The sequence below is a fragment of the Arthrobacter liuii genome (genome assembly GCF_014639275.1).
Lineage (GTDB): Bacteria > Actinomycetota > Actinomycetes > Actinomycetales > Micrococcaceae > Arthrobacter > Arthrobacter liuii.
In genome coordinates, this window is sequence record NZ_BMFW01000004.1 from 168,556 (window position 1) to 226,226 (window position 57,671).

Here is a 57,671-nt window from a genome sequence, read left to right on the forward strand (position 1 = left end):
GCCTGCGGCACCGCCGCGTACGCCGGGACCGTGGCCAAGTACGCGATCGAGAACTGGTGCCGGATTCCCACCGAGGTGGAGCTCGCGCACGAGTTCCGCTACCGGGACCCGATCCTGGACGAGAACACCCTGGTGGTCTCCATCAGCCAGTCCGGCGAGACCATGGACACCCTGATGGCCGTCCGGTACGCCCGGGAACAGGGCGCCAAGACCATCTCGATCTGCAACACCAACGGCTCCACCATCCCGCGGGAATCCGACGCCGTGCTGTACACGCACGCCGGCCCCGAGATCGCGGTGGCCTCCACCAAGGCGTTCCTGGCCCAGATCACCGCCGCGTACCTGCTGGGCCTGTACCTGGCTCAGCTGCGCGGGAACATCTTCTCAGGCCAGATCAAGGACGTCCTGGCGGACCTGAACAAGATCCCCGCCAAGATCCAGACCATCCTGGACAGCGCCGGCCCGCTGCGCGAACTGGCCCGGTCCATGGCCAACGAGAAATCGGTGCTGTTCCTGGGCCGCCACGTGGGCTACCCCGTGGCCCTGGAAGGCGCGCTGAAGCTCAAGGAAATCGCGTACATCCACGCCGAAGGCTTCGCCGCCGGTGAGCTCAAGCACGGCCCCATCGCCCTTATCGACGACGGCCAGCCGGTGTTCGTGGTGGTCCCGTCCCCGCGCGGCCGCGACTCGCTGCACGCCAAGGTGGTCTCCAACATCCAGGAAGTCCGCGCCCGCGGTGCCCGGACCCTGGTCATCGCCGAGGAAGGCGACGAAGCCGTCAAGGCCTACGCCGAGTACGTCTTCTACGTCCCGGAAACCCCCACCCTGCTCATGCCCCTGCTGACCACCGTCCCGCTGCAGATCTTCGCCGCCGAACTCGCAGCAGCCAAGGGCTACGACGTGGACCAGCCCCGCAACCTCGCCAAGAGCGTCACCGTCGAATAGCAGGCTCTTCGCAGGACATGGAAGCCCCAGGCCCAAGCGGCCTGGGGCTTCCGTTCTGACACCGCCAGCCGAACGGGTTTGCGTAACATTTGGCACGCCTCAGCCACGGAAGCCCCGGGATTTCAGGGTGCGCTTCGCGCGATCAGCCTAAAAGTCACGCTTTTCCGCTGATGGCGGACAGCACGGGTGACCGGTGTGCATGCCGGCTTCCAGTCGGGGGCACCCCCGTAGAATGAACCGCATGATCGTTGGCATTGGGGTAGACGTAGTAGACATCGAGCGCTTCGGCCGCCAGCTGGAACGGACGCCGGGCCTGAGGGACCGCCTGTTCGTGCCCGCGGAACGGGAACTGAACACCCGGTCCCTGGCCGCCAGGTTCGCCGCAAAGGAAGCTGTGGCCAAAGTCCTAGGTGCGCCTGCCGGCATGAACTGGCAGGACTGCTGGATCGGCCTCGACCAGAACGGGCCCACCGTCCAGGTCAAAGGCACCGTCCTGGCGGTTGCCGAGGCCAAGGGCGTCAAACGCTGGCACCTGTCCATCAGCCACGACGGCGGCATCGCCACCGCCACGGTCCTGGCCGAGGGCTGACCCGGCCGCCGCCGCATGATCAGCGCCTACACCGGAACACAGGTCCGGGCAGCCGAGGAACCCCTCATGGCCGCCGGGCTGGGCGACGTGCTCATGCACCGCGCCGCGCACGGCCTGGCCAAAGCCGTCGTCCACGAACTCAAGTCCCACCGGGACCGCCTGAACGGCGCCAGTGTGGTGGTGCTGGTGGGCACGGGCAACAACGGCGGTGACGGGCTCTACGCCGCCTCCTTCCTGGCCGCCCGCGGAATGCGTACGACGGCGGTACTCACCGGGAATGCCGCGCATCCGGCGGGCCTGGCAGCGTTTGAGCGCGCCGGCGGCCGGGTGCACCGGCTCACCGAAGCGGCACTCCCGGGACTCGCAGCGGAAGCCGCAGGGGCCGACGTCGTAATTGACGCCGTGCTGGGCACGGGCGCCAAAGGCGGCCTGCGGGAGAATGCGGCGGACCTGGTCCGCGCTATCACTGACAAGGACAGGCAGGGCGTGGTGGTGGCCTGCGACCTCCCCAGCGGCGTGGACGCCGATACCGGGGCGGCGGTGGCTCCGGTCCTGCCGGCCGACCTGACCGTGACTTTCGGGGGAGCCAAAGCCGGCCTCCTGGCCGATCCCGGGGCAGACCATGCCGGCCGCGTCCTGATTGTGCCGATCGGAATCGACGAGCACCTGCCGCAGCCGTCCCTGCGCCGGCTTGAGGATGCCGACATTGCCCGCCTCCTGCCGCATCCCGCCAGGCGGGCGCAGAAGTACTCCCGTGGCGTGCTGGGGGTGGTGGCCGGATCCGAGGATTACCCTGGCGCCGCCGTGCTCGCGTGCCGTGGCGCGCTGGCCGCAGGCGTGGGCATGGTCAGGTACCTCGGCCCGCCGTCGGTGGCCCACCTGGTCCGGCTGTCCTGCCCGGAGGTTGTCTGCAGCACGGGAACCGTGGCTGAAAACCGCGTGCAGGCCTGGCTGGTGGGCTCGGGCATGGGGCCACGGGACCACGAACAACTGACCCGCGCACGGGAAGCGATTGCGTCGGACCTTCCCGTCGTGGCCGACGCCGGTGCGCTGCCCGCGCTGCCCGCCATGCTCGCCCCGCACGTGGTGCTGACCCCGCACGCCGGCGAGCTCGCGTCGCTGTTCCAGCGACTGGGCCACGGGGAGGACCGGGAGGCGGTGGAAGCCGGAACGCTGGGTGCTGTCCGCCATGCGGCCGAGCGCACCGGGGCCACCGTCCTGCTCAAGGGCGCCACCACCCTCGTGTCCGCACCCTGGGGCACCACCTTCAGCCAGGCGGACGGCACGGCCTGGCTCGCCACGGCCGGCAGCGGGGATGTGCTGGCAGGCGTCATCGGTGCGTTGCTTGCCCAGACGGGGTCCGACGTCGGCCGCTTCAGTAAGGCGGGCATCGCTGCGGACGGGCGGTGGGCTGCCATCGCCGCGCTGGGGACTGCTTTGCATGGCCGGGCCGGGAGGGCGGCGTCGGAGGCCGTGTCCGGCGGGCCGATCACCGCGGGCCGCATTGCGGATGCCCTACCCGAAATCTGGGGTAAAGTCAGCATGCTTAGTAACTCTGGAGCCTGGAAACGTAATAGTCACAGCCAACCACTACGGTAGGCATTAGTTCGCACCAGCAGTAGGGGCGTTCGGATGTCCTCTGCTGCTGACCAATAAATGAGGAGCACGATGGAAGTCTGGCCTGGAACCGCCTACCCGCTGGGAGCTACCTTTGACGGCACCGGCACCAATTTCGCCCTGTTCAGCGAACGGGCCGAGCGGGTCGAACTCTGCCTCCTGGCCGATGACATGACCGAAACCCGGATCGAACTGACCGAGGTGGACGGCTACGTGTGGCACTGCTACCTGCCGCACATCCAGCCCGGCCAGAAGTACGGTTACCGGGTCCACGGACCGTACGATCCCGCGAGCGGTAACCGATTCAACCCGAACAAGCTGCTCATGGACCCCTACGCCAAGGCCATCCAGGGCCAGATCGACTGGGACCCTTCGCTCTTCTCCTACGAATTCGGCGATCCCGACTCCCGCAACGACGCCGACTCCGCGCCGCACACCATGCACGGCGTGGTCATCAACCCGTTCTTCGAATGGGACGGCGACCGCCAGCTCAAGATCCCGTACCACGAGTCAGTCATCTACGAAGCCCACGTCAAGGGCCTCACTGAGCTGCACCCGGAAATCCCCGAAGAGCAGCGCGGCACCTACGCCGGTGTGGCGCACCCCGCGGTCATCGAGCACATGAAGAAGCTCGGCGTCACCGCCATTGAGCTCATGCCCGTCCACCAGTTCGTCAACGACGGCACCCTGGTGGAGAAGGGGCTCAACAACTACTGGGGCTACAACACCATCGGTTTCTTCGCCCCGCAGAACACCTACAGCGCAACCGGCGACGTGGGGCACCAGGTCCAGGAATTCAAGGCCATGGTCCGCGACCTGCACCGCGCCGGCATCGAAGTGATCCTCGACGTCGTCTACAACCACACCGCCGAAGGCAACCACCTGGGCCCCACGCTGTCCTTCAAGGGCATCGACAACCAGGCCTACTACCGCCTGGTGGACAACGACCTCAAGCACTACATGGACTACACCGGCACCGGAAACTCGCTGAACGTGCGCCACCCCCACTCCCTGCAGCTGCTGATGGATTCCCTCCGGTACTGGGTCACCGAGATGCACGTGGACGGGTTCCGCTTCGACCTCGCCTCCACCCTGGCCCGCGAGTTCTACGACGTGGACAAGCTCTCCACCTTCTTCGAACTCATCCAGCAGGACCCGGTAGTTTCCCAGGTCAAGCTGATCGCCGAGCCGTGGGACGTGGGCCCCGGTGGCTACCAGGTGGGCAACTTCCCGCCGCAGTGGACGGAATGGAACGGCAAGTACCGCGACACCGTCCGCGACTTCTGGCGCGGCGAGCCTTCCACCCTGGGCGAATTCGCGTCCCGCCTGACCGGCTCCGCCGACCTCTACGAGAGCTCCGCCCGGCGCCCGGTGGCCTCGATCAACTTCGTCACCGCCCACGACGGCTTCACCATGCGTGACCTGGTCTCGTACAACGAGAAGCACAACGACGCCAACGGCGAAGGCAACAACGACGGCGAATCGCACAACCGCTCGTGGAACTGCGGCGTTGAAGGCGACACCGATGACGACAAGGTCCTGACGCTGCGGGCCCGCCAGCAGCGCAACTTCATTGCCACGCTGCTGCTCTCCCAGGGCGTCCCTATGCTGCTGCACGGCGACGAACTGGGCCGTACCCAGCAGGGCAACAACAACACGTACTGCCAGGACTCCGAGCTCAGCTGGATTCACTGGGAAGCCATGGACCAGCCGCTGGTGGAGTTCACCGCCTTCGTCAACAAGCTCCGGCACGACCACCCCACATTCCGCCGCAGCCGGTTCTTCGACGGCCGGCCCGTACGCCGTGGTGAAGGCGAGAAGCTGCCGGACATCGTCTGGCTGAAGACCGACGGCACCGAAATGCTGCCCGAGGACTGGGGGAGCGGTTTCGGCCGGACCATCGGTGTGTTCTACAACGGAGACGGCATCCAGGAGCAGGATTCCCGCGGCCGCCGGATCACCGACGACAGCTTCATCATGGCCTTCAACGCGCACGACGACGTTGTGGACTTCTGCCTGCCCGCTGACGAGTACTCGCAGTACTGGGAGGTCCAGTTCGACACCGCAGCCCAGGCTGACGACTACGAACCGCTCAAGGCCGGCGCCACGCTGAAGCTTGAGGCAAAGTCGATGGTGGTGCTGCGCGCCTACTCCGGCCCCGAGGCAGAGGTTGACTACTCCGCTGCGGCTTCCCTGGCCTCCATGGCCGAGCACGAGGAAGCCCAGGAGGAGATGGTGGAGGCCCAGACCAAAGCGGCGGAAGCGAGCGAGGCAAAGGCAACCAAGGCATGAGGACCCCGGTCTCCACATACCGTTTGCAGATCCGCAGCAGCTTCACCCTGTTCGACGCCGCCGAAAAGGTTCCGTACCTGAAGGACCTCGGTGTGGACTGGGTGTACTTGTCACCCATCCTCACCGCGGAGAAGGGCTCGGACCACGGCTACGACGTGACCGATCCCTCCGCCGTGGACCCGGACCGCGGCGGCCCGGAAGGCCTGCTGGCCCTGTCCAGGGCGGCCCGCGAGCACGGCATGGGCGTCCTGGTGGACATTGTGCCCAACCACGTGGGCGTGGCTTCCCCGCCGCAGAACCCGTGGTGGTGGTCCCTGCTTCGTGACGGGCGGGGCTCGCCCTACGCCGAAGCCTTCGACGTCGACTGGGACCTGGGCGGCGGAAAGGTCCGGCTGCCCATGCTGGGCTCGGACGCCGACCTGGACAAGCTCGAGGTCAAGGACGGCGAACTGCGCTACTACGACCACCGCTTCCCTCTGGCCGAGGGCACCTACACCGAGGGTGACTCCCCGCAGGACGTCCACAGCCGCCAGCACTACCAGCTGATGGACTGGCGCCGTGCCGACGCCGAGCTGAACTACCGGCGCTTCTTTGCCGTCACCACGCTCGCCGGCATCCGGGTGGAGGAGCCCTCGGTCTTCCAGGAGGCTCATGCCGAAGTGGGCCGCTGGTTCACCGAGGACCTGGTGGACGGGCTCCGCGTGGACCACCCGGACGGGCTGGCCGATCCCGCCGGCTACCTCCGCTGGCTCAAGGACCTCAGCGGCGGCGCGTACGTCCTGGTGGAAAAGATCCTTGAACCAGGCGAGGTCCTGCCCCAGGAGTTCGCCTGCGAAGGCACCACCGGATATGACGCGCTGGCGGACGTGGACCGGGTCTTCGTGGACCCGGCAGGGCAGCAGGCCCTGGACGCACTGGACGCCTCGTTGCGGGGGACTGCCGAACCCGCGGACTACGCAGGCATGATTCGGGGCACCAAGCGCATGATTGCCGACGGCATCCTGCGCTCGGAGGTGCTGCGGCTGGCCCGGCTGGTTCCCGAGTCCCACGGACTCAGCGTGGACCAGGCAGCGGACGGCGTCGCGGAAATCATCGCATCCTTCCCGGTGTACCGGTCGTACCTGCCGGTCGGCGCCGACGTCCTCAAGGAGGCCTGCGAGTCCGCCGCGGCGCACCGGCCGGACCTGGAAGTGGCGGTGGGAACCCTCCTTCCGCTGCTGCTGGACCCTGCCAATCCCATCGCCATCCGGTTCCAGCAGACCTCCGGCATGGTCATGGCCAAGGGTGTGGAGGACACCGCGTTCTACCGCTACACACGCCTGGGCACCCTGACCGAGGTGGGCGCCGAACCCACCGAGTTCGCCGTGGCGCCGGAGGCATTCCACCAGCGGATGCAGCGGCGCCAGCAGGAGCTGCCGTTGTCCATGACCACGCTGTCCACCCATGACACCAAGCGCAGCGAGGACGCCCGGGCCCGGATCTCGGTTATCGCCGAACTGCCGCAGGAGTGGGCGGAAACACTGGAGACGCTCCGTGGCCTGGCGCCCATTCCGGACGGTCCGTACGAAAACCTGCTGTGGCAGGCGATCGTCGGGGCCTGGCCGGCAAGCCGGGAACGGCTGCAGGGCTATGCGGAAAAGGCTGCCCGGGAAGCAGGCAACTCCACGACGTGGACCGAACCCAACGAAGACTTTGAGTCCAAGGTGAAGGCTGCCGTTGATGCAGTCTTCGACGACGCCAAGGTTTCCAAGGTGGTTGACGATTTCGTGGCCCGCATCGACGCCCTCTCCGCCACCAACTCGGTGTCCGCCAAACTGGTCCAGCTGACCATGCCCGGCGTCCCTGACGTGTACCAAGGCAGCGAGTTCTGGGAACGGTCCCTGACCGACCCGGACAACCGCCGCCCCGTGGACTTCGGCGCACGTCAGGCTGAGCTGGCAAAGCTCGACGCCGGAACGTTGCCGGCCGCGGGCACCGAGGCCAGCAAGCTTCTGGTCACCTCCCGGGCACTGCGCCTGCGCCGGGACCGGCCCGAGCTGTTCCAGGGGTACGCGCCCGTGGCAGCCACCGGCGCGGCCGCCGCGCACCTGCTTGCGTTCGCCCGCGGAACCGATGCCTCCTCCGGCGCCCTCACGCTTGCAACCCGGCTCCCCGCCGGACTGGAAGCCGGCGGCGGATGGCGGGACACCGCCGTCGACCTTTCCACTGCCATGCGCGACGAACTCACCGGAGCCACTCACGGCCCCGGCCAGGTTTCGGTGGCAGAGGTCCTGGGTACCTACCCGGTGGCCCTGCTGGCACCCGTGGACGGAGAGAAAGCATGACCCTGGTCAACGTTGGCCCCGAACGCTTCGACGTGTGGGCGCCGGACGCTTCATCGGTGGTGCTGCTGGCCGACGGCAGGCAGTACACCATGCAGAAGAAGGAAACAGCGCCGGGAACCGAAGGATGGTGGACGGCGCCCGACGCCCCGGCGGACGGCGACGTTGACTACGGCTACCTGCTGGACGGGGACACCACCCCCATCCCGGACCCGCGGTCCCGCAGGCTCCCCGCCGGGGTGCACGAGCAGTCCCGGACCTACGATCCCGCCGCCTACGCGTGGCAGGATTCCGGCTGGGGCGGCAAGGACCTGCAGGGTGCTGTGATCTACGAGCTCCACGTAGGAACCTTCACGCCCGAGGGAACCCTGGACGCCGCCGTGGAGAAGCTGGGCTACCTGGCGGACCTGGGCATCGACTTCGTGGAACTGCTGCCGGTCAACGGATTCAACGGGACCCACAACTGGGGCTACGACGGCGTCCAGTGGTACACCGTGCACGAAGGCTACGGGGGCCCGGCTGCGTACCAGCGGTTCGTTGATGCCGCGCACGCAGCGGGGCTCGGCGTCATCCAGGACGTGGTCTATAACCACCTGGGACCCAGCGGCAACTACCTCCCCAAGTTCGGCCCGTACCTCAAGCAGGGCGACGCCAACACCTGGGGCGATTCCGTGAACCTGGACGGGCCCGGCTCGGATGTGGTGCGCGAGTACATCCTGGACAATCTGGCCCTCTGGCTCAGGGACTACCACGTGGACGGGCTCCGCCTCGACGCGGTGCACGCACTCCGGGACGAGCGGGCCGTGCACATCCTGGAGGACATGGGGGCTTTGGGCGACGCCGTTGCGGCTGAGACAGGTCTGCCCAAGACCCTGATCGCGGAGTCGGATCTGAACAATCCGCGGCTCATCTACCCGCGGGACGCCAACGGGTACGGCCTGGCAGGGCAGTGGAGCGACGACTTCCACCACGCAGTCCATGTCAGCGTCAGCGGCGAAACCACCGGCTACTACTCGGACTTCGAATCCCTTGCGGTGCTGGCCAAGGTGCTGAAGGACGGGTTCCTGCACGACGGCAGCTACTCAAGCTTCCGCGGGCGGCACCACGGCCGGCCCATCAACGCCTCGCTGGTCCACCCGGCAGCATTGGTGGTCTGCAACCAGAACCACGACCAGATCGGCAACCGGGCCACCGGCGACAGGCTTTCGCAGTCCCTGTCCTACGGGCAGCTGGCAGTGGCCGCGGTCCTCACGTTGACCTCGCCGTTCACTCCCATGCTGTTCATGGGCGAGGAATACGGCGCCTCCACACCGTGGCAGTTCTTCACGTCCCACCCCGAACCGGAGCTCGGAAAGGCCACCGCGGAAGGGCGCATCAGGGAGTTTGAGCGCATGGGGTGGGATCCCGCCGTCGTGCCCGACCCCCAGGACCCGGAAACCTTCCGCCGGTCCAAGCTGGACTGGGCCGAGGCATCTACGGGTGACCACGCGCGGCTCCTGGAGTTGTACCGGTCGCTGACGGCGCTGCGCCGCGAGCATCCCGACCTGGCGGGGCTCGGCTTCGGCGAGACAGAGGTTTCGTCCGACGACGACGCGGGCTGGTTGCGGTTCCGGCGCGGATCCGTTGAGGTGCTGGTGAACTTCTCGGACTCGAAGGCCCGGCTGGAGGAGGCTGCCGGCAGCGTCCTCCTGGCCACTGATGAGGGGACCGCGCTGGACGGCGCGGCCCTCGCACTGGCGCCCTGGAGCGCCGCCATCCTCAAGTCCTGAAACGACGGAAGAGAGAACTTTATGACGTACGTTGCAGCGGACAACCGCTACGAATCCATGCCCTACCGCCGGGTGGGCCGCAGTGGGCTCAAGCTTCCGGCCATCTCCCTTGGCCTGTGGCACAACTTCGGCGACGACAAGCGCTTCGAGGAACAGCGGGACATCCTCCGCCGCGCCTTCGACCTTGGCGTGAACCACTTCGACCTCGCCAACAACTACGGGCCGCCGGACGGGTCTGCGGAAACCAATTTTGGCCGGCACCTGCGGGACGACTTCAGGCCCTACCGCGATGAACTGGTGATTTCCACCAAGGCGGGCTACTACATGTGGCCTGGGCCGTATGGTGAGTGGGGTTCGCGCAAGTACCTGATTTCCAGCCTGGACCAGTCGCTGGAGCGGATGGGCCTGGAGTACGTGGACATCTTCTACAGCCACCGGCCGGATCCGGAAACGCCCCTGGAAGAGACCATGGGAGCCCTGGACTACGCTGTCCGGTCCGGAAAAGCACTGTACGCCGGCATCTCCTCCTACACCCCGGAGCAGACCCTCGAGGCCGCGCGCATCCTCAAGGAACTGGGCACGCCGCTGCTGATCCACCAGCCCAGCTACTCCATGCTCAACCGCTGGACCGAGGACGGTTCGCCGAACCTGTACGAGGTACTGGACCAGGTGGGCGCCGGTTCGATCGCTTTCTCGCCCCTCGCGCAGGGCATGCTCACCGACCGCTACCTCCACGGCATCCCCGCCGACTCGCGTGCGGCCAAGGCACGGTTCCTGTCCGAGGATTCAATTACCGACGAGAAGCTGGACCGGGTCCGCGGCCTGCGGAAGATCGCCGAGGGCCGCGGACAGTCCCTCGCCCAGATGGCCATCGCCTGGATCCTGCGCGACCAGCCCAAGGGTTCACCCGTCACGTCGGCTTTGGTGGGTGCCTCCAGCGTCCGGCAGTTGGAGGACACGCTGTCCGCCATCAACAACCTCAGCTTCTCTGATGAGGAACTGACAGCGATTGACGAATTCGCGGTGGAATCAGACATCAACCTCTGGAAGCAGGACGCCTGATTTTCGTCCCTCCCATTCAAAAGGCGGGACGGGGAACAAGCCCCCATCCCGCCGTGTTGGGTAATATGTAAAGGCGCCGCGCGGCGCCGTGCCAGCCGGCCGCCGTCGTACTTTCTGCGTAGCAAACCCGGCCGGCTGACATTTGTCCTAAGGAGTTCTGTGTCTTCACATCCGATCCGTGTTGCAATCGTTGGCGTGGGTAACTGCGCTGCCTCGCTGGTGCAGGGCGTCCAGTATTACAAGGATGCCAATCCGGCCGATACTGTTCCGGGCTTGATGCATGTTGAGTTTGGCCAGTACCACGTGGGTGACGTTGAGTTCGTCGCCGCGTTTGATGTGGACGGCAAGAAGGTGGGCCATGACCTGTCTGCGGCGATCCTGGCGAGCGAGAACAACACGATCAAGATTGCGGATGTCCCGCCAACCGGTGTCACGGTCCAGCGTGGCCACACCCTGGACGGGCTGGGCAAGTACTACCTTGAGACCATCGAGCAGTCCACCGAAGAGCCCGTGGACGTTGTCCAGGCTTTGAAGGACGCCAAGGTTGATGTCATGGTCTGCTACCTGCCGGTCGGTTCGCAGGAGGCTGCCGAGTTTTACGCCCAGTGCGCGATTGACGCAGGGGTGGCGTTCGTGAATGCACTGCCGGTGTTTATTGCCGGGACGAAGGAGTGGGCTGACAAGTTCACGGCTGCTGGGGTGCCGATCGTGGGTGACGACATCAAGAGCCAGATCGGTGCGACCATTACGCACCGGGTGATGGCGAAGCTGTTCGAGGACCGGGGTGTGACCCTGGACCGGACGTACCAGCTGAACGTTGGTGGAAACATGGATTTCAAGAACATGCTGGAGCGTGACCGGCTGGAGTCCAAGAAGATTTCCAAGACCCAGGCGGTGACGTCCAACGTTGAGGCTGAGCTGGCTGCCAAGGATGTCCACATTGGCCCGTCAGATTATGTGCAGTGGCTTGATGATCGGAAGTGGGCGTTTGTCCGCCTTGAAGGCCGGAACTTTGGTGACGCGCCGGTGTCCCTGGAGTACAAGCTGGAGGTTTGGGATTCGCCGAACTCTGCCGGTGTGATCATCGACGCGATCCGTGCGGCGAAGATCGGCCTGGACCGTGGGATCGGCGGGCCGCTGCTGTCGGCGTCGAGCTACTTCATGAAGTCCCCGCCGGAGCAGTTCAACGACGACCTCGCCCGCGAAAAGGTCGAGGCCTTCATCCGCGGCGACCTGGAGCGCTAAACCTGACGCTCCCTCACCCTCCGGGGTGGGGGAGCGTTTCCCCTTAACACGCCCGCTCACCTTCGAAGGGTATTTCCGAAACGCGCGCTCACTTTTGACGGGTTTTTCAGGAACGCCCGCTCACCTGAAGTGGCATCCTTCCCAGCGTCCCTCAGAATGATCGGGGCGGGGATGGATCTGGCTTGTCCAGGTCGAGGTCTGCCCATGGGGGCCAAACGCGAGAGCTTGGCGGCGGGACCAGAAGCCCAAAGATCCCACGCATGGACCGCTGCAACTAGCAGCTGCTGACGAAACCCGCCGTGACCGTGGATTCCGACAAAGAACTTCTCAGGGCCCGCCTGATCTTCTTGATGGCGGCCGCGAAGTTGTCTTCCTGATCGGCTTTGTCGATGATGACGACAGTCCATCCCGCTGCTTCAAAAGACCTGTCCCTTCTCCGGTCGCTTATACGCTGCGGTTCCAGAAGGTGGTGCCCGCCGTCGTACTGGATGGCAATTCTTTGCCTGCCGTAGCCTAGATCGGCCGACGGTGACCGAGGGTCTCCAGGCCGAAGTTTCAGCTGCAACTCAGGCGCAGGAAGGTTTGAGTCCATCATGGCCAATCGAAGGAAGGTCTCAGGAGCAGAGTCGGACCCCACCCGCACCAGTTCCAGTGCCTGTCTGGCACGCACAACGCCTTGGAGATTCGGATGGCGGGTAATGAGCGCCCGCAGTTCCCCAATCGTTGAGTGAGGGCTGTCCCTGTCCTCGAAGTCGAGCCGAGGCTGACGGACTAATTCGTCTCCCATGGCCACCAAGTCGCCCAGGGGTAACTGCCTTGCCATGATGTTCAGCGCGTTGCCCTGGTAGATGTGGTTGTCCACCAGTGCCATCAGGGCGTTGTTGGCCGAAGTGATCGCATGGAAGTCCCCGGTGAAGTGCAGGTTGATCTCATTCATGGGGAGCACCTGCGAATAACCCCCGCCGGTGGCGCCGCCCTTCATGCCCAGGACCGGGCCCAGCGACGGCTCCCGCAGCGCGATCATCACCTTGTGGCCGGCCCGGGCCAGCGAGTCGGCCAACCCCACAGTGGTGGTGGACTTGCCCTCGCCGGCCGGGGTGGGGGACATGGCCGAGACCAGCACCACCTTGCCGTGCGGAGCCGGCGCCGTAAGCCTGGCCGGATCGATTTTCGCCTTGTACCGCCCGTACTGTTCCAGCGCGTCAGAATTGACCCCCGCCGCGGCCGCGATCTCCCCAATGGGCCGGATCCGGGCAGCCCTGGCTATCTCAAGATCAGAAGGAAGCGCAGACATCCTTGTCCTTTCCCGCACCGGCAGGCGCCGGACACCTGCCCCTAAGCTAACAGCACGCCGGGCGGAGAACGAAGGGCCGCGCACGAATGAACAAAGCTGGAAGGAAATTCAGGAGGCAGGAACCACCGGCGCCAGGCGGCGGCCCACAAAGGTGTCGACGGCGGCGTGGTAGCTTTCCAGCGTGATCGCGGCAGTGCGCTGCCAGCCGGAGTTTTGGGCGCGGATGGCGGCGGCGCGGCCCAGGTCCTCGCGGGTGGCGGGGTCGTCGTACAGGGCTTCCAGCGCATCCGCCCAGTCTGCCGCGTGATGGCCGTCCACCAGAAGGCCGGTGCGGCCATGGAAGATGGCCCGGGAAAGCCCGCCGACGCGGGTGGCCACCACGGGCGTGCCGCAGGCCTGCGCCTCAAGGGCCACCAGCCCGAAGGATTCGCTGAAGGAAGGCATCACCACAACGTCCGCCGCCCGGAACCAGGACGCAAGCTCAGGCGCCTTCACCGGCGGAAGCTGCGTGACGACGTCGTCCATTCCTGCCTCCGCCACCAGGCAGCGGAGGTTGAATTCCTTGTTGCCGCTCAATGCGCCCAGGACGGTGACGCGCAGGTCGATGTCCGGGCGGCGTTTCCGCAGCAGCGCGGCAGCCTTGACCAGGACCTGCGGGCCCTTCAGCCGCTGGATGCGGCCCGCGAACACCAGATGGAAGGTGTCGGGGCTGACGCCGTGCTCCGCTCTGGAGCGTGCCCGGAATGCGGGGGTGAACGTGGCGAGGTCCACGCCGGGCGGCGCGATGTCGATCCGGTCGTAGGCGGCGCCGTAGTGGGACACCAATTCGGCGGCCTCCGAGCTGGTGTTGGCGATGAGCCGGGCCGCGCCGTCCACGATGCGGTGTTCGCCCACCTCGCGCCGCCGGGGCTCGGGCTGTTCGCCGGACTCCAGCAGCAGGTTCTTGACCTTGGCCATGGTGTGCATGGTGTGCACCAGGGGCACGCCCCACAGCTGGGACAACTCCAGCCCGGCGATCCCGGACACCCAGTAATGCGAATGGATGACGTCGTACCGGCCGTGGGGCTGGCGGCGGCGGATCTGCTCGATCTCAGCAACCATGGCGTGCAGCAGGCCGGGAAGTTCCTCTTTGGGGATCTTTTGGGGCGGGCCGGCGAGGACGTTGTGCACGCACACGCCGGGATCCGGGTGCTCGACGGCGGGCTGGTCGGCCGAGGTGGCACGCGTAAAGATCTCCACCTCCACGCCCGCCTCGGCCAGTGCTGAAGCCAGCTCGCGGATATAGACGTTCATTCCGCCGGCATCGCCGGAGCCCGGCTGTTCCATGGGCGAGGTGTGGAGGGAGAGCAAAGCGACCCTGCGGATCAGTGCCATGGGACCTCCTTCCGGCCGCCGGCGCGTGTCAGGGTAGCCGGCTCAGTGCGCATCCGATAAAACACTACTCCTTCCCCTAACGCCCTCAGCCCTCCCACATCTTCCCCAAAGCCGGAAATGCCCGCTCATAACCGGCCAGAAGCTGCGCGGCGAGATCCACAGAATCCACGAGCGGATGCCGTGCGAAGGCTTCCAGGGCGGCTGCACGGTTGCCGGTGGTGGCGGCCTGGACGGTGAGCCGCTCCACCTCCTTGACCCGCTGGAGCAGCCCAAGTTGCTGGCCGGCCGGCAGCTGCTGGGGCAGCGGGACGGCGCCGTTGGCCGTGACCGTGCAAGGGACTTCGACGACGGCGTCCGCGGGCAGGCCGGGAAGGGCGGGTTGGGCAGGGCCTGGGGTAGCCGTGGGCGGCGCGGGTGCGGCAGGCCCCACTGTGGCCGGCAGCGCGTTCCGCGTGTTGAGGATCAGTTGGGTGTCCCCGCCGCCGGCAAGGGCCCGCATGGCCGCCAGCGCCACCCGCTCATAGCCGCCCCCGGCCAGGTCCTCCTCATCCCGGCGCTCGCCCCCGCGCCGCGCCTCGGCCAGGTACCCCTCTTCGCGGGAGCGCCGCGCCTCCTCCCACAGCCGGTATGCCTCCGGCCCCGCAGCTGCCAGCCGCGGATACAGCTCCTGCTGCTGGCTGTGGATGGTCTCGCCGCGGGTCCGTGCCATTGCCTGCATCGCCTGCCGGGCGGCATCCCGTTGGTAGTAGTAATACAGGTACTCGTTGGGGAGCAGGCCCAGGCTGGCCAGGAACGGCTGCGGGAAGAGCCTGCCCTCCTCGAACGATTGCAGGGCCCCAGCGTCAGCAAGCAGGCCAGGCAGCACGTCCCGGCCGCCGGACTCCAGCCGGTATAGCCAGCCCAGATGGTTCAGGCCGTAGTAGCCCACGCCGTCGAGCCGTCCCTCCGCCAACGGAAAGCCGGCAGCGCCCGCGGCCCGGTGCACCAGCCCGCCCGCGGAGTCGCAGATCCCGATGGCGCGGTGCCCCAGGACGGGGAGCAGCGCCTCAGTAACCATTCCGGCCGGGTTGGTGAAATTGATCAGCCACGCGTCCGGGCAGCGATCGCGCATCAGCCGGGCAAGGTCCAGCATGTAAGGAATGGTCCGCAAAGCATAGGAGATCCCGCCAGCCCCGGTGGTTTCCTGCCCCAGCAGCCCAAGGTCCTGCGCCACCCTTTCATCCGCAACGCGTCCTGCCGTGCCGCCGGGCCGGATCGCGGCGAACACCATGGTGGTGCCGGCCAGGGCGCCGGCAAGGTCGGTGGTGGCGTGGACCGGAAGGTGCGCTCCCTGGCCTCCGGGCATACTGCGGAGCACGTGGGTGACGGCTCCGAGGCGGCCGGGATCGACGTCGTACAGCACCAGTTCGGTGACCAGCCCGGAAAAACGCCCGGACACCAATGCCCGGTATATCAGCGGCACCCGGAAACCCCCGCCGCCGGCAATCAGAAGCCGCATACCATGCAGTCTAGGACCGGCCTCTGACAGCCTGTCCACACCCCTTTCAATACCCCTACCGGAGTGCTGCGGCACAGCGTATTGTGCCGATCATGGACGCGATTCCGGCACGCCCCTTCGACCCCCTGGCTGGCGTCCGCTCGCCCGTCGAACCGGGGTTCGACCTCCTGCTGGCAGGAACCGTGTTCCAGGACATCATCTTTACCGGCCTGCCCCACGGGCCCGAACCCGGCACGGAAGTCTGGAGCGACGGCATGGGCAGCTGTCCCGGCGGGGTGGCGAACCAGGCCATCGCCGCTGCAAGGCTGGGGCTGCGTACCGGGCTGGCAGCAGCTTTCGGCGACGACGGGTATGGGGACTTCAACTGGAAGATCCTCTCCGGGCAGGAACATGTGGACCTCAGCCTTTCCCGCCGCGTTCCGGGCTGGCACTCACCGGTGACCGTGTCCCTCTGCGTCGACCAGGACCGCTCCCTGGTGACCCACGGGCACTCGGCGCCGGTGTCAAACTCCGAGCTGATCGGCAAGCCGCCCAAGGCGCTCGCCGGCATCGCGGAGGTGGGGATGGAGATGGAACCGTGGGCCGGGGCGGCCCATGCTGCCGGGGTGAAGCTGTTTGGGGATGTGGGGTGGGATCCCAGCGGGGAGTGGGCGCCGGTGCGGCTCGAAAACCTGCAGTACTTTTACGCTTTCCTGCCCAACCAGCGCGAGGCCATGGCGTTCACGGGCAAGGACAATCCGTGGAGTGCCCTCTATGCGCTGGCGGACCGGGTGCCGGTGGCCGTCGTAACCCTTGGAGCGCAGGGCGCCATGGCGGTGGACTCGGAAACCGGGGAGGAGGAGTGGGTCCCGTCCCTTCCCGTCAAGGCCCATGACCCCACCGGAGCCGGAGACTGCTTCGACGCGGCCTTCATCGTGGGCACCCTGGCCGGCTGGCCGCTGGGGGACAGGCTGCGGTTCGCCAACCTGTGCGCGTCCCTGGCCGTGCAGGAGGTGGGCGGATCGCTGGCAGCCCCGGGATGGGGGGATATCGCCGACTGGTGGAAACGCGCCAACGCCCGCCCGGAGCGGCAGATGAGCCAATGGCTGCGGCGGTTCGGGTTCCTTGCGGACATCATCGAGGATGTGCCGCTGGCAGCCCAGCGCAGGGCTGCGGCCACCATCGCGCACCTATCGGACGCCTGAGGGGGAAGAGTGCCCTGATTATTCGGTGCGAAGCGCCCGCACTAGAATCAATTGGTGACCTACCCCGCAACAACCGGTGAATTCAGTGCTGCTTCCCGGCAGGACCCCCGCCATGAGCGGTCCGCCGTGATCGACCTGGACGCCATCCGGCACAACGTCCGCCGGCTTGCCGACGCTGCTTCCCCCGCGAAAGTCATGGCCGTCGTCAAGGCCGACGCCTACGGGCACGGCGCCGTTCCCGTGGCCCGCGCAGCCCTGCAGGCAGGCGCATCCTGGCTTGGCGTTGCCCATATTTCCGAGGCCCTCTCGCTGCGCGCCGCCGGCATCGACGCGCCGCTTCTCGCGTGGCTGCACACCACGGACAGCAATTTCGGCGCTGCGGTGGCTGCCGGCGTCGACATCGGCTGCTCAGGGTGGGAGCTGGAACGCATCGTTGCCGCCGCCCGTGAGCAGGAGCGGCCGGCGCGGGTGCACCTCAAGGTGGACACCGGGCTGGGCCGCAACGGAGCCACCCCCGAGACGTGGGACCGGCTGGTGGGGGAAGCCGTGGAATACCAGGACCAGGGTTTGCTGCGCGTGGTGGGCATCTTCTCCCACCTGGCTGTCGCCGACGAACCGGACCGCCCCGAAACGGACCACCAGGTGGCGGCATTCCGGGAGGCGCTGGCCATCGCGGAGGACGCGGGAGTGGATCCCGAGGTGCGGCACCTGGCCAACACCCCCGCCACCCTCTCCCGGCCGGACACCCACTTCGACCTGGTCAGGGTTGGCCTGGGCATCTACGGGCTTTCGCCGTTTGACGGCCAGACGTCCGCGGAGCTCGGCCTCCGCCCCGCCATGACGCTGCGCACGCTGGTGTCCCAGTGCAAGGAAGTGCCGGAGGGGCAGGGCGTCTCCTACGGGTTGCACTACCGCACCCGGAATGCCAGCACCTTGGCGCTGATACCGATGGGCTATGCCGACGGCGTCCCGCGGATCGCCACGGGCGGCCCTGTCCGCGTGGCCGGAAAGACCTACCCCGTGGTGGGCCGCATCGCCATGGACCAGATGGTCATCGACCTTGGAGCGGAACACGCCGGAGCCGGCCTGCAAGGCGCGGAAGCGGTGCTGTTTGGGGACGGTGCCGACGGCGGGCCCACAGCCGAAGACTGGGCACGCGCCGCCGGAACCATCAACTATGAAATCGTGACCAGGATCAGCCCCCGTGTTCCCCGCCGCTTCATCAACGAGGACCAACCGGCGGCCAATGGCCAGGGTTCGCTGGGCGTGCCAGGCAAGGCAGGGGCCGCATGAGCGCGCCGGAGCAGTTGGCCTCCAACTGGGAAAAGACCTGCACGGCGACGACGGCGGAACAGACGCACGCGTTCGGTGCCCGTTTGGCGGAGCTACTGCAGGCAGGTGACCTGGTGGTGCTGTCCGGCGAGCTGGGTGCCGGGAAAACCACGTTCACCCAGGGCCTCGGCGAGGGCCTGGGCGTCCGCGCCGGCATCATCTCGCCCACGTTCGTCCTGGTCCGGATCCATCCCAACCTGCCGGACGGACCACGTCCGGGCGGCCCGGACCTGGTGCACGTGGACGCCTACCGGCTGGGCTCGGCGGCGGAAATTGACGACATCGACCTCGAAAACACCATGGATTCGTCCGTGACGGTGGTGGAGTGGGGGCATGAGCGGGTGGAGCACCTGAGCGACAGCCGCTTGGAGATCGACCTGCACCGTGCCATCGGGCTCGGTGCAACGGGGGAGTACCGCGGGAGCCTGGACTTCGACGGCGACGACACGGACGAGCCCCGAGCCATCGTGCTGCGCGGGTACGGGCCCCGGTGGGCAGCCGCCCCCGAACTGGGCAGCACCGAGTCGGGCAGCACCGAACTGGACGGCCCCGGAGGGGAAACGGAATGCTGATCCTCACGATCGATACGTCGGCCGTGGCCAGCGCGGCGCTCGTGTCGGATGACGCCCCGGAAAGCGTGCTGGCCAGTTTCTCGACCGAGGACACCCGCAGCCACGCCGAAGTACTTGCCCCCGGAATCAACGCGATGCTGGCCGGGGCAGGAGTGGCTGGGCAGGACGTCGACGCCCTGGTGGTGGGCGTGGGTCCCGGCCCGTTCACCGGGCTCCGGTCAGGCATCGCCACCGCCCGGACCCTGGCCTTCGTCTGGGGCAAGCCCCTGCACGGGCTGATGAGCCTGGATGCCGTCGCGCTGGAGGTGGCCGAGTCCACCGCAGCCGTTCCGGAATTCCTGGTGGTCACGGATGCCCGCCGCAAGGAGGTGTACTGGGCCCGCTACAGCCTGAGCGACGGCCAGCTTCCCCTGCTGGAGGACGGTCCGCACGTCGGCTTCGCCGGGGACCTTCCGGACCTGCCTGCATTCGGTGCCGGCGCGGGACTTTACGCAGCGGCGCTGCAGGCACACCCGGAGTTCTCAAATGAACAACCGGACGCCCTGTACCTCGGCCAGTTCGCCCTGGCCCGGCTGGCGTCGGGACACACCCTGCTGGACTCCACACCCCTGTACCTGCGCGAATCGGACGCGCAGGTTCCAGGACCACGGAAGAGGGCCTTGTGAGTACTGTCCCGGATCCCCGAATGATGGGCGTCACCGTCCGCGACATGACGCTCGACGATGTTCCCGCCGTCGGCATCCTGGAGCACAAGCTCTTCCCCATTGATGCCTGGCCCGTGCAGATGTTCCTGGACGAGCTCTCCCAGCCGGAGACCCGCCGCTACCTGGTGGCGGAGACCGGCGACGGCATCGTGGGCTATGCCGGGCTGATGTGCATTGAGCCCATCGCGGACGTCCAGACGATCGCCGTCGTCCCTGATTTTGAGGGGCGGGGCATCGGCAGCACGCTGCTCACGGAGCTTATCGACGAGGCCCGGCGCCGCGGTGCCGCCGACGTCCTGCTCGAGGTCCGCGCCGACAACCCGCGGGCGCAAAAACTGTATGCGCGGTTTGGCTTCGAGCAGATCCACGTCCGGCCCCGGTATTACCGTGACGGCGTGGATGCCCTCATCATGCGGCTCCAGTTCGCGGCCGCCGAAACCATCGGGGAAGAAGCAAAGGAAGCAGGCCAGCCATGAACCGCTCGCAGCCCCTGGTGCTGGGCATCGAATCATCCTGCGACGAAACAGGTGTGGGAGTCGTCCGCGGCACCACTCTCCTCACCAACACGGTCTCGTCCTCCATGGACGAGCACGTCCGTTTCGGCGGGGTCATCCCCGAAATTGCTTCCCGCGCCCACCTGGACGCCTTCGTCCCCACCCTTGAGCAGGCACTGGCCGACGCCGGGGTGGGCCTTGATGAGGTGGACGCCATCGCCGTAACGTCCGGGCCCGGCCTGGCCGGCGCACTCATGGTGGGCGTATGCGCTGCCAAGGCGCTCGCCGTCGCCACCGGAAAGCCGCTGTATGCGATCAACCACCTGGTGGCGCACGTCGGCGTGGGACTGCTGGATGACCGTGCCAACGGCCGGAAGCAGGAGCTGCCGGAGAACCTGGGGGCCCTGCTGGTGTCCGGTGGCCACACCGAAATCCTCCGGATCAACAGCATCGCCAGTGACGTGGAGCTCCTGGGTTCCACCATCGACGACGCCGCGGGCGAGGCCTACGACAAGGTGGCCCGCATCCTGGGCCTGGGCTACCCGGGCGGCCCCGCCATCGACAAGGTGGCCCGGAGCGGCAATCCCAAAGCGATCCGCTTCCCCCGCGGCCTCACCCAGCCCAAGTACATGGGCTCGGCGGATGAACCGGGACCGCACCGGTACGACTGGTCCTTCAGCGGCCTCAAAACGGCTGTGGCCCGGTGCGTGGAGCAGTTCGAGGCCCGCGGCGAAGAAATCCCCGTGGCTGACATCGCGGCCGCTTTCCAGGAGGCAGTGGTGGACGTGATTTCATCCAAGGCAGTCCTGGCTTGCCGCGAGCACGGCATCAGGGATGTCTTGCTGGGCGGCGGCGTGGCAGCAAACTCGCGCCTGCGGGAACTGACGGGGCAGCGCTGCGCGTCCGCCGGCATCCGGCTGCACGTCCCGCCCCTGGACCTCTGCACGGACAACGGCGCCATGGTGGCCGCTTTGGGCGCACAGTTGGTGATGGCCGGCGTCGAGCCCAGTGGAATCGGCTTCGCCCCGGACTCATCGATGCCCGTGACGTCGGTGTCGCTCCGGGCCTGAAGACAGAGGGCCCGGCGAACCGCCGCGGGGCACTTTGGGGGCGTCGCCGTCGTAAATCACGACGGCGGCCGGCGTGTCCGTGTCGAAGTGCCCCCTTTCGGGAGGAGCACGTCAGGCGGTGGGCCCGTTGCGCATCTGCTTGACCAGGTCCAGCACCACGGCCTGGAGGTTCCCGCCGTTCTCCGCGGCCACGCGGCGCTGGCGCTGGTACCCCGCGCCGCGGCGGATGATCTTCTCCACGTCGGCAAGCTCGTCGGAGCAGCGCAGCTTGGCTGCGACGGGCTCCAGCCGGTTCAGTGTCTCCAGCAGGTGGTCGGTGACCAGCTGCTCCCGGCCTGCGGCATCCAGGATGATGATGGCGTCCAGGCCGTACCGGGCGGCGCGCCACTTGTTCTCCTGCACATGCCACGGCGGCATGGTGGGGATGGTGCCGCCGTTGTCCAGGGTGGTGGAGAACTCGTCCACCAGGCACTGGGTGAGGGCCGCAATCGCGCCCACTTCCTCCAGGGTGGCCAGGCCGTCGCAGATGCGCATCTCGATGGTTCCGAGCGCAGGCACGGGCCGGATGTCCCACCGGATCTCCGAGATGGTGTCGATGACGCCCGTGGTGAACATGTCCTGGACATAGGACTCGTACTCCTCCCAGGACGTGAACTGGAAGGGCAGGCCTGCGGTGGGGAGCTGTTGGAACATCAGGGCCCGCTGGGAGGCGTAGCCGGTGTCCTCGCCGCCCCAGAACGGGCTGGATGCGGACAGCGCCTGGAAGTGCGGGAAGTAGTTGACTAGGCCGTCCAGCACGGGGAGTGCCTTGTCCCGGCGGTCCAGCCCCACATGCACGTGGACACCGTAAATGACCATTTGCCGGCCCCACCACTGGGTCCGGTCGATCAGCTTGGCGTAGCGCGCCTTGTCCGTGACCGGCTGCAGCTGCGGGGGGCTGAACGGATGGCTTCCGGCGCAGAACAGCTCCACGCCCATGGGATCGGTGATTTCCCGGACAGCGGCGACGGAACGGCTGAGGTCCTCCTTGGCCTGGGCAGCTGTCTCGCAGACGCCGGTGACCAGTTCCACCGTGTTCAGCAGCAGTTCCTGCTTGATGTGCGGATGTTCGTCGTCTTCGTTGAGTTCCGGGTGGCGGGAGGCCACACCGCGGAGCACCTGGCTGGCCACGGAAGCGAGTTCGCCCGTCTTCCCGTCCACCAGTGCAAGCTCCCACTCAACACCGAGGGTTGACTGCCTCGATGACGCGAAGTCGATCTTCACAAGTTTCCTAACTGTCCGGTTTGCCGCTGGCTGATGCCGCTCACAGGCTGCTGCCGGCAGGCGAACGGGGTAGTTCAAGTCTAGTCCAGGGGTAGCATCGTACTGATGGCACCGTTCCCCATGCGTCACAGCCCTGCCAAATCCTTCCCCCTTCTCCTGGCCCTGTCGGCCTTGGCCCTGGCCTCCTGTTCCGCCTCCCCAAGCCAGGTCCCGCCGTCCGCGCCGCCAGCCGGCGCCCCTTCGGCGACAGCAAGTACGACGCCGGCGCCCCCTTCTGCGGCTCCCTTGGCTGACACCGGTTCCCGGCCTCTGGGGTGGGGCCCCGAGCAGCGGGACCGGGACGCCGCCGTGGCGGCCGTGGCGGCCATGTCACCGGAGCAGAAGGCCGGGCAGGTCCTGCTTCCAACCTTCAGGGGCAACCAGGTGGAGGCCTATGCCGGGCTCATCCAGCGACTGCACCTGGCCGGGTCCATCATCATGGCCGACAACGTGCCGCGCGACCCGCAGGGCAACGTGGACGTTGCCGCCATGGGCGCAGTGAACCAGCGGCTGCTGCAGGCCGTTGCCGCCGACGGGCGCCGCTGGCCGGGGATCATCGGGGTGGACCAGGAAGGGGGTGGCGTGGCACGCCTGGGACCGCCTCTCACCGAATGGCCCACGCCCATGAGCTACGGTGCCGCCGGCAACGCGGCCCTGACCCGCCAGGCCGGCAAAGGCCTGGCGGCCGAGCTGGCGCCGCTGGGTTTCGACCTCGACTTCGCACCCGATACCGACGTGACCATCGGCCCCAAGGACCCCACCATCGGGGCACGCTCCATGTCCGCCGATCCGGCGGCCGCGGCAACCCAAGGGGTGGCGTTTTCCCAGGGCATGCTGGATGCCGGCGTGCTCCCCACCGTCAAGCACTTTCCCGGACACGGCTCGGTGACGGCAGATTCCCACCTCAGCCTCCCCGTCCAGCCGGCCGGCATTGACGAACTCCAGGGCCGGGACTGGAAACCCTTCCAGGCCGCCGTCACGGCGGCCCTCCCGATCATCATGACCGGGCACATCGCCGTGCCTGCGCTGGAACCAGGTGTGCCGGCGTCGCTCTCCGCACCCAGCTACGCCGCGCTGAGGGGCCTGGGCTTCAAGGGCGTGGCCGTGACTGACGCCCTCAACATGGGCGCGGTGGACAAGCAGTACCCAGCGGGCGCGGCTGCGGTGAAAGCCGTGGCCGCCGGCGCCGACCTGCTGCTGATGCCCGCGGACGTGGAGCAGGCGCACGCCGCCATCCTCCAGGCCCTGGCCGCCGGCACCCTTTCGGCCGCCCGGCTCGATGAGGCCGCCCAGCGGGTGGCCACCATGATGATCTGGCATGCCCGGACCTCGCCTCCTGCCGGGACAGCGGCCACAGCTGCCCAGGCAGGAAGCGGTGCACCATTGTCAACGCAGGTCTCGGCGTCGGCCGTCACGGTTCTTTCAGGTCCGTGCAGCGGACCCTTGGTGCCGGGCTCGGTGCGAGTGGCCGGCGGGGGACCGGGGGACCGGGAACGCTTCGAGGCGGCCGCCGCCCGTGCCGGGCTCACGGTTGGATCAGGGCCGCTGGTCAGCCTCATCGGGCCTGGCGGAAAAGCGGCGGGTGGGGACATCGCGGTGGCCCTGGATGCCCCCTGGCCGCTCCAGGACTCAGGCGCGCCGGTCAAGCTGGCGCTGTACGGCCGCACCGACGCGGCCTTCGACGCGCTGGCCGCAGTGCTGGCAGGGAAGGCGCCGGCCCCCGGGAAGCTGCCCGCCGCCGTCGGGCCCTTTCCTGGGGGAACCGGCTGCCCGTAACCCAACTAAGTAGCGCCAAGCGTCGTTCCAGGCGTTCAAAACGACACTTGCCGCTACCCAGTTGGGCGGGACCGCTTTAATGGTCTGGTGCCCATTCTGAATAAAGACATGACCCTCTGCATCTCGCTCTCGGCCCGTCCCAGCAACAACGGGACCCGGTTCCACAACCACCTCTACGGGCAGCTGGACCTGAACTGGATCTACAAGGCGTTCGCGCCCACCAATCTGGAACAGGCCATCGCCGGCGTCCGCGGGCTGGGCATCCGCGGCTGTGCCATCTCCATGCCCTACAAGGAAGACGTCATTGCGCTGGTGGACGAGATGGATCCTTCCGCCAAGGCCATCGACTCGGTGAACACCATCGTCAACACCGGCGGGCACCTCAAGGCGTACAACACCGACTACACCGCGATCGAGCAGCTTCTGGCCGCCAATTCGGTCCCCACGGACTACTCGGTGCTGGTCCTGGGCGCCGGCGGCATGGCCAAGGCAACGGTGGCCGCCCTCCGGGACGCCGGCTTCAGCGACGTCACCGTGATCGCCCGGAACGAGGCTTCGGGACGCGCACTGGCGGACCAGTACGGGTTCAAGTGGCGTGCAGCGCTCGACGGCGGGACGGCTGACCTGATCATCAACGTCACCCCCATCGGCATGGCGGGAGGAGCGGAGGCTGAGGCGCTGTCCTTCCCCGCCGAGGCGATCGACGCGGCACGCCTGGTGTTCGACGTGGTGGCGCTGCCGGCCGAGACGCCGCTGGTCCGCGCCGCCCGGGCGGCAGGAAAGCCGGTCATCACGGGGGCCGAGGTGGCCACCATCCAGGCGCTGGAACAGTTCGTCCTGTACACCGGGGTGCGGCCGACCGCGGAGCAGGTGCGGGCTGCCGAGGAGTTCATGCGGGCCCAGTAGCGGCGTCGCCGGCAGCGCCTAAGCGGGCTGGACGGGCTCCACCACGATGGCCACCCGGTCCTCGCCGATGCGGGTGAGGACCAGGGTGGCCGCCTTGCCGGAACCTTTTTTGGTGTTCTTCCCGCTGGGCAGCAGCTGCTTCCGCAGCTCTTCCGGGGTAACAGCCGTGCCGCGCTTCTTGATGTCCAGCACGGTGATTCCCTCCTGCTTCACCCACGCCTTGAGCGCCTTGACGTTGTAGGGCATGACATCAAGGACTTTGTAGGCCCTGGCGAACGGGGTGGCCACGAGTTCGGGAGCGCAGATGTAGGCGATGTGTTCATCAACCAGGTGCCCGCCAAGCTGCAGCGCCACGTCCGCCACCAGTCCCGCGCGGATTACTGCGCCATCGGGTTCGTAGAGGTAGCCTTCCACCGGTCCCACCGGAGCTGACGGGCCGGCACCGAATTCGTCAGCACTGGCCAGTTCGGCGGGCCCCTGGGAACCCAGGACCAGGGCGGCGCGGCGGACGCCGGGCCTGCGCACGGCGTTGAACCACAGGGTCACCTCCGTGACGTCCCCGGCCACGGACACCCACTGCGCCTCACAGCCTGCGGGAACGGACTCGTGCGGCATGCCCGGGCCCATCTTCACGCCCACCGCCTTCCCCTCCGCGGCCAGCGACTCCACGAATGACAACGGCGGGGAGAACGCCTCAGGATCCCAGATCCGCTTGGTACCGGAGGTGGAGGTGACCCGCCGTGCCGGATCCAGCCAGACGCCGTCGACCCCCTCCAGCGGGACCGCTGCCGCGTCCGCGTGCACCACCGTGGCGTTGGGGAACGGAATGAGGTTTACCGTGGCGCAGGCCGCCGTGGTTTCGTCCATTTCGACCGAGGTGACGTTGATGTCCAGGGAAGCCAGGGCCAGGGAATCGGCGCCCAGGCCGCAGCCCAGGTCCGCCACGTGGCTGATGCCGGCAGCAGCAAACCGCTGCGCGTGGTGTGCGGCCACATTCAGGCGCGTGGCCTGCTCCAGGCCGGCCTGGGTAAAGAGCATTTGGCGCGCGAACTCGCCGAATTTAGCCTCCGCCCTGGTCCGCAGCCGTGACTGGGTGAGGACGGCGGACACGCGCTCGGCGGGGTGTCCGGCCTTGCGAAGCGCGGCATTGAGCTCGAACGAGTCCTCATCCCGGTAGGGGGCCAGGGACGCCAGCAACTCCCAGCCTTCGGGGGTCAACAGCGGTGCAATCTGGTCCTGGGGAGCGTGAGCCATGGGTTCCAGCCTAGTGGAGGAGCACGTGCCGGGATGCGGATACTGTTGAAACCATGGATGAGAGCGCAGCCCCCGGGGCCACCGGCGACCACGAGCCCAGGAACCGCGGTCCTGCCCGGTTTGCCCGTCCCGTCCTGATCGTGGCGTCCGTGGTGGCCGTGGTCTGCATCGCCCTGCTGGTGATCATTTTCCTGCTGGACACGTTCAATGCCACCGTCTATTCGGTGGGCGGCAAGGACATCCAGGACAAGACGCAGGAGGCCCAGGATATCCGCGGGGTGTACGACGGCGCCCGGGCGGGGAGCATCTTCTTCCTCGTTACTGCGCTGCTCGCCGCGGCAGCGGCCGGCTGGGTGCTCTACCGGGCAGGGAAGCAGGGCGGTGGCGAGGCCGACGGCGGCGAGGACGTGGACTTCGACGACCTGGGCCGTTAGGCGCGCCTTCCGCCCGGCGGCCCGGCGTCGTCGGAACCGAAAACAATGTACGCCCATGACGAAACGTTGGCACTCACCTTGACCGAGTGCTAACCCTTACATAGAGTCTTCATTAGCACTCTCCCTAGGAGGGTGCTAACACATGAAGAGCTGCCAGCCAGGCTGCTGCCGGCACCGCGACGACGGTTTGCCAGCTACGGCGGAAAGCTTTCCAGTCCACGAATTTGCTGACGAAAAGGAGAGGTCCGAGTGTCGGTCTCTATTAAGCCTCTTGAGGATCGTATTGTTGTTCGCCCGCTCGAAGCCGAGCAGACCACGGCTTCCGGCCTGGTCATCCCGGACTCCGCCCAGGAGAAGCCGCAGGAAGGCGAAGTTGTTGCAGTAGGCCCCGGCCGCTTCGAAGACGGCAACCGCGTTCCCGTTGACGTAGCCGTTGGCGACGTCGTCATCTACTCCAAGTACGGCGGAACCGAAGTCAAGACCGGCGGCACCGAGTACCTGGTGCTGTCGGCCCGCGACGTGCTGGCAATCGTCGTCAAGTAACTCTTCCGGATCCCCGTGCCGCCGGCCATGCTTACGCTGGCCGGCAGCGCGGGGCTCTGTCTTTGAAAGGACAAAACCATGGCAAAGCAGCTTGCGTTTGATGACGCTGCCCGCCGGGCCCTTGAGGCCGGCATCGATAAGCTCGCGAACACCGTCAAGGTGACGCTCGGCCCCCGCGGCCGCAACGTCGTCCTGGACAAGAAGTGGGGCGCACCCACCATCACGAACGACGGCGTCACCATCGCCCGCGAAGTGGAACTGGACGATCCCTACGAAAACCTCGGCGCGCAGTTGGCCAAGGAAGTAGCCACCAAGACCAACGATGTTGCCGGCGACGGCACCACCACCGCCACGGTCCTGGCCCAGGCACTGGTCAAGGAAGGCCTGCGCAACGTGGCAGCCGGCGCTGCCCCCGGCCAGATCAAGCGCGGCATCGAGGTCGCGGTGGAAGCCGTGGCCGCGCGCCTGCTGGAGAACGCCCGTCCCGTCGAAGGCACCCAGGTGGCCAGCGTCGCCGCGATCTCCGCGCAGAGCGACGAGATCGGCGAGCTTCTCGCCGAGGCCTTCGGGAAGGTGGGCAAGGATGGCGTTATCACCATCGAAGAGTCCTCCACCACGCAAACCGAGCTGGTCCTCACCGAGGGCATGCAGTTCGACAAGGGCTACCTGTCCCCGTACTTCGTCACTGACGCGGAACGCCAGGAAGCAGTCCTCGAGGACGCGCTCATCCTGATCAACCAGGGCAAGATCTCCTCGATCCAGGAATTCCTGCCGCTGCTCGAAAAGGCACTGCAGAGCTCCAAGCCGCTGTTCATCATCGCCGAGGACGTTGAGGGCGAGGCCCTGTCCACGCTGATCGTCAACCGCATCCGCGGCACCCTGAATGTGGTTGCCGTCAAGGCTCCGGGCTTCGGTGACCGACGCAAGGCCATGCTGCAGGACATCGCCACCCTCACCGGTGCACAGGTTGTGTCCCCGGAACTGGGCCTGAGCCTGGACACCGTTGGCCTGGAGGTGCTGGGTACCGCCCGCCGCATCACCGTCACCAAGGACAACACCACCATCGTTGACGGCGCCGGAACGGCCGAGGACGTCTCCGCCCGCGTTGCCCAGCTCCGCGCCGAGCTGACCCGCACCGACTCCGACTGGGACCGCGAAAAGCTCCAGGAGCGCCTGGCCAAGCTGGCCGGCGGCATCGGCGTCATCAAGGTCGGTGCTGCCACCGAGGTTGAGCTGAAGGAAAAGAAGCACCGCATCGAGGACGCCGTGTCCTCCACCCGCGCTGCCCTCGAAGAAGGCATCGTAGCCGGCGGCGGCTCCGCCCTGATCCACGCCCTGAAGGCACTGGATGAGGACGCTTCGGTGAAGGCCCTCGAAGGCGATGCTGCGGCAGCTGTCGGTATTGTCCGCCGTGCACTGGTGCAGCCGCTGCGCTGGATCGCCCAGAACGCCGGGTTCGACGGCTACGTGGTCACCTCCAAGGTTGCCGACCTCGAGACCAACAACGGCTTCAACGCCAAGTCCGGCGAGTACGAGGACCTGATCGGCGCCGGCGTTATCGACCCCGTCAAGGTCACCCGGGCAGCCCTCCGCAACGCGGCGTCCATCGCCGCCCTGGTTCTCACCACCGAGACCCTGGTCGTAGAGAAGCCGGCCGAAGAGGACGAGCACGCAGGCCACAGCCACTAGTCCCCACCGTCTCCCTAACCTCGCTTCGCTCGGTCAGGGAACCCTGACGGCGTGGGCCCAGCTCTGTGGCTTAAAAGGCTGGTCCGGCATCTGCCGGGCCAGCCTTTTTCACGCCCTTCGCAGGACGCCGGGCTACGTCGCCCCCATCTCTGCCGTTTCAACCCCGCCCGCAGGCTCGTACACCAGTGACACCGCTCCCTTGGGGAAGCTGCGCGCCGGCTCGGCGAGACGGAACGAGGATGGAACCGTGCCGGCGTCGAAAAGGCGCTTGCCCTGCCCGAGGGTGACCGGATAAAGCCAGAGGTGCAGCCGGTCCAGGACGCCTGCCGCGAGCAGCGAGCGGATGAGGACTCCGCTGCCGAACATGTGCATCTGCTGGTAGTCGTCCCTGAGGCTCCCCGCCGCCGCGGCGTCCGGCAGCACCGTGGTCCCTGCCCAGGAGGGGTCCTTCAGGGATGCTGACACGACAAACTTAGGCACCCGGTTGAGCGTGTCGGCAATGTCCCCGGACTGGTGCGGCCAGTAGGCGGCAAAGATGTCGTAGGTTTTCCGGCCGAGCAGGAGGGCGTCCATCTTTTCGATCTCCGCGCCAATGGCCGCACCGGATTCGTCGTCGGATACCGGTGCCTGCCAGCCGCCGAACGCGAATTCTCCTTCGGGGTCTTCTTCCCGGCCGCCGGGCGCCTGGTAGACGCCGTCAAGGGTAACGAACAGGTTCGCGACGATGATTCCCATGGGTCCAGTGTGGAAGCCTGGTCCGGGCCTGTCCAGCATGTGCGTGGCAGGATGGTGCCATGCTGCTCCTTGAGCTTGTGGAAACCACGAAGGCCGTCTCCTCCACCCGCTCCCGGCTGGCGAAAGTGGATGCGCTGGCCCAGCTGCTGCGCCGGCTTGAGCCCGCGGAGATCCCGACGGCGGTCGGCTTGCTCAGTGCCAAGCCCCGCCAGGGACGCGTGGGCGTGGGCTGGAGCGCCGTGGCAGCGGCCAAGGCGGAGCCAGCCGCGGAGCCAAGTCTCAGCGTGGCCGACCTTGATGCCGCGCTGGACCGGCTGCTCGGTACAGCGGGGACCGGAGCAGGCGCGGAGCGCGCAGCGACGCTCCGGAAACTGATGGCGGCAGCCACCGGGCCGGAGCAGTCTTTCATCGCAGGTGTCCTGCTCGGCGAATTGCGCACGGGCGCCCTGGAAGGAGTGCTGACGGACGCCGTGGCCCGCGCGTCGGGGAAGCCCGTCCAAGCCGTACGGCGTGCGGCCATGCTCTCCGGGGACCTCGGCGGCACCGCCCTGCTGGCAATCACGGGCACCGAAGCCGAGCTTGACGCCGTCGGCCTGGTGGTTGGCCGTCCCGTGCTGCCCATGCTCGCCGCCACCGCAACGAGTCCAGGCGCAGCGCTGGAGGCCACGGGGGAGGCCTCGGTGGAATATAAGCTCGACGGCGCCCGCATCCAGGTGCACCGGAGCGGAGGCGATGTCAGTATCTACACCCGCAACCTGGCCGACGTGACCCACAGGCTTCCCGAGGTGGTGGAGGTGGTGGGCGGGCTGCCGCTGCGGGACGTGATCCTTGACGGCGAGACCCTTGCCCTGGACGAGGAAGGCGGCCCGCGGCCCTTCCAGGAAACGATGGCGCGGTTTGGTGCTGATGCAGCACGGGAAACGGTGCTGCATCCATGGTTCTTCGACGTGCTCCACATCGATGGGCGGGACCTGCTCGACGAGCCGCTGTCAGCGCGGATCAGCGTGCTTGAGCGCATCGCCCCGGAACACCGGATCCCGGGGGAGGTCACGGCTGATCCGGCCGTCGCCGAACGCGTGTCGCAGGATGCCCTTGCCGCCGGCCACGAGGGGGTGGTGGTGAAGGCGATCGGATCCACCTATGCGGCCGGCCGCCGCGGATCCAACTGGGTAAAGGTCAAGCCCGTCCTCACCTACGACCTGGTGGTGCTCGCCTGCGAATGGGGGTCGGGGCGGCGTACCGGGATGCTCTCGAACCTGCACCTCGGGGCCCACGACCCCAAGGGGGAATTTGGCGAGCCCGGCGGCTACGTGATGGTGGGCAAGACCTTTAAGGGCCTTACCGATGAACTGCTGCGCTGGCAGACCGGAAGGTTCCAGGAGCTTGAAGTGAGGCGAACCACCGGCACCGTGTGGGTCGAGCCGGTCACCGTCGTCGAAATCGCGATCGACGGTGTGCAGCAGTCGCCTCGGTACCCTGGCGGCATCGCCCTGAGGTTTGCCCGCGTCAAGCGCTACCGCGACGATAAAACCCCAGGTGAAGCGGACACCATCCAGACCCTGCGCGCCCTGCTGCGGCCATAGCCGAAAGGCGTTGATCCTGCCTAGCCGCGGTTTCCGCTGCGCTGGTGCCTAAGGCTACGTGCCACTCCGTCGGGCAGCCGCCGTGTAATCATCCGGTAAAAGAGCAAAACTGCCAGGGCGGACACCACGATGCCCACAAGGTTGAGCAGCAGTTGGAGGGCGGAGCCGGCCGCCTTCTGGTACTCACCCAGCACCATAGCCACCGCTACGTACCCCGCAGCAGGCACGGTGGTCACGGAGATGAAGACGCCGATCAGCGCCGCGGAACGCCGGCCGATGATGGAAAGCATTCCGGCGATCCCGGCCAGCACGGCAACGATCAGTGAATACGGGCCCGGATGGTAGATGAATTCGACGGCCGAGCCCTTGTCCAGGGCATCGCGGGGGAAGAGGCCGAGCGGGACCGAAAGCCATGCCGTCAGCGCTGCCAGGAGCATGGCAACAGGGAATCCGACGCCCAACGCAACTGCGGCGCGCCGCCCAAGCCTCCACTGCTTCGTGGCAAGCGAGACGGCGAGGGCTGCCAACGGTCCGAACTCAGGCCCGACCGCCATGGCGCCAACAATCGCAATGGGTGAATCGGTCACGATGCCAATCCCGGCGAGCTGGGTTGCCAGCACCAGGAAAGCGAGGAAGTTCCACGTCAGCCGGGAATCCTCACCCGTTTGCAGTGTCACGTCGTCCCAGATCACCGCGTCCGCGCCGTCCCCGGGGGCGGCACGCTCGGCCCGGTCGGCGTTTTTGGACAGGACGAATTCCGGCGCGGTCATGGCAATGGATCCCACGTCCCGAACCTTCAGGATTTCCAGCTTCTCGAGCAGTTCCTCCACTGACTCCCGGGCGATCAGGACCTCTATGACATCGCCCTCCGGCACTACGGCCGCGCCGGGAACCAACACCACTTCCGCTGTGCTGCGCTGGTCACGGCAGGTCTCCAGGGCCACGGCGGACAGGTCCCCGGGCACACAAATCCGCAATTGGACCACCATGCGGGCTCCCTTCCATGGATGGGCCCAGCATAGTTTGTCCACCGCCGATTCGCCCCGGCAAACGGCACACTGGCTGCGCCTGTTCAAACGCCTGCTGCCCGCCGCCGTCGTGGTGATCCTTGGGGTGCTGGCCGGCACGTGGCTGATTCTGCCCCAGGGCCGTTGGCCCGAGGTCCTCGACCAGGCCTGGGCGTCCCTCGTTTACCGCCAGAACTGGCTCGTGGCGGACGCTGCAGTGGACTACTAAGCACAGGACCACGCCGGTGCCAGCCCGCTGCAGCACTTCTGGTCCCTGTCCATCCAGGGCCAGGTATTCATCCTGTGGCCGCTGATCCTTGCCGCCACCCCTGCGCTGCTGAACTGGCTGCGCCGGATTCCCCGCCTGCGCCGGCTGACCTACCCGGGCTGCTGGCAGTGGTTTTCGGGGCTGTGTTCGCGGTGTCCCTGGCCTACTCCATTGACCAGACCGCCACCCACCAGGCCTACGCCTACTTCGACACCCGCGCCCGGCTCTCTGGGAGTTTGCGCTTGGGTCTTTGCTGGCGCTGGCGTTGCCCTACCTCAAGCCCGGCCGGGTCCTGCGGGTGGCCCTGGGCTGGGCCGGCCTGGTGGCGATGGTTTCCTGCGGACTGGTCCTGAGCGTTGACCGGTCTTTTCCGGGATACGTGGCGCTGTGGCCCACGCTGGCTGCGGCCGCGATCATCATGGCGGGCCAGGCCGGCAGCCGTTTCGGCGTGGACCGGCTCCTCAGCAGCCGGGCCGCCGTGGCACTGGGCGACAACTCGTACGCCCTGTACCTGTGGCACTGGCCCGTCCTGGTGCTTGGGCTGGCGGCCACCGGGGTGGAGGGGCCGAACCTTAAGCAGGGCCTGGTCGTCATTGCTGCCTCAGTCGTGCTTGCTGTCCTGACCACCCGCTTTGTGGAAAGGCCGTTGCGCGACTGGCACTGGCCCAAGCTCCGGGCCTGGCGCACCGCCGTCGTCATCATCGCGTGCGGTGCCGTGCTGGCAGGGCCCGTCGCTGTTTGGCAGACGTCGCTCACCGCTGAGCAAAGCGCGACGGCGGCACAACCGCGGGAGCTCACGCCCGGGGCCCTGGCACTCACCCCCGGAAACGAAAACACTCCCGCTCCCAGGGCTCGACCCATCGCAGGGCCCACCGCCCTGGACAACGACTGGGCCGGCATCGACTCGCCCTGCACAGGAGCCAACGCCACCAGCGATCCCATCCTGGAGGGCTGCCGGCAGGAGCTCCCGGAGGAACCGGCTTCCAAGCGCATCGTGCTCCTGGGAGACTCCCACGCCCAGCAGTATCTTGCTGCGCTGGCGCTGGCGGCTGCCCGGGGCTGGGAACTGGTGACCCTCCTGATGCCCGCCTGCCGGTTCGGCGCGGACTCGCAGGCCAGGAACGCCGAGTGCAACGCCTACAACAGGGCAAGTGCGGCCTACGTTCTGGAACACCTGCCGGATGCGGTGTTCACCGTGGCGTCGCTGACCCATGAGGACGCCCCATTCGAAACCGAAGTGCCTGGCTACCTCGACGGCGTGAAGCCGTTCGCTGATGCCGGGATTGAGATCGTGGGCATCCGCGACAACCCGCGGTTCACCTTCAACATGCCCCAGTGCGCCCAGCGGAACGGCGCCGAGGCCACCGCCTGCAATCCGTCACTGGCCGAGTCCCTGGTGGAACCGTCGCCCCTGGAGGACTACCGGGGACAACTGCCGGGGCTGCACCTTATGGACATGAGCGACTTCATTTGCGCGCGCGGAGTCTGCCCGGCCGTGGTGGGGAACGTGTACGTCTACAAAGACGACAACCACCTCACCAGGACCTACGTGGAAACCATGATCCCGATGTTTGAACAGCGGCTGCTGGCTGCCACCGGCTGGAGTTGAGTGGGGTTGCTCACATTGCGGGTCTGGAATAGGGGGATCGGCGCCGAGGTTCTAATATTTACTCAATACTTTCTGCCCCCGGAACGCCGTCGTGCATGGCGGTCCCGCAGGATCCTCTGCACAGGCCAGTTCCGTAATAACGGGCTGGTCATCGGCTGCAACCCCTACCCGTGACCCAGCAACCAAGGTAAGAGGCGCACTCATGACCGAGCCCGAACACAATCCCTTTGGCTTTATCGGCCTGACCTACGACGACGTCCTGCTCCTGCCGGGCCACACGGACGTCATCCCGTCCGAGGCAGACACCTCCTCGCGGATTTCCAAGCGGATCACCGTGCAGACGCCGCTGCTTTCCGCCGCAATGGACACGGTCACGGAGTCCCGCATGGCAATCGCGATGGCCCGCCAGGGCGGCCTGGGCGTGGTGCACCGCAACCTGTCGATCGCCGACCAGGCGGACCAGGTGGACCGGGTCAAGCGGAGCGAGTCCGGGATGATCACCAACCCGCTGACCATCCGCCCCGAGGCCACGCTGCGGGAACTGGACGATCTCTGCGCCCACTACCGCGTTTCCGGGCTGCCCGTGGTGGATGAGGACAACCGCCTGCTGGGCATCGTCACCAACCGCGACACCCGCTTTGTACCGGAGTCCGACTTCCCGCTGCGGCTGGTCAGCGACGTCATGACCAAAATGCCCCTGGTCACCGGGCACGTGGGAATCAGCCGCGAGGAAGCCTCGCATAAGCTGGCCACCAACAAGATCGAAAAGCTCCCGCTCGTGGACGAGCAGGGCCGGCTCAAGGGCCTGATCACCACCAAGGACTTCACCAAGGCCGAGCAGTACCCGCTGGCCACCAAGGACGACGAGGGCCGGCTTCGCGTTGGCGCCGCCATCGGCTTCTTCGGTGACGGCTGGGAGCGGGCCATGACGCTCGTGGACGCCGGCGTCGACGCCCTGTTCGTGGACACTGCCAACGGGCACTCCCAGGGTGTGCTGGACATGATCCGGCGCCTGAAGTCTGATCCCGTTGCTGCGCACGTGGACATTATTGGCGGCCAGGCTGCCACCCGTGAAGGCGCCCAGGCGCTGATCGACGCCGGCGCCGACGGCATCAAGGTGGGTGTGGGGCCCGGTTCCATCTGCACCACCCGCGTGGTGGCCGGCGTCGGCGTCCCGCAGATCACCGCCATCTACGAATCCGCCAAGGCCGCCATCCCGGCCGGCGTTCCGCTGATCGCCGACGGCGGCCTGCAGTACTCCGGCGACATCGGCAAGGCGCTGGTGGCCGGAGCCGACACCGTCATGCTGGGATCACTCCTGGCAGGCTGCGACGAGTCCCCCGGCGACCTGATCTTCGTCAACGGGAAGCAGTTCAAGTCCTACCGGGGCATGGGGTCCCTGGGCGCCATGCAGTCGCGCGGCAAGAACACGTCCTACTCCAAGGACCGTTACTTCCAGGCCGACGTGTCCGGCGACGACAAGCTGATCCCGGAAGGCATTGAAGGCCGCGTGGCATACCGTGGCCCGTTGTCCTCCGTGGCGTACCAACTGGTGGGCGGCCTGCGGCAGACCATGTTCTACACGGGCGCGCCCACCATTCCTGAGCTGAAGGTCCGCGGCAAGTTTGTCCGGATCACCTCGGCCGGGCTCAAGGAATCGCACCCGCACGACATCCAGATGACCGTCGAGGCGCCGAACTACGGCTCCAGGTAGGTGAGGATGGCTCATTCCCGCTGATATGAGGTGAACAGCCTGAACAAGCTGATACAGCGTGAACAAGAGGAGGCGGGAATTGTCCCCGCCTCCTTTTGTTGTATCCAGCAGCGGCTGCGCTGCCTCGCTGGCTAGCCCGCCCACCCCTTCAAGGTACGGCCCGGCACTAGGCTGATTCCATGCCCCCATCACGCCATCCGGCGGAACTGACACCTAAACGCGAACCGCAAAAGCGGCTTGCCCTGCGCCCATATGCCAAGGCCGTGGCGCAGGTCCTCCGCGTCAGCTTCCGCGCGTCACCGGGCGCGGTGGTGATGAAGGTGCTCGGCTCGTTGATCTCAGCCGTGCTGCCGCTGGTCACCACCTACTTTGCGTCCCTCACCACCTCAGCTTTGGCGGCAGCCTACGGCGGCGACGACGAAGCGGGGCGCCGCGCCGTGGTCTACGTGATTGTCACCGCAGCGCTGGGTCTCTTTTGGGGCGCTTTCAACAGCATTGACCGGTACATCCAGCAGCTGATGAGTTTCAAGGTGGGTGCCATCGTTGGCGACCAGATGTACGAGCGCTTCCTGGCCCTCGAATTCTGGCGCTACGACGACAAGGAGACAGTGGACCTCTACGACCGCGCCAAGCGGTTTTCGGATTCCTATGCCCGCGTCCTGGACCGCATCGCCGCTATCTTTACGCAGCTCGTCTCCGTCATCCTGGCCATCGGCGCCCTGTTGCTGGTCAGCTGGTGGATTGCCGTGATCGTCCTGGTGGCGATCGTGCCCAGCGTGTACCTGCAGTTCAAGCTGTCCAGGGAGCAGATTGCGCATTGGAACACGCAGGTGGATTCACGCCGCCAGCGCCGGATGATCGAAACCAACCTCCTCCGGCCCCAGCACATTGCCGAGATGCGGCTCTATGGCATTGTCGGATTCCTCATGGACCTTCGTTCCCGGCTCCGCGATGCTGACGAGCGGCGCCGCCTCGACTACCAGCGGCGCTACATCCCCAGGCAGTTGGCCGCAGACGCGCTGCAGTACGGTGCGGAGGTGGTCTCGCTGATCTGGGTGGTAGGCCAGATCATCGCACGCGCCCAGCCGGTGGGCCAGTTCCTGTACGTGCAGCAGATCGTCAGCCGCGCCCTGTCCACGGCAAACAACCTTGTGTCCTCCCTGAGCTCCATCGACGAGGACCTCGCCAACCTCAAGGACTACGAGCTGTTCATGGCCATGCCCGTGCCCTCGGAACATGCGCCGCCGCTCCTGGAGGCGCCCAAGGAAGTGGAACTGAAGGACATCCGCTTTACGTACACCGGCAGCGACATTGAGGTGATTCGCGGCATCAGCATGACCATCCGCCAAGGCCAGCACATCGCCATCGTGGGGGAGAACGGCGCCGGCAAATCAACGCTCATCCGTATCCTCGCGGGCCTCTACCGTCCGGACTCCGGACAGGTACTGCTCGACGGCGTGGACCTGGCCGCCGTCGACGTCACCTCCTGGCACCGGCACCTGGCGGTGCTCAGCCAGGAGTTCCTGAAGTACGAGTTCGCTACGGCGGCCGAAAACATCTACTTCGGCGACGTGGAAAGCCGGCGCGACGACGGGCGGATCCGGCGTGCAGCCGCTGACGCGGAGGCCCTCGAGTTCATCAACAAGCTGCCCAACGGCCTGGACAACCATGTCAGCAACTGGATGGAAGACCCCCGGGGCCGGAAGGGCAGTGGCCTCTCCGGCGGCCAGTGGCAGCGCCTTGCCATGGCCCGGAATTTCTACCGTGACGCGTCCTTCATGGTGATGGATGAGCCCACGTCCGCCATCGACGCCCTCGCAGAGCACAGAATCTTCACCCGCCTCTTCGCTGACCGCAGCAGCACCATCATCGCCATCAGCCACCGCCTCGCAACCATCGAAAAAGCAGACGTCGTGTACATGCTGGAGGACGGGCAGATCGTCGAACAGGGTACGCACAAAGAACTGGTGGCCCGGCGCGGCAGGTACTTCCGGATGTTCGAGTCCCAGCTGACCGTCGACGAACCGACAGGAACTTAGGCCTCCACCACAGTGGTGCGGACCCGGGCCACTGTGGGCCGCGGCGGAACGCTGCTGAATCCGAATGTCACTGGAGGCCGGATCGGAGCCAGTACGCCGGCGTCGGCGCCTTCCCAGGTGACGACGGCGGAGGTCAGGTGGTGCAGGTCGGTCACCCCATAAAACTCCTCCCTGCCGCTGCCCGCGGTGCCGTACGTGCGGGCGCCGGGGGCTGCCAGGGCTGCCAGGGGATTGACGGCGCTGAGCCAGCGGGGATGGACCGCAAGGCCGTGCGGGACCGTCCTCAGGACAGAACCAAGGAGGGTCCTCGGTCCCGTGGCCGCCCGGATCGCCAGCGGGCCGGCGTCGACCGTCAACGTGCGCCCGGCGAGCGTGGCGGATACGTCCACCACCTGCACCTCGTCAAAGCTGTAGGTTGCCGCGATGAAGCCAGCGACTTCGGGTGTCGGTGCCAGCAGCAGACGGTGCCCCCAGGGCTGCTGCACCATGACATCGGCGACGGATCCGAAAGGGGAGTCCTCCCAGATTCCCACCACCGCGCGCAGCCCGGAAGCAGTGCCAATGCCGGCGATACGCCCATCGAAGATCCAGCGGCTGCCCATCGGTCAACTCTAGCCACCAGGACAACACAACTGCTGGGATAACCTAGAGCAGTGACTTATGAGATCGAGATCGGCCGTGGCAAGCGTGGGCGTCGTGCCTACTCCCTGGATGACATTGCAATCGTCCCCAACCGTCGCACCCGCGACCCCAAGGACGTCTCCGTCTCCTGGCAGATCGACGCGTACAAGTTCGACATGCCCGTGATCGCTGCCCCGATGGACTCGGCCATGTCGCCGCAGACCGCCATTGCGCTTGGCCGGCTGGGAGGCCTGGGCGTGCTTGACCTGGAAGGCCTGTGGACCCGCTACGAGGATCCGCAGCCCATCCTCGATGAGATCGCGGCATTGCAGGACGAGACCAACAGCCCCGCCGTCACCGGACGGATGCAGGAGCTGTACCTGGCGCCCATCCAGCCCGACCTCATCACGTCCCGCCTGGCTGAGATCCGCGAGGCTGGCGTCACGGTTGCCGGTTCCCTCACCCCCCAGCGCACCCAGGAACACTACAAGACGGTCCTTGCCGCCGGTGTGGACATCTTCGTCATCCGGGGCACGACCGTATCCGCCGAGCACGTCTCCAAGGACCATGAGCCGCTGAACCTCAAGCAGTTCATCTACGAACTCGACGTCCCCGTCATCGTGGGCGGCGCGGCTGGCTACACTCCGGCGCTGCACCTCATGCGCACCGGTGCCGCGGGCGTGCTGGTGGGCTTCGGCGGCGGCGCAACCACCACCACGCGCCGCGCCCTTGGCATCCACTCGCCCATGGCCTCCGCCATTTCGGACGTCGCTGCCGCCCGCCGGGACTACATGGACGAGTCCGGGGGCCGTTACGTGCACGTGATTGCCGACGGCGGCATGGGCACTTCGGGTGACATCGTCAAGGCGATCGCCATGGGCGCCGACGCCGTCATGCTCGGCAGCGCCCTGGCCAGGGCAGAGGAGGCGCCGGGCAAGGGCTGGCACTGGGGCCAGGAAGCCCACCACACGGAGCTCCCGCGCGGTGACCGCGCCAACGTCGGCACGGTGGGGCCGCTGGAGGAGGTCCTCTTCGGACCGGGCCACCACACCAACGGCACGTCCAACCTTATTGGCGCCCTGCGGCGCTCCATGGCGACCACCGGCTATTCGGACCTGAAGGAATTCCAGCGGGTCGACGTCGTCGTGTCGCCTTACGCAGGAAACTGACGCGCCGGGCAGGGCGGGGTGGGCACCCTGCCGCCCTGCCCAAAGCACGCCACTAGCAAGTAGTGTGGGCTTACTACCGGCACACGAGGCACTGGAGGCGTTCAATGAAGAGTGTTCCTGCAAATGGCGGGGCCCTTGGCCCGGAGGCCCGGGAAGCATCCATCCAGCGGCTGCGCGCCACCACGGAACCCGGCCAGGAACTGGACATCCTGATCGTGGGGGGCGGCATCGTTGGCGCGGGAGCGGCGCTGGATGCCGTCACCCGTGGGTTGAGCGTCGGCATCGTCGAGGCCAGCGACTGGGCTGCCGGCACGTCCTCCAGGTCGTCCAAACTGATCCACGGCGGCCTGCGCTACCTGGAAATGCTGGACTTCGCCCTGGTCAAGGAAGCCCTGCAGGAACGCGGGCTGCTGCTGTCCGAGCTCGCCCCGCACCTGGCCAGGCCGGTGCCGTTCCTGTATCCGCTCACCAAGCCGTTCATCGAGCGGCCCTATGTGGGCGCCGGCATCGCACTGTACGACGCCATGTCCATCTCCAGCGGACATAGCCGCGGCGTGCCGTTCCACAAGCACCTGAGCAAGCGCGGCACCCTGCGCGCGGCCCCCAGCCTGAAAAACGACGCGTTCGTCGGGTCCATCCGGTACTACGACGGCCAGGTGGATGACGCGAAATATGTGGCAAACCTGGTCCGTACCGCTGCCCACTACGGCGCCCACGCCGTGAACCAGATGGCGGTGGTGGACTTCCTGCGCGAGGGGGAGCGGGTGGTCGGAGCCAAGGTGGAGAACCGCGAGGACGGGACGCAGTTCAGCATCCGCGCCAAGCAGGTCATCAACGCGACCGGCGTATGGACCGACGAAACCCAAGCAATGGTGACCGACCGGGGCCAGTTGAAGGTCCGCGCCTCCAAGGGCATCCACCTGGTGGTTCCCCGCGACCGCTTCCAGTCAACCGTGGGGCTCATCCTGCGCACCGAGAAGTCGGTGCTGTTCGTCATCCCGTGGGGACGGCACTGGATCATCGGCACTACGGACACTGACTGGCACCTGGACAAGGCCCACCCCGCCGCTTCCAGCAAGGACATCGACTACGTCCTGGAACATGTCAACCAGGTGCTGAAGCGCCCACTGACCAGGGAGGACGTTGAAGGCGTCTATGCAGGCCTGCGGCCGCTGCTGGCCGGCGAAAACGACTCCACCGCCAAGCTCTCCCGCGAGCACGTGGTGGCGCACCCGGTTCCCGGCCTGGTGGTGGTGGCCGGCGGCAAGTGGACCACCTACCGCGTCATGGCGAAGGATGCTGTGGACGAGGCCACCCGCACCATGGACGAACGTGTCCCGCCCAGCTGCACAGAAACCATCCCGCTGCTGGGAGCCAGCGGCTTCCGTGCGGCGTGGAACCGCCGGAACCGCACCGCCGAGGAATCCGGGGTGCACGTGGCGCGGATCGAGCACCTGCTCAACCGATACGGATCAATGACCCCCGAAGTCCTGGCCATCATCGCGCAGAACCCGGAGCTGGCCGAGCCCATCCCGGGGGCCGACGACTACCTGCAGGCCGAAGCCGTCTACGCCGCCACGCACGAAGGTGCCCGCCACGTGCAGGACGTCCTCACGCGGCGCACCCGGATTTCCATCGAGGCCTGGGACCGCGGCGTGTCCGCCGCCCCCGTTGTCGCTAAACTGATGGGTGACGTCCTTGGCTGGAGTGACGCACAGCGTGAAAACGAGGTCCGCCACTACATCGCCCGCGTGGAAGCTGAACGCCTCAGCCAGCAACAGCCGGACGACGAATCCGCAGACGCCGCCCGCCTGGGCGCGGAAGACATCGTGCCCTTGCGCTGAGGGGCCGTTCGCCCCGCACTGCTGACTGAAGGGATACGCCTTGGCGGAACCACTTGACCCGTACGACGCCCACCTCACCACTGCCGACATGGTGATACTGGAGCTGGAGGCGAAGGACAAGACCGACGCCACCAACCAGCTGGCAGAACGGCTGCACGCTGCCGGGCGGATCTCGGATCTGGACGGGTTCCTGAAGAACGTCAACGCCCGGGAGCACCAACTGGCCACGGGGCTCCCGGGCGGTATCGGACTGCCGCACGCGCGCAGCGAATTCGTCTCCCAAACCTCCATCGCCGTCGGGATCGCCAAATACGGCCACGCGCTGGACTTCGGGGCTGCGGACGGCCCCGCCACGGTCATACTGCTGATTGCCACCCCGGCCAGCTCCTTTTCGGACCACCTGGAAGTGCTGGCCACCCTGGCGCGCTCGCTCTCCAAGGAATCCTTCCGTGAATCCCTGCGGCGCGCCTACGACGCCGAAGTGATCGCCGAGCTCATCAACTCAAGCCTGGTGTTCTTCGACCACTAGGCAGGCCCGGTCCCGAGCCAGGGCCCGGCCGTCCTTGCGTTTAGTTGTTCTACAGAAGTACGAAGTACGGTTAAGACGTGTGGAAAACAGCCCTTAAGCCCCGATGGATCGCAGGCTTTATCTTCGCGATCGCTCTGTCCGGGGTCTTCGTGCTGCTGAGCCAGTGGCAGTTCGGCCGCTCCACCCAACCCGAAGCGCCGGTCAATCCGGCCACCGAGCAGGTCCAGCCGCTCACAAGCACGCTCCAGCCGGGTGAGTTCTTCCACGGCAGTGTTGCAGACCAGATGGTCACCGCCGAGGGAACGTACAGTCCCGATAAGCAAGTGCTGGTTCCAGGCAGGCTCCACGACGGAAAGAGCGGCTACTGGGTAGTTTCGGCCTTTGCCGTCAACGGCGCCCCCGCCCTGAACGGAGCCGCCGCTTCGCCGCAGACCTGGATCCCGGTGGCACGCGGGTGGGTGGCGGAACCCGGGGACGCGGCAGCACCGCCGTCGGGCCTTGTTGAACTGACCGGGCGGCTGCTGCCGTCCGAAGCGCCGGTGGGAGGGAAAGCGCCCAAGCCGGGGGAGGCCTCGGCGGTTTCCGTGGCCGAACTCATCAACTACTGGGACGTGAGCAGCTACCCGGGCTTCGTGTCGGCGACCGCGGAAGTGGTGGGCGGCCAGGACGTCAGCGCCGCCGCCGTCCCGGGGAACCTCCTGCCGCTGGACATCGGTCCCCAGCCCCCGGCGCAGCACATTAACTGGCTCAACCTTTTCTACTCCATCGAGTGGGTCGTCTTCGCCGGCTTCGCCCTCTTCATCTGGTGGCGCCTTGTCAAGGACGACTACCACCGGGACCTCGAGGAGGCCCTCGACGAGGCCCAGGATTCCGCCACCGCAGAACAACAGCCCGACCCCCAGCAGCCTGAACACCAGCAGCAGCCTGACCCACACCAGCAGAAGGTACAGCCATGATTGATCCGAAACCGGCCACCCCCTCGTCGCAGGCATCCGGCGCCAAGACTTCCGGGAAAAAGCGCCGCTTCGGCGGTACCGAGGCCCAGATCCGGTCGGCCCTGAAGTTCTACAAGGTCATGGCCTACCTCACGGGTTCCATGCTGCTCTTGCTCTGTGCCGAGCTGGTGGCCCGGTATGGCTTCGGGCAGTACTTGTTCGCCGGCGGCACCAACGCGGCCACCGGTCAGCCGTTCGGCTTCGGATTCTCCGACGCAGAGCCGGCGGGGGTGCTTAACGGCGTGAACGTCTCGGTCACAGTGCTGATCGTGCACGGCTGGATGTACGTGGTCTACCTGATCTCAAACTTCCGGCTCTGGTCCCTGATGCGCTGGCCGTTCCTGAAGCTGGTCCTGCTGGCACTTGGCGGCGTTGTGCCGTTCCTGTCCTTCATCGTCGAGAAGAAGTTCCACGCCGAGGTGGAGGCCGAGCTGGCCGCCAATCCGCAGGCCCCACAGCGCTACTGAACAGGTTGCGGGGTACAGACGTCTCCGGGCGTTCTGCAGGCGTCTGCTGCGTCACAGCGCGGCTTCCCAAGGTGCGCCGGTGCAAGGGCGCAAAGTAGGCTGTTACGGTGACTACTCCCACTGCATCCCAGACTTCCCAGAAGCCGGTGCTGGTTGTTGATTACGGTGCCCAGTACGCGCAGCTGATTGCCCGCCGCGTCAGGGAAGCGAATGTGTATTCGGAAGTGGTTCCGCATACTTACTCCACCGAGCAACTCCTGGCCAAGAATCCCGCCGCCATCATCCTGTCCGGCGGACCTTCCAGCGTTTATGCCGACGGCGCCCCGAGCGTGGGTGCCGACCTTTTCGAAGCCGGTGTCCCCGTCTTTGGCATCTGCTACGGCTTCCAGGCCATGGCCAACGCCCTTGGCGGCAAAGTGGACAAGACCGGATTGCGGGAGTACGGATCCACGGAAACCACCATCCTTGGAGACGGCCGCTCGGTGCTTGAAGGCATGCCCCAGCACCAGAAGACGTGGATGAGCCACGGCGACTCCGTGCACCAGGCGCCTGCAGGGTTCGATGTCCTCGCGACGACGGCCGGCGCCGAAGTAGCAGCCTTCGCCAACGAGGAGAAGGGCCTTTTCGGCGTGCAGTGGCACCCGGAGGTCAAGCACTCCGAGTACGGCCAGCAGGTGCTGGAAAACTTCCTCTTCAAGGGCGCCAAGCTGGAGCCCAACTGGACCACCGGCAACATCCTGGAAGAGCAGGTGGAGCGCATCCGCCAGCAGGTTGGGGACGCCCGGGTCATCTGCGGCCTCTCCGGCGGCGTCGACTCCGCAGTGGCGGCAGCCCTTGTCCAGCGCGCAGTGGGCGACCAGCTCACCTGTGTGTTCGTGGACCATGGACTGCTGCGCGAAGGCGAAGCGGAGCAGGTGGAGCGCGACTTCGTGGCTGCCACCGGCGTGAAGCTGTACGTGGCCAATGAACAGGAACGCTTCCTCTCGGCGCTGGCCGGTGTCAGCGACCCGGAGACCAAGCGCAAGATCATCGGCCGCGAGTTCATCCGTGCCTTTGAAGAAGCCGAACTGGCCATCATCGCCGAGGCCGCCGCCCACGGCGAGAAGATCAAGTTCCTGGTCCAGGGCACCCTGTACCCGGACGTCGTCGAATCCGGTGGCGGCGAAGGTGCCGCAAACATCAAGAGCCACCACAACGTGGGCGGCCTCCCGGAGGACCTGCAGTTCGAGCTCGTTGAGCCGCTGCGCGCCCTGTTCAAGGACGAGGTCCGTGCCGTGGGCGCCCAGCTGGGACTGCCGCAGGAGATCGTTGGCCGCCAGCCGTTCCCCGGCCCCGGCCTGGGCATCCGGATCGTCGGCGACGTCACCAAGGAACGGCTGGACCTGCTGCGCAAAGCGGACGCCATCGCGCGCGCCGAGCTCACCGCTGCCGGCCTGGACAACGAGGTATGGCAGATGCCCGTGGTCCTGCTCGCGGACGTCCGCAGCGTTGGTGTCATGGGTGACGGCCGCACGTACGGCCACCCCATCGTGCTCCGTCCCGTTTCCTCCGAGGACGCCATGACGGCCGACTGGTCGCGCCTGCCCTACGATCTCCTGGCCAGGATTTCCAGCAGGATCACCAATGAGGTGGAAGGCGTCAACCGGGTGGTGCTGGACGTCACCAGCAAGCCGCCGGGAACCATCGAATGGGAATAGCATCCTAAGTGGCCGGCCTCCGCCAGCGGGGGCCGGCCACTGCTTTTCCCGGTTCAATCCTCCGCAATTTCCGGTGCTCCAGTGTTGCGGTCGCTCAAGTCCGGCACCTAAGCGGCTACTCTCGAATCTATGCCGGTATGGTCCAGGGCGTCACGTGCAAACGCAGAAAAGAAGGCAGAAGTGTCAGTTGGTCAAGGCCACCCGGAAGGCTCGGAGGAGCTTCGCAAATGGCTGTCCGGGCTTAAACCCGTCACCGGCGCGGACACAATGCTGCGCTTCACCAAAACACCTGAGGGGTCCATCGACCTCACCTCGGCACACCCGTCCGGGCTGGCCCAGCTCATGGCCGGGCGCCGCACACGCCTGTCCACGCTGATCCGGGACCGGCAGCAGTATGTGGTCGCCGCACGGGCTTCACGCAACATCCGGTCCAAGATCTTTGAACTCGCCAACGACCGCGGCATCGATGCCGGATACCTCTCCGCGGGCACTGTGGTGTGGACCTCCGCCGTAGGGGGCAAGCCCCAGCGCGTATCTGCCCCGGTCATGCTGACCGCCATCTCCCTCACGGTGCGGCCGGGGGAGGACGACTTCGAACTGCAGCTCACCGAACAGGCACACATCAACCCAGCCCTGGTGCGGCACCTGAAGAACATCCACGGGATCGTGTTCGACGTCAACGCCGTGACCCGCCTGGCCTACAGCACCGCCCGGTTCGACCCCCAGCCCGTCCTTGACCGGCTGGCCACCCTGATCCGGCCCATCCACGGCGCCGAAACCCAGCACAACCTCCTCGTATCGACCTTCGCCGACCTTTCCGGCAACCTTGACGATCCCTGGATCAACGACTCTCACCCCATTGTCTCCTCGCTGGCAACCGCCGCCGGCGGGGAAGTGGTGGACGTCGACGGGCCCGACCCCTCCCGCTTCCCGCACCTGGACAACAGGCACCCCCAGGAGGAGCTGCTGCTGCTGGACGCGGACACGGACCAGCAGTACGTCATTGATGCTGCCCGGGCGGGAGATTCCCTGGTGGTCAGCAGCCCGCCTGGCACGGGCCAGACCCAGACCGCCATCAACACCATCGGCGCCCTGGTGGACGCCGGGAAGACCGTTTTGGTGGTGGGCGACCGCCGCGCCAGCCTGAACGAGGTTTCCGGACAGCTGGAATCGCTGGGCCTGGATTCCATCTTGTTCCAGCTCACCGGGAACGTCACCGCCCAGCAGCTGAAGGGCCAGCTTGTCCGGGCAATCGTCCGCAACGAAAAGTCGCTGGAACCGCAGCTCGGGAACCTCCACGCCACGCTGACCGAACACCGGCACGCGCTGATGGACCACGTGGCGTCGCTTCACAACGTCCGCGACCGGTGGGGTTGCTCGCCCTACCAGGCCATGCAGTCCCTGGCCGAACTCACCTCCATCCACCCCGCCCCGGCTACCACCGTCAGGCTCAAACGAAGCGTCCTGGACAGCATCCGGGACCGTGAAGAACTGGCAGGCAGGCTCCGTCGTGCCGCAGAACTGGGCAGCTTCAGCAAGGCTGCCACCACCAGCCCCTGGCACGGAGCCAGGCTGCTGACCCGGAAGGAAACCGAGGAAGCCCAGGACCTGGTACGCTCCGTGGCCAAGAGCCTCCCCCTCCTGCGCGACCGCATGGACGCCGTTGCGGAGCACGCTGAGATCCGCTTGGGCGCATCGTTCGCCGAATGGGGCGAGCAGCTGGAACTGCTGGTTGCCGTCCGAGGCAGCCTGGACAAGTTCACGCCGGATATTTTCGACCGGCCCGTCACGGACCTGATCTCCGCTACGGCGCCGTCCGCGTGGCGGCGTGAGCGCGGCATCGAGATGGCGTCCATGCAGCGCTCCAGGCTGCGCCGGGTGGCCAAGGAATACGTTCGCCCGGGTGTACACATCGCGGACCTGCACTCATCCCTGGTGCTGGTCCAGGAACAGCGGGCCCTCTGGGCCGGCTACGCCACCACGCAGCGGCACCCCGCCGTCCCCTCCGGCCTGGCGGAAATGAACGCCATGTACCGGTCCCTGGACCAGGAGCTGGCACAGCTGGGGCAGGCACTGCGCCACACGGAGGACGGCGGCTCCCTGTCCACCGTTCCCTACGCGCAACTGATGGATCGCCTGGAACGCCTGGTGGCAGACACCGATACGCTCAAGACCCTGCCCGAACGCACGCTCCTCATCGAGAACATGCGTGAACACGGCCTGGGCGAACTCCTTGCCGACCTCGCCGAGCGGGAAGTGCCGGAAGGGTCCGTTGCGGCCGAGCTTGAACTGGCCTGGTGGCAGTCCGCACTCGAGGCAATGATCAGTGGCGACGACTACCTGGCCATGTCCGACGGCGACGCACTGCGCCAGCTCGAAGCGGAGTACCGGCTGGCGGACAACGCGCACGTCGCCAGCGGTGCCGCCCGCCTGCGGTGGGACTTGGCTGAGCGGTGGCGCGCGGCCATCGCTGCGCAGCCGCGCCAGGCCGGCCTCCTGCGGAGCCTGCTGAAGGACGGCCGGGTCTCCCTCCCGGCCCTGAGTGCACAGGCTCCGGACCTGATCGGCACATTGGTTCCGGTTTGGTCGGTCAGCCCATATCTGATGACGGGCCTGCTTCCGGCTGAGCAGCACTTTGACGCCGTCGTGATTCTTGATTCCGAGGCCACCTCGCTGCAGGCTGTCCTGCCGTCGATTGCCCGTGCGCGGCAGGTCATTGCCTTCGGAGACTCGCGCATCGCCACACCGCGGACGTTCACCGTGGGAGTGGAGCGCCTCGCACCAGGAGAGTCGGCCCACCATCGCGTGGAGAGCGCCTTTACTGCGCTCTCTGCAGTGCTCCCGGTATGGCGGCTCAACGTGGTGTACCGCGCCGTGGACGAGGACTTGGTCCTTCAGCTGAGCAAGAACTTTTACGACGGCGGCCTCCGCCGGCTGCCGGAAGGCCAGGCGGCCACGGGGCTGGACCGGTCCCTGCTGGTGGAATACCTGCCTGACGGTACCGGCCTTCCCAGTGCCGACCACGAAGGTGTCGAGTCCGTCGTCGCCGAGGTCAACCGGGTGGTGGAGCTGGTGTTCCAACATGCCCGCATGCGCCCGCGGACTTCACTGGCGGTGGTTACAGCCAGCCTGCGGCATGCTGCCAGGATCGGTGAGTCCATCCGGCTCCAGCTGTCCAACCAGCCGGGCCTGGCTGGGTTCTTCGGAGCCGGCGCGGAGTCCTTCCGTGTGGTTGATCTTGAACGCGCCCAGGGCCTGGTCCGCGACCACGTCATTTTCTCGCCGGGATTCGGACGGACTCCGCACGGCCGGGCACTTCACAACTTCGGGCCGCTGTCCGCTGAGGGCGGCCGGGAGAAATTTGCCCTGGCCATGACCAGGGCCCGCCGCTCCTTGCACGTGCTCACCTGCTTCCGGCCCGAGGACCTGGACCACACCCGGCTCACCCACGGAGCCGTGGACCTCTACACGCTGCTGGACCGGGAGATTTCCGGCAACACGGACCTGGGTACTCCAGCGTCCCGTGCCGCCGCCAGTGAGCAGGCTCTGGGCGCTGACCCTTTGGTGGCGGACCTGGGGGACCGGCTGCGCGCCCGCGGAGCCAGGGTTTGGCACCAGTACGACGGTGCCATCGACGTGGTTGCCGCCGCAGACCCCCTGAACACCATGGGCCAGGACGATTCAGACCTTCCGCGGCCCGTGGCCATCGAGTCCGACGGCACTGCCCAATACCGCACCATGAGCGTGCGGGAACGCAGCCGGCTTCGTCCGCAACTGCTGGAGCGCCTGGGATGGCGGTACATGCCGCTGTGGACCATTGAGGTGTTCACGGACCCCTCGTCCTGCGCGGACCGCATTGCCGGCTACCTGGGCCTGGAAAAGATGGTGCTGCCCGGCCGGACCACATCGTCGGTCGGGTTCCTTGACGACGACGTTGACCAGGCGCTCAATGGAATTGACGCCGCGCCGGCGGCCGGTGTTTCCTACCTGCCCCGTGGCGCCAGCGCGGACCGGGACAACGACGGCAAAGGCCGTCACGAAGCCGGCGGCAGCCGGCCCGGGGCCGGCGGAGTGAACGCCAAGGAGGCGCCCCCGATGACTGAAGAAAATGTACCAGAGAAAGACATGGCCCACGGAGAAAAGACCACAACGGAAGAAAACCCTGAAGCTGTCGTACCCGCCGGCGCCGAGGCAGCCACCACGGCGCCGGCCCACGCAGCAGGCCGCACCGAGGGCGTTCTTCCGACCAAGGCCGCTGAAGACGATGCCCGCAGCTGGGGCGACCGTGACGAAAACCATGACGCATGGTTGAAGGAACAGAAGCCGCCGCACTGGGGCTGACCCGCCATGGGTTTACGGCGGGCCGACCAGGACGAAGAACAGCCGGCCCTGGGTAGAGGCTCCGGCCAGGCGTGATGATTGTTCCGCGTTGGCTGCGACTACGATCAGCCCGTCCGTTTCACTGGTGCCCAGCCATTGTCCGCTCTGGCCGCCCTTGTTCGAGGTCCACAGAACGGGGACGGCAGACGCGAGCACTTCGGAGGGACCCTGCTGGTCGAACCCGTTGGCCGACGTAAGCACCACGTTGACGAGCTGGCCCGGAGAGACCAGCTGGATGGACGAGGCATCCGCCATCCGCAGTGGAACGGCGGCTGAACCGGGAGGGGTACCAGCCAGGAGTCCGGGCCCCAGGAGTTGGGCGTCGGTCAGGAGCTGGCCCTTGCGCATCGGCGCGGCGAGCTGCTTGCCCGCTGCTGCGGCATCATCCTTGAGGAAACCATCGGCCACCATTCCCGGCGGAACCTGCACGCGGGCCAGATTTGCGTCCGTCAGCACGGTTCCGGCGGGAAGATCCCGGACAGCACCCAGTGCGGTGACGGTGGAGAGCGGGGCAGGAGTGAGCTGCTGGACGGCGATGGCTGCAGCTGCGCACAACAGCAGTGCCGCGGCGAGGCGGCGGTTGCGGCTCAACCAGCCGGCAACCCGGGCCGGCAGGGGACGGTTCCCGGGGCGCCGGCTGATGTCACGGGCGCTGGCGGGGAACCGGAGGCCGTCACGGCGACGGCGGGAAAGTATGGGCATGCGCCCACGCTACGTGCGGGCAATCCGGCGGGGAACCGCGGCGACGGCTATGTGGACAAAGGCGGCCGGACGCTGGAACGCGCCCGGCCGCCGTCGTAATGGTTTGGCCGGCTCAGCTTGCGGCAGCTGCAGGTGCCGAAGCGGCGGGGGCGGCAGCGGGTGCAGCGGGAGCCGCCGCAGGTGCAGGGGAGACGGAGCTGCCCTTGGAATCGCGGGAGTCCGTGCGGTAGAAACCGGAGCCCTTGAAGACGACACCTACGCTGTTGAACTTCTTGCGCAACGTGCCCTGGCATTCGGGGCAGGACGTCAGGCTGCTGTCCGAGAACGACTGGACAATGTCGAAGGCGTGGCCGCAATCCTTGCAGGCGTAAGCATATGTTGGCACTGGTGCTCCTCCTCTTGGGCAAACGAGAGGTCCCGTGCTGCCAAGTGGAAACCATTAGCAGTCGCAGGGCCTGAGTGCTAATTCTATCACTGTGCCCGACCAGGCCAGGCTCAGTCGCCGCCCGCCAGCAGCCGGTACCCGGAAGGAACAAGGACCGCCGGGACCGGCCTGTCGAACTCCTCTGCGGGAATCCGGCCGGCGGGCAGCAATTCGTCGTCGTAGACAACAGCAGCCAACGGGATTTCCTTCCCGGCCGTGGCAAGGTGCCCCAGGAACTTGTCGTAGTACCCGCCGCCCTGGCCGATCCTGTTGCCCACAAGGTCCACTGCGGTGGCCGGAATGAAAAGCACTGATGCGCCGCCGGCCGTCTCCGGCCCGTGCCGGGGCCCTGCGGGTTCCAGGATCGGTGCGTATTTGCTGCGCTCGAATCCTGTGTCCGGGGTCCAGAGCACCCAGCTCAGCTCCCGCGCGGGTTCGCACACCGGAAGCAGCACCTGGTGGCCGCTGCGATGCAGGGCATGAATCAGCGGCAAGGTGGGTGGTTCATGGCCCACGCCCAGGTACACGCAGGCGATGCCAGGGCGGTCCCCGGTGACAGCCCCCGCCCATGCTTCCCCGTGCGTGGCCAGGGCCGAGCCCGCCGCCTCCAGTTGAGCCGGCGTCAGGCCCGCCCGCCGGCGCCGGTGGGCGGCCCGGATGTCGTCCTTGATGACGTTCGACTCCTGCAGCATGGTGTCCTCCCTGCATTGCCCGGTATGCGGCGGCCGTCAGCCTTATTGCCGGTTTGCCGCGCCGGGGGTTACTGAAATACTTGACGCTGACGTTAGATTAGTCCGGTGAACACCAGTAACCCCAGAGTCCGCAAAGCCGTCATTCCCGCAGCGGGCCTGGGCACCAGGTTCCTGCCTGCCACCAAGGCAATGCCCAAGGAAATGCTTCCCGTCGTGGACAAGCCTGCCATCCAGTATGTGGTGGAGGAAGCCGTCCATGTTGGCTTGAACGACGTGCTGATGATTACGGGCCGCAACAAACGGGCCTTGGAAGACCACTTTGACAGGGTGCCGTCCCTTGAATCGACCCTGGAGGACAAGGGCGATACAGAGAAACTTGCGTCCATCCAGGCCGCCAGCCAGCTGGGAGACATCCACTACGTCCGGCAGGGCGACCCCCACGGCCTGGGGCATGCCGTGCTCCGGGCCAAGCAGCACGTGGGCGATGAAGCCTTCGCGGTCCTGCTTGGCGACGACCTGATTGATGCACGCGACGAACTCCTCAGCGTCATAATTGACGTGCAGGCGAAAACGGGAGGTTCCGTCGTCGCCCTCATTGAAGTGGAACCCTCGCAGATCAGCGCCTACGGCTGCGCGGACGTCCAGGAGATTGACGGCGAAGACTACGTCCGTGTCAACCGGTTGGTGGAGAAGCCTTCCCCGGAGGAGGCGCCGTCCAATCTGGCGCTTATCGGACGTTATGTCCTGCACCCAGCCGTGTTCGGGGTCCTTGAGCACACCGAGCCCGGGCGGGGCGGCGAAATACAGCTGACGGATGCCCTTGAGGAACTTGCGTCCGGTGAGGGTGAGGGGTACGGGGTGTACGGCGTCGTGTTCCGTGGCCGCCGCTACGATACCGGCGACAAACTCAGCTACCTTAAAGCCTGTGTCCAGCTGGCCATCGACAGCGATGACCTGGGTCCGGGCCTCCGGGAATGGCTGCCGGGCTTCACGGCCGGCCTTTCCCGCTAGCATCATGCGCGCTGGTCCCATCTGGCCGGTCACCCTCGAGTCCGGCGACCTGGTCCTGCGGCCCATCCGGTACCGCGACAAGAAAGAGTGGACTGAGGTGCGGTCGCGGAACAGTGAGTGGCTGGCGCCGTGGGAGGCCTCCAACCCCGATCCGGGCGGCGGCCTCCCTGATTATCGGCAAATGGTCCGGTCGCTCAACCTGCAGGCCGCCCAGGCCACGGCACTGCCGTTTCTCATCACCGAGTGGCAGCCAGGGCTCAGGAACCCCGCGATCGTGGGCCAGCTGACGGTGTCTTCCATCGTCTGGGGGTCGGCCATGATGGCCACCCTGGGGTACTGGGTGGACCAGTCCCGCGCTGGACGGGGCATAGCCCCCACCTCCGTGGCGTTGGTGACGGACCATTGCTTCCGGGCCCTTGGCCTGCACCGGATGGAAATCAACATTCGGCCCGAGAACGGACCCAGCCTGCGCGTGGTGGAGAAACTGGGGTTCAGGGACGAGGGGTACCGGCCCCGCTTCCTTCACATCAACGGCAAGTGGGCCGACCACCGCTCGTTCGCCCTTACCTCGGAAGAAGTCCCGGAAGGCCTGCTGGGTCCCTGGCTGGCATCACGCCGGTCGTGAATCCAAGTGGTTTGCCAGCGAGGGCACGACACACCGCGGCTAATGCGGCCTGAGCCGGCATGATGCTCATACGGTTTTGAGTGTGGACTTCCCCCTTAGCAGCTCAGTGATCCTTGTGGTTGCCGTCGCGCTCTGGATTGTTTGGGTAGCCCCTTACGTCCTCAGGAACCGCAGGCACCAGTTCCAGCCCGCCGGCGACTTCCTGGCAGACGCCCCCGCCGATGAAAGGCCGGACCCGCAGGCCGGCCTCGTCCTGAACGTCGCCGCCCAGCAGGAGAAAGCCATGGAAGCCAGGAAGAGTGCCGCATCCGTTGCCCGCACTGCAAGCACCCCACCTCCGGCCCGGTTCCGCATCCGCTACGGCCCCACTGCCGTGGCCCTTGTCGGGCTGCTGTCCCTGGTCACTGCCTTCATTTCGGCTGTACTGCTTCCGTTCGGCATCGGTGCGCCCGCTCTTCCGCTCCTGTGCACGCTGCTGGCTGTCGGGTCGGTAGCGCTGCTGCGGTGGCTCGCTGTCCGCGACCGCAAGGCGAAGGTCAACGCGGCCTTCCGTTCTGCAATGAGTGCGCCGGCACGCCGCCCTGACACGGCCGAAACAATTCCGCCGAGGCCCGATGCCGCACCGGTCCTGCGGCCGGAAAGCCCCCTCTTCGATGCCGAAGCAGGCGAACCCAGGATCAAGCCGCTGACGGCAACGGAGCTCCGTGAGGCAGCCCTCGCCGTCGCTGTAGCTGCCGGCGACACCAGTGCTGCAGCTGCTGCGTCTGCCGCCCCGTCAAGCACCCCCTGGGAACCTGTGGAAGTCCCTAAGCCCGTTTACGTGGAGGCAGCCAAGGCTGAGCGTCCCGACCCCAAGCCGCTCGACCTTCCGGAAGCCCCCAAAGCGGTTGGAAAGCCCTCCCTGAAGCAGGGCGCTACCGCGGCGCCGGCGGCAGAGGCTGCCACCGCAGCGGAAGCGCAGCAGCTGTCCAAGGCACAAAGCGCCCTGAGCAACCTCGACGACGTCCTCCAGCGCCGCCGCGCGTAGGCCCGCGTCAATTGGCGTTGGGCCGGGAAAATTTGTAGCCTAGGGACACCGGTTCCGCACGAGCCTGGAGTACCTTGCAGGATGCCGCGGATCCCGGGGGCTATAGCTCAGTTGGTAGAGCGCTTCGTTCGCATCGAAGAGGTCAGGAGTTCGAATCTCCTTAGCTCCACAATTTGCAGGGGTCTTCCGGTGGAAGTGATGGCCGGATAAACACTTTGGTAACACTTTGGGTCAGATGCCTGATGCCGTTCATGTTTGGGAAAGAGTGTCATGACGACATCCTGGGCCCGCCGGTACGCTTCGCTGGCCCATCTTCCGAACGCGCAGAAGCGTCCCCATGCGGCGGAAGTTCTTTCCACGTGATTGGGCCAGAGGGTAGTAACCCCACCTCGGGCTGGATACCAGCTCAAGGGCCGAAAGGGCCGTGGCTGGCACAGCCCGTCCTTTCAGTGGCACGGACGGGAACAACTGGCCACTGCGCCCATGTACTCGTAATCTGGCTCCAGATCTTCATATCTGCCCGCCGCGGCTGCAGCCTCTTCCTCAGCGCGGATGCTGCCCATCATCGCCGCGAAACCTTCCGGGTCAAACTTCACCATCCCCGCACCCTATGAGCACGCTCCGACAGTGGGTCCGAGACCCGCGTCGCAACGTAGTAGCTCATTCCGCTGGGGTTGGCTACGATACGACATCGCAGCACTCACGGTGAGCAGAGCCCCGGTGACGAGGCCGATGGGGCTGATGCTCCACAGGCCCATGCCGAGCTCCTGGGCGTGCGGCAGGAAGGGCGCCTTGTCGGCAAACAGGGTCAGGTCAACGTGGACCTGCGAGGGCAGGGCAACCCAGGCGGCGGCGCCGCAGGTTGCGTGGTGGGCTCCCAACATGGTGGCGGGGCGTCCTTTCACATCGGAAGAATTCGGTCTTCCCTTGATGTGTGCGGCCATCGCCCGACGGCTCACCAGAGACGACAAAGGCCGGGCCACCGGTGAAGGTTGCCCGGCCTGAGCCGTAAAGGATGCTTCCGGTTATGCGGCCGGCGCTGCAGCCTTCTGTACGAGTGCCTGGACCATCTTCTGGACCTGGGCGCCGTAACCGCCATTCAAGGCAGTGTCCTTGATCTTGGTGGCCAGCGCGTCGGCGTCGGCCGGGGCGGCGTTCTTCAGGTTGGTCAGGTCAGCCTGCAGGTTCGCGGGCAGCTTGGCGAACAGGTCCGGGTGGCCAATCAGTTGGTCGGCGGCCTTCTGGAGCGCAGCACCCGGGTGGTCGGAGGTCAACGCGGTCCGCAGCTCCTGGCGCAGACCATCTTCTCCGGCCTCAGCCTGGCCGGACTCGCCGGCCTCGCCGTTCAGGGCGTTCTGGGCGCGCTGCTGGATCTCGGCGCCGTAGCCGCCGGAGAGGGCGGTGGTCTTGATCTTGTAGGCGTCCGCGACCCGGTCAGCGGGGGCAGCGTCCTTGAGGGCCGTGATGTCAGCCTGCAGCGCGGCAGGCAGCTTGTTGAACAGCTGCGGGTGGTTCACCAGTGCCGTGGCTGCCTTGGCGGCACGGTCACCGACGGACTGCGGGCTGTCGGCGCTGAGGTTCAGGAACAGTCCCAGACCGCCGTGCGCGCCTTCGTTGTGGTCCGAACCCTGACCCCAGGCCTTCGCCGAGTGGGATGCGGAAGCAGTTGAGCTTGTTGAGGCGCTGGGGGAGGCTGATGCGGCGCCAACACCCATTGAGACCATGCCGCCGGCAGCCAGGATTGCGGCTGCGCCGACTCCGATGCGGGTTTTCATTGACGGAATTGATGACTTCATTACTGAATGTCCTTCTATTCGTTTCGTGTCGCTTCGTACCGCCGCGGACCCCAGTCGATCCGCGACGGCATCAACACTAAGGCTGCTTACTGAGTGGCACCTGAATGCGGCTGGGTGCGTCCTTGTGCATACTGGACGGCCCGATCCCGTGCCAGCAGCTCCTCGATGACGCGCTGGCCGGCGCTGCGTTCACGCGTGACCAGTGAGCCCATCAGGTCCACGGCGACGGCAGCCACCGGTGTCCGGCCTTCGGTGAAGGGTTCCTCCAGCTCGACCCCGTGGATGATGGCGTTGCCGGAACGGTCCTCAACCAGGCCGAACGAGTCGGCCAGGGCTTTGGCGTCCCCAGCCATGATGTAGCCTTCGGCATGACCGCATGCCGCTGCCTCCGGTCATGCCGAACGTTTCGGCGCTGGATTGGTCGCGCATGGCAGTCGCGGCGCTGGCGATCAGGTAATCGGAGAGTGCGACCAGGGCGTCTGGCGTTGCACGGTATCGGAAGGTCTGGTCCTTATTCCGCCGGTCTGATGCCAATGGCGGACACACTCAGGGGTCATAACCTCCAGCGAGGGCCTCTCGTGTCGGTAGTTCTTCCCGAAACCACCCGTGGGGCCTTGGCCGCATAGATAACCCCTGAGACATCCTTCTGAAGCGGGTCACCCACGGGCGGCCCGGTCTTCAGGACTCGGAACACGATCAGGAATAAACACCCATGGGGACCTCAAGCTCGTCCCGCAATCCCACGCCATCAACTGGAACCGCATCCAGGATGAGAAGGACGTCGACGTCTGGAACCGCCTCGTGAACAACTTCTGGCTGCCGGCCTGACCCTGCTGGACACCATCCAGGGCACCGTAAGCGCCATCTCCCTGATCCCGGACGCCATCACCGATCGAGGCCGCCGTCTACACGAACATCGCGTTCATGGAATCCGTCCACGCGAAGCCCTCCTCATCGATCTTCTCTACGCTGTGCTCCAGCAAGGAGATCGACGAAGCCTTCCGCTGGTCGGTCGAGAACGAGCACCTTCAGAAGAAGGCGCAAATCGTCATGGACTACTCCAAGGGCGACGACCCGCTCAAGCACAAGGTCGCGTCCACCCTGCGAAGGCTTCCTGTTCTACTCCGGCTTCTACCTGCCGATGTACTGGTCCTCCCGCGCCAAGCTCACGAACACCGCTGACCTGATCCGCCTCATCATCAAGGACGAGGCAGTCCACGGCTACTACATCGGCTACAAGTTCCAGAAGGGCCTGGAAAACGAATCCGAAGCCCGCACGCCACAGTGACTCCGAACCGAATTCTGCTCGCCATTGATCATCACTGCCCTGGACAGCCCAAACCGCTGCCGCCCTGTAGGCTCACTGGTGGAACTGTAGGGACCTAGGGGTGGATTAACGCATGAAGACTGTCATGACCAAAACCCGCACAGCTGCGAGGATCCTGGGGCTGTTTGCTGCGGCCGCGCTTCT

General features: G+C 66.7%; 47 protein-coding genes, 1 tRNA gene and 3 pseudogenes (2 of these 51 only partly in view). 36 read left to right on the forward strand and 15 right to left on the reverse strand.

Going from position 1 to position 57,671, the window contains the following annotated elements; genetic code table 11:
• The 8 genes from glmS to IEW19_RS06735 form a co-directional block, all read left to right on the forward strand.
• Positions 1-945: the 3' portion of a glutamine--fructose-6-phosphate transaminase (isomerizing) gene (gene glmS, locus IEW19_RS06700; RefSeq protein WP_188570877.1), read on the forward strand. Its footprint begins 948 nt before the window's first position; only the last 945 of its 1,893 coding nucleotides appear in the window; its start codon lies beyond the left edge, outside the window; it ends in the stop codon at positions 943-945.
• A gap of 241 nt (positions 946-1,186) precedes the next feature.
• Positions 1,187-1,534 carry a holo-ACP synthase gene (locus IEW19_RS06705; RefSeq protein ID WP_018760400.1) on the forward strand — a complete coding sequence of 116 codons (348 nt, stop codon included), beginning with the start codon at positions 1,187-1,189 and terminating at the stop codon, positions 1,532-1,534.
• A 15-nt stretch (positions 1,535-1,549) separates the two neighbouring features.
• A complete protein-coding gene (locus IEW19_RS06710; protein ID WP_188570878.1) occupies positions 1,550-3,133 on the forward strand; it encodes an NAD(P)H-hydrate epimerase in 1,584 nt (527 codons plus the stop codon).
• Between the two features lie 69 nt (positions 3,134-3,202).
• The gene (gene glgX, locus IEW19_RS06715; protein ID WP_188570879.1) at positions 3,203-5,443 is read left to right on the forward strand and encodes a glycogen debranching protein GlgX; all 2,241 of its coding nucleotides are present in this window, start codon (positions 3,203-3,205) and stop codon (positions 5,441-5,443) included.
• Positions 5,440-7,767, forward strand: coding sequence for a malto-oligosyltrehalose synthase (gene treY / locus IEW19_RS06720; RefSeq protein WP_188570880.1), 2,328 nt, complete (start codon positions 5,440-5,442; stop codon positions 7,765-7,767). Before glgX ends, treY begins: the two co-directional genes overlap by 4 nt.
• Positions 7,764-9,533, forward strand: a complete 1,770-nt coding sequence (gene treZ, locus IEW19_RS06725) for a malto-oligosyltrehalose trehalohydrolase (protein ID WP_188570881.1) — start codon at positions 7,764-7,766, stop codon at positions 9,531-9,533. The genes treY and treZ overlap by 4 nt, the downstream gene beginning before the upstream one ends.
• Positions 9,534-9,554: 21 nt before the next feature.
• A complete protein-coding gene (gene mgrA, locus IEW19_RS06730) occupies positions 9,555-10,595 on the forward strand; it encodes an L-glyceraldehyde 3-phosphate reductase (RefSeq protein WP_188570882.1) in 1,041 nt (346 codons plus the stop codon).
• Between the two features lie 159 nt (positions 10,596-10,754).
• On the forward strand, positions 10,755-11,840 hold the full coding sequence (locus IEW19_RS06735; protein WP_188570883.1) for an inositol-3-phosphate synthase: 1,086 nt from the start codon (positions 10,755-10,757) through the stop codon (positions 11,838-11,840).
• A gap of 763 nt (positions 11,841-12,603) precedes the next feature.
• Here the strand turns inward: IEW19_RS06735 and IEW19_RS24195 are convergent.
• The 3 genes and pseudogenes from IEW19_RS24195 to IEW19_RS06750 form a co-directional block, all read right to left on the reverse strand.
• Positions 12,604-13,134, reverse strand: a pseudogene (locus tag IEW19_RS24195) (formate--tetrahydrofolate ligase); the annotation flags it as partial.
• 108 nt (positions 13,135-13,242) lie between these two features.
• The gene (mshA, locus tag IEW19_RS06745) at positions 13,243-14,508 is read right to left on the reverse strand and encodes a D-inositol-3-phosphate glycosyltransferase (RefSeq protein ID WP_188570884.1); all 1,266 of its coding nucleotides are present in this window, start codon (positions 14,506-14,508) and stop codon (positions 13,243-13,245) included.
• An 85-nt stretch (positions 14,509-14,593) separates the two neighbouring features.
• A complete protein-coding gene (locus IEW19_RS06750; RefSeq protein WP_188570885.1) occupies positions 14,594-16,006 on the reverse strand; it encodes a family 4 glycosyl hydrolase in 1,413 nt (470 codons plus the stop codon).
• A gap of 92 nt (positions 16,007-16,098) precedes the next feature.
• Between IEW19_RS06750 and IEW19_RS06755 the strand changes: the two genes are divergently transcribed.
• Genes IEW19_RS06755 through tsaD form a run of 6 tightly spaced genes read left to right on the forward strand, consistent with a single transcriptional unit; the run spans position 16,099 to position 21,362 of the window.
• Positions 16,099-17,190, forward strand: a complete 1,092-nt coding sequence (locus IEW19_RS06755) for a carbohydrate kinase family protein (RefSeq protein ID WP_188570886.1) — start codon at positions 16,099-16,101, stop codon at positions 17,188-17,190.
• Positions 17,191-17,244: 54 nt separating this feature from the next.
• Complete coding sequence (gene alr, locus IEW19_RS06760) at positions 17,245-18,483, forward strand: alanine racemase (protein WP_188570887.1); 1,239 nt, start codon at positions 17,245-17,247, stop codon at positions 18,481-18,483.
• Entirely contained in the window at positions 18,480-19,094 is a 615-nt protein-coding gene (gene tsaE, locus IEW19_RS06765) for a tRNA (adenosine(37)-N6)-threonylcarbamoyltransferase complex ATPase subunit type 1 TsaE (protein WP_188570888.1), read from the forward strand. Before alr ends, tsaE begins: the two co-directional genes overlap by 4 nt.
• The gene (gene tsaB / locus IEW19_RS06770; protein ID WP_188570889.1) at positions 19,088-19,759 is read left to right on the forward strand and encodes a tRNA (adenosine(37)-N6)-threonylcarbamoyltransferase complex dimerization subunit type 1 TsaB; all 672 of its coding nucleotides are present in this window, start codon (positions 19,088-19,090) and stop codon (positions 19,757-19,759) included. Before tsaE ends, tsaB begins: the two co-directional genes overlap by 7 nt.
• 20 nt (positions 19,760-19,779) lie before the next feature.
• Entirely contained in the window at positions 19,780-20,274 is a 495-nt protein-coding gene (gene rimI, locus IEW19_RS06775; protein ID WP_188570998.1) for a ribosomal protein S18-alanine N-acetyltransferase, read from the forward strand.
• Positions 20,271-21,362, forward strand: a complete 1,092-nt coding sequence (gene tsaD / locus IEW19_RS06780) for a tRNA (adenosine(37)-N6)-threonylcarbamoyltransferase complex transferase subunit TsaD (protein WP_188570890.1) — start codon at positions 20,271-20,273, stop codon at positions 21,360-21,362. The genes rimI and tsaD overlap by 4 nt, the downstream gene beginning before the upstream one ends.
• Before the next feature lie 111 nt (positions 21,363-21,473).
• On the opposite strand, the gene IEW19_RS06785 is transcribed toward tsaD, so the two are convergent.
• Positions 21,474-22,625: a glutamate--cysteine ligase gene (locus IEW19_RS06785; RefSeq protein WP_188570891.1), complete on the reverse strand. Its 1,152-nt coding sequence runs from the start codon at positions 22,623-22,625 to the stop codon at positions 21,474-21,476.
• A gap of 366 nt (positions 22,626-22,991) precedes the next feature.
• Here IEW19_RS06785 and IEW19_RS06790 point away from each other — a divergent pair, with 366 nt between their 5' ends.
• Positions 22,992-24,440 carry a glycoside hydrolase family 3 N-terminal domain-containing protein gene (locus IEW19_RS06790; RefSeq protein ID WP_188570999.1) on the forward strand — a complete coding sequence of 483 codons (1,449 nt, stop codon included), beginning with the start codon at positions 22,992-22,994 and terminating at the stop codon, positions 24,438-24,440.
• A gap of 87 nt (positions 24,441-24,527) precedes the next feature.
• Positions 24,528-25,346 (forward strand): shikimate 5-dehydrogenase, encoded by an 819-nt coding sequence (locus tag IEW19_RS06795; RefSeq protein WP_268236239.1) that lies wholly within the window; start codon positions 24,528-24,530, stop codon positions 25,344-25,346.
• 18 nt (positions 25,347-25,364) lie between these two features.
• Here the strand turns inward: IEW19_RS06795 and IEW19_RS06800 are convergent, their stop codons facing one another.
• Positions 25,365-26,600: a THUMP-like domain-containing protein gene (locus IEW19_RS06800; RefSeq protein WP_188570892.1), complete on the reverse strand. Its 1,236-nt coding sequence runs from the start codon at positions 26,598-26,600 to the stop codon at positions 25,365-25,367.
• A gap of 53 nt (positions 26,601-26,653) precedes the next feature.
• Between IEW19_RS06800 and IEW19_RS06805 the strand changes: the two genes are divergently transcribed.
• The 3 genes from IEW19_RS06805 to groL all read left to right on the forward strand — a co-directional run bounded on the left by IEW19_RS06805 (position 26,654) and on the right by groL (position 29,266).
• Positions 26,654-27,034 carry a hypothetical protein gene (locus IEW19_RS06805; protein WP_188570893.1) on the forward strand — a complete coding sequence of 127 codons (381 nt, stop codon included), beginning with the start codon at positions 26,654-26,656 and terminating at the stop codon, positions 27,032-27,034.
• 249 nt (positions 27,035-27,283) lie between these two features.
• A complete protein-coding gene (groES, locus tag IEW19_RS06810) occupies positions 27,284-27,577 on the forward strand; it encodes a co-chaperone GroES (RefSeq protein ID WP_003805290.1) in 294 nt (97 codons plus the stop codon).
• Positions 27,578-27,655: 78 nt separating this feature from the next.
• Positions 27,656-29,266 (forward strand): chaperonin GroEL, encoded by a 1,611-nt coding sequence (groL, locus tag IEW19_RS06815; protein ID WP_188570894.1) that lies wholly within the window; start codon positions 27,656-27,658, stop codon positions 29,264-29,266.
• Positions 29,267-29,398: 132 nt separating this feature from the next.
• On the opposite strand, the gene IEW19_RS06820 is transcribed toward groL, so the two are convergent.
• Positions 29,399-30,001 carry a dihydrofolate reductase family protein gene (locus IEW19_RS06820; RefSeq protein ID WP_188570895.1) on the reverse strand — a complete coding sequence of 201 codons (603 nt, stop codon included), beginning with the start codon at positions 29,999-30,001 and terminating at the stop codon, positions 29,399-29,401.
• Between the two features lie 59 nt (positions 30,002-30,060).
• Here IEW19_RS06820 and IEW19_RS06825 point away from each other — a divergent pair, with 59 nt between their 5' ends.
• Entirely contained in the window at positions 30,061-31,584 is a 1,524-nt protein-coding gene (locus IEW19_RS06825) for an ATP-dependent DNA ligase (RefSeq protein WP_188570896.1), read from the forward strand.
• A gap of 20 nt (positions 31,585-31,604) precedes the next feature.
• Here the strand turns inward: IEW19_RS06825 and IEW19_RS06830 are convergent, their stop codons facing one another.
• Complete coding sequence (locus IEW19_RS06830; protein ID WP_188570897.1) at positions 31,605-32,573, reverse strand: DUF389 domain-containing protein; 969 nt, start codon at positions 32,571-32,573, stop codon at positions 31,605-31,607.
• 64 nt (positions 32,574-32,637) lie between these two features.
• Here IEW19_RS06830 and IEW19_RS06835 point away from each other — a divergent pair.
• The 3 genes and pseudogenes from IEW19_RS06835 to IEW19_RS06845 form a co-directional block, all read left to right on the forward strand.
• Positions 32,638-34,468, forward strand: a pseudogene (locus tag IEW19_RS06835) (acyltransferase family protein); the annotation flags it as partial.
• A gap of 202 nt (positions 34,469-34,670) precedes the next feature.
• Positions 34,671-36,182, forward strand: a complete 1,512-nt coding sequence (guaB, locus tag IEW19_RS06840; protein ID WP_188570898.1) for an IMP dehydrogenase — start codon at positions 34,671-34,673, stop codon at positions 36,180-36,182.
• Between the two features lie 179 nt (positions 36,183-36,361).
• Positions 36,362-38,221, forward strand: coding sequence for an ABC transporter ATP-binding protein (locus tag IEW19_RS06845; RefSeq protein WP_188570899.1), 1,860 nt, complete (start codon positions 36,362-36,364; stop codon positions 38,219-38,221).
• Here the strand turns inward: IEW19_RS06845 and IEW19_RS06850 are convergent.
• Positions 38,218-38,823, reverse strand: coding sequence for a hypothetical protein (locus IEW19_RS06850; protein ID WP_188570900.1), 606 nt, complete (start codon positions 38,821-38,823; stop codon positions 38,218-38,220). The two genes, IEW19_RS06845 and IEW19_RS06850, sit on opposite strands and share 4 nt — an antisense overlap.
• Positions 38,824-38,874: 51 nt before the next feature.
• On the opposite strand from IEW19_RS06850, the gene IEW19_RS06855 reads away from it, so the two are divergent.
• The 7 genes from IEW19_RS06855 to IEW19_RS06885 all read left to right on the forward strand — a co-directional run bounded on the left by IEW19_RS06855 (position 38,875) and on the right by IEW19_RS06885 (position 49,884).
• Positions 38,875-40,011, forward strand: coding sequence for a GuaB3 family IMP dehydrogenase-related protein (locus IEW19_RS06855; protein WP_188570901.1), 1,137 nt, complete (start codon positions 38,875-38,877; stop codon positions 40,009-40,011).
• A gap of 104 nt (positions 40,012-40,115) precedes the next feature.
• Entirely contained in the window at positions 40,116-41,855 is a 1,740-nt protein-coding gene (locus IEW19_RS06860) for a glycerol-3-phosphate dehydrogenase/oxidase (RefSeq protein WP_188570902.1), read from the forward strand.
• A 40-nt stretch (positions 41,856-41,895) separates the two neighbouring features.
• Positions 41,896-42,384 (forward strand): PTS sugar transporter subunit IIA, encoded by a 489-nt coding sequence (locus IEW19_RS06865; protein ID WP_188570903.1) that lies wholly within the window; start codon positions 41,896-41,898, stop codon positions 42,382-42,384.
• A 77-nt stretch (positions 42,385-42,461) separates the two neighbouring features.
• Positions 42,462-43,340 (forward strand): SURF1 family protein, encoded by an 879-nt coding sequence (locus IEW19_RS06870; RefSeq protein WP_188570904.1) that lies wholly within the window; start codon positions 42,462-42,464, stop codon positions 43,338-43,340.
• Positions 43,337-43,846 carry a DUF3817 domain-containing protein gene (locus IEW19_RS06875; protein WP_188570905.1) on the forward strand — a complete coding sequence of 170 codons (510 nt, stop codon included), beginning with the start codon at positions 43,337-43,339 and terminating at the stop codon, positions 43,844-43,846. The genes IEW19_RS06870 and IEW19_RS06875 overlap by 4 nt, the downstream gene beginning before the upstream one ends.
• A gap of 107 nt (positions 43,847-43,953) precedes the next feature.
• Positions 43,954-45,543, forward strand: coding sequence for a glutamine-hydrolyzing GMP synthase (guaA, locus tag IEW19_RS06880; protein WP_188570906.1), 1,590 nt, complete (start codon positions 43,954-43,956; stop codon positions 45,541-45,543).
• A gap of 129 nt (positions 45,544-45,672) precedes the next feature.
• Entirely contained in the window at positions 45,673-49,884 is a 4,212-nt protein-coding gene (locus IEW19_RS06885) for a DUF4011 domain-containing protein (protein WP_188570907.1), read from the forward strand.
• 12 nt (positions 49,885-49,896) lie between these two features.
• Here the strand turns inward: IEW19_RS06885 and IEW19_RS06890 are convergent, their stop codons facing one another.
• The 3 genes from IEW19_RS06890 to IEW19_RS06900 form a co-directional block, all read right to left on the reverse strand.
• Positions 49,897-50,625: an RcpC/CpaB family pilus assembly protein gene (locus IEW19_RS06890; RefSeq protein ID WP_188570908.1), complete on the reverse strand. Its 729-nt coding sequence runs from the start codon at positions 50,623-50,625 to the stop codon at positions 49,897-49,899.
• A 112-nt stretch (positions 50,626-50,737) separates the two neighbouring features.
• Positions 50,738-51,010, reverse strand: coding sequence for an FmdB family zinc ribbon protein (locus IEW19_RS06895; RefSeq protein WP_188570909.1), 273 nt, complete (start codon positions 51,008-51,010; stop codon positions 50,738-50,740).
• Positions 51,011-51,120: 110 nt separating this feature from the next.
• Entirely contained in the window at positions 51,121-51,741 is a 621-nt protein-coding gene (locus IEW19_RS06900; protein WP_188570910.1) for a 5-formyltetrahydrofolate cyclo-ligase, read from the reverse strand.
• A gap of 105 nt (positions 51,742-51,846) precedes the next feature.
• Here IEW19_RS06900 and galU point away from each other — a divergent pair, with 105 nt between their 5' ends.
• The 4 genes from galU to IEW19_RS06920 all read left to right on the forward strand — a co-directional run bounded on the left by galU (position 51,847) and on the right by IEW19_RS06920 (position 54,573).
• The gene (gene galU, locus IEW19_RS06905) at positions 51,847-52,752 is read left to right on the forward strand and encodes a UTP--glucose-1-phosphate uridylyltransferase GalU (protein ID WP_188570911.1); all 906 of its coding nucleotides are present in this window, start codon (positions 51,847-51,849) and stop codon (positions 52,750-52,752) included.
• Between the two features lie 4 nt (positions 52,753-52,756).
• A complete protein-coding gene (locus IEW19_RS06910) occupies positions 52,757-53,377 on the forward strand; it encodes a GNAT family N-acetyltransferase (RefSeq protein ID WP_188570912.1) in 621 nt (206 codons plus the stop codon).
• Positions 53,378-53,483: 106 nt separating this feature from the next.
• Positions 53,484-54,404 (forward strand): hypothetical protein, encoded by a 921-nt coding sequence (locus IEW19_RS06915; protein WP_188571001.1) that lies wholly within the window; start codon positions 53,484-53,486, stop codon positions 54,402-54,404.
• Between the two features lie 96 nt (positions 54,405-54,500).
• A tRNA-Ala gene (locus tag IEW19_RS06920) sits at positions 54,501-54,573 on the forward strand.
• Between the two features lie 277 nt (positions 54,574-54,850).
• On the opposite strand, the gene IEW19_RS06925 is transcribed toward IEW19_RS06920, so the two are convergent.
• From IEW19_RS06925 to IEW19_RS06940, 4 genes are all read right to left on the reverse strand, one after another.
• Positions 54,851-55,003: a hypothetical protein gene (locus tag IEW19_RS06925; RefSeq protein ID WP_188570913.1), complete on the reverse strand. Its 153-nt coding sequence runs from the start codon at positions 55,001-55,003 to the stop codon at positions 54,851-54,853.
• A gap of 9 nt (positions 55,004-55,012) precedes the next feature.
• On the reverse strand, positions 55,013-55,309 hold the full coding sequence (locus IEW19_RS06930; protein WP_188570914.1) for a hypothetical protein: 297 nt from the start codon (positions 55,307-55,309) through the stop codon (positions 55,013-55,015).
• 120 nt (positions 55,310-55,429) lie between these two features.
• Positions 55,430-56,200 (reverse strand): hypothetical protein, encoded by a 771-nt coding sequence (locus IEW19_RS06935; protein WP_229748368.1) that lies wholly within the window; start codon positions 56,198-56,200, stop codon positions 55,430-55,432.
• A gap of 86 nt (positions 56,201-56,286) precedes the next feature.
• A complete protein-coding gene (locus IEW19_RS06940) occupies positions 56,287-56,553 on the reverse strand; it encodes a hypothetical protein (RefSeq protein ID WP_188570916.1) in 267 nt (88 codons plus the stop codon).
• 349 nt (positions 56,554-56,902) lie between these two features.
• Between IEW19_RS06940 and IEW19_RS06945 the strand changes: the two are divergent.
• Together IEW19_RS06945 and IEW19_RS06950 are read left to right on the forward strand one after the other, a co-directional pair.
• Positions 56,903-57,476, forward strand: a pseudogene (locus tag IEW19_RS06945) (ribonucleotide-diphosphate reductase subunit beta); the annotation flags it as partial.
• 124 nt (positions 57,477-57,600) lie between these two features.
• On the forward strand, positions 57,601-57,671 hold the 5' portion of the coding sequence (locus IEW19_RS06950; RefSeq protein WP_188570917.1) for a S8 family serine peptidase. The gene runs 2,164 nt beyond the window's last position; 71 of the gene's 2,235 nt are visible here — the first part of the coding sequence; it begins with the start codon at positions 57,601-57,603; its stop codon lies beyond the right edge, outside the window.

Coding starts and splice junctions, on each gene's coding strand:
- IEW19_RS06705 (WP_018760400.1), top strand. CDS start 1,187: ATGATCGTTGGCATTGGGGTAGACGTAGTAGACATCGAGCGCTTCGGC.
- IEW19_RS06710 (WP_188570878.1), top strand. CDS start 1,550: ATGATCAGCGCCTACACCGGAACACAGGTCCGGGCAGCCGAGGAACCC.
- glgX (WP_188570879.1), top strand. CDS start 3,203: ATGGAAGTCTGGCCTGGAACCGCCTACCCGCTGGGAGCTACCTTTGAC.
- treY (WP_188570880.1), top strand. CDS start 5,440: ATGAGGACCCCGGTCTCCACATACCGTTTGCAGATCCGCAGCAGCTTC.
- treZ (WP_188570881.1), top strand. CDS start 7,764: ATGACCCTGGTCAACGTTGGCCCCGAACGCTTCGACGTGTGGGCGCCG.
- mgrA (WP_188570882.1), top strand. CDS start 9,555: ATGACGTACGTTGCAGCGGACAACCGCTACGAATCCATGCCCTACCGC.
- mshA (WP_188570884.1), bottom strand. CDS start 14,508: ATGGCACTGATCCGCAGGGTCGCTTTGCTCTCCCTCCACACCTCGCCC.
- IEW19_RS06750 (WP_188570885.1), bottom strand. CDS start 16,006: ATGCGGCTTCTGATTGCCGGCGGCGGGGGTTTCCGGGTGCCGCTGATA.
- IEW19_RS06755 (WP_188570886.1), top strand. CDS start 16,099: ATGGACGCGATTCCGGCACGCCCCTTCGACCCCCTGGCTGGCGTCCGC.
- tsaE (WP_188570888.1), top strand. CDS start 18,480: ATGAGCGCGCCGGAGCAGTTGGCCTCCAACTGGGAAAAGACCTGCACG.
- tsaB (WP_188570889.1), top strand. CDS start 19,088: ATGCTGATCCTCACGATCGATACGTCGGCCGTGGCCAGCGCGGCGCTC.
- rimI (WP_188570998.1), top strand. CDS start 19,780: ATGATGGGCGTCACCGTCCGCGACATGACGCTCGACGATGTTCCCGCC.
- tsaD (WP_188570890.1), top strand. CDS start 20,271: ATGAACCGCTCGCAGCCCCTGGTGCTGGGCATCGAATCATCCTGCGAC.
- IEW19_RS06790 (WP_188570999.1), top strand. CDS start 22,992: ATGTCACCGGAGCAGAAGGCCGGGCAGGTCCTGCTTCCAACCTTCAGG.
- IEW19_RS06800 (WP_188570892.1), bottom strand. CDS start 26,600: ATGGCTCACGCTCCCCAGGACCAGATTGCACCGCTGTTGACCCCCGAA.
- IEW19_RS06805 (WP_188570893.1), top strand. CDS start 26,654: ATGGATGAGAGCGCAGCCCCCGGGGCCACCGGCGACCACGAGCCCAGG.
- groL (WP_188570894.1), top strand. CDS start 27,656: ATGGCAAAGCAGCTTGCGTTTGATGACGCTGCCCGCCGGGCCCTTGAG.
- IEW19_RS06820 (WP_188570895.1), bottom strand. CDS start 30,001: ATGGGAATCATCGTCGCGAACCTGTTCGTTACCCTTGACGGCGTCTAC.
- IEW19_RS06825 (WP_188570896.1), top strand. CDS start 30,061: ATGCTGCTCCTTGAGCTTGTGGAAACCACGAAGGCCGTCTCCTCCACC.
- IEW19_RS06830 (WP_188570897.1), bottom strand. CDS start 32,573: ATGGTGGTCCAATTGCGGATTTGTGTGCCCGGGGACCTGTCCGCCGTG.
- guaB (WP_188570898.1), top strand. CDS start 34,671: ATGACCGAGCCCGAACACAATCCCTTTGGCTTTATCGGCCTGACCTAC.
- IEW19_RS06845 (WP_188570899.1), top strand. CDS start 36,362: ATGCCCCCATCACGCCATCCGGCGGAACTGACACCTAAACGCGAACCG.
- IEW19_RS06850 (WP_188570900.1), bottom strand. CDS start 38,823: ATGGGCAGCCGCTGGATCTTCGATGGGCGTATCGCCGGCATTGGCACT.
- IEW19_RS06860 (WP_188570902.1), top strand. CDS start 40,116: ATGAAGAGTGTTCCTGCAAATGGCGGGGCCCTTGGCCCGGAGGCCCGG.
- IEW19_RS06875 (WP_188570905.1), top strand. CDS start 43,337: ATGATTGATCCGAAACCGGCCACCCCCTCGTCGCAGGCATCCGGCGCC.
- IEW19_RS06885 (WP_188570907.1), top strand. CDS start 45,673: ATGCCGGTATGGTCCAGGGCGTCACGTGCAAACGCAGAAAAGAAGGCA.
- IEW19_RS06890 (WP_188570908.1), bottom strand. CDS start 50,625: ATGCCCATACTTTCCCGCCGTCGCCGTGACGGCCTCCGGTTCCCCGCC.
- IEW19_RS06900 (WP_188570910.1), bottom strand. CDS start 51,741: ATGCTGCAGGAGTCGAACGTCATCAAGGACGACATCCGGGCCGCCCAC.
- IEW19_RS06910 (WP_188570912.1), top strand. CDS start 52,757: ATGCGCGCTGGTCCCATCTGGCCGGTCACCCTCGAGTCCGGCGACCTG.
- IEW19_RS06925 (WP_188570913.1), bottom strand. CDS start 55,003: ATGGTGAAGTTTGACCCGGAAGGTTTCGCGGCGATGATGGGCAGCATC.
- IEW19_RS06935 (WP_229748368.1), bottom strand. CDS start 56,200: ATGAAGTCATCAATTCCGTCAATGAAAACCCGCATCGGAGTCGGCGCA.
- IEW19_RS06940 (WP_188570916.1), bottom strand. CDS start 56,553: ATGGCTGGGGACGCCAAAGCCCTGGCCGACTCGTTCGGCCTGGTTGAG.